This window comes from Saccharospirillum alexandrii (assembly GCF_043641555.1).
GTDB lineage: Bacteria > Pseudomonadota > Gammaproteobacteria > Pseudomonadales > Natronospirillaceae > Saccharospirillum > Saccharospirillum alexandrii_A.
In genome coordinates, this window is sequence record NZ_JBHZRJ010000001.1 from 346,030 (window position 1) to 402,137 (window position 56,108).

The following is a 56,108-nucleotide window of genomic DNA, read 5'->3' on the forward strand; positions in this document are numbered from 1 at the left end:
GAATGCTGAAATGACCTGGCTAAACCCGGGGAAACGAGGCCTGGGTTACCCGACCCTGGAGGTAACCTGGACAAACACTACGGGTGAAACCGTCGAGTTAGAAGACGATACCCATAACGTCTGGCTGATGGATGAAGATGGCTATGCTGTATCACGAACTTATGTTCGGCTGGATGAAGGACTGAATATTGACGACACCGAACTGCAGCCCGACGATTATGTGGTGGTAAATGGTGGTACAGTCACGCTATCGGATGATGCGGCCGACAATGCAGTCGTTACACCGTCCTCCGCTACCAGGGCGCTGATCTATCTCGACTGGGTTTGGGTGGAGTAATTCGTTTACCGGAGTTCAATGGGGTCAACCTATCAAGTCTGAACAAGAGTCCAGAAAGGCATGATTAGACATATTTTACTGATCAAGTTTAAAGCTGCTTCAACGTTGGCAGACATCGAGCATATTAAAAACCTGTTTATGGCCATGCCTGAAAAAGTCGAGGGTGTGGTTTCAGTTGAATGGGGCGTTAATGATAGCCCTGAAGGCAAAAACCAGGGCTATACGCATTCTGTGCTGATGACGTTCGCAGACGAAGCAGGCCGCAAAAACTACCTTCCGCATCCGGAGCATCAGGCATTGAAGGATGTCTTTGGGCCGTTGCTGGACGACATAGTGGTTTTTGATTACCCATTCTAATGTGGTTGTTCAAATAATAGTGAAATAGAACACTCGCTGCCCGGAACCGCCGATCAGCCTGAACTTTCCATAGCGGTGACGGAACGCATGGCTATGTTCGCTCAGGCCTTTGGACAGTCATAACATCTGCACCAATTGAATGGCGTTGCCGCATGTGTCATCCAGTACGGCCATCATTACTGGGCCTACGACTTTTGGTTCCATTGTGAATTGAACCCCAAGGCCTGAAAGTCGTAGGTGCTCCTGTTCCAGGTCTTCTACGGCAAAGGAAGTCCAGGGGATGCCTGCTTCTTGCAGTGCTTTCTGGTACACCCTGGCGGGTGCAAATGCCATGGGTTCGAGTAGCAATTCCACTCCGTTTTGCTCCTTAGGGGAGACTACCGTCAGCCACTTGTGCTCCCCCAGCGGAATCTCCGTCTTTTTGATAAACCCCAGTTTCTCGGTATAGAAGGCCAGTGCTTTCTCCTGGTCATCAACAGGGACGCTGGTTACATGGATTCTGATCATTGAAGATGCCTCATTGCGATAAGTGAGGGGTAAACATAGCAAGGGCCAGCGGGGGATACTTATTCCGGATTGCTTTTATTGGCTTTTTGATACGCCCTGGGTGAATGCCCGGTGCCATCTTTAAACACCTTCGAAAACGTCGGCAAACTGTCATACCCGACCTCGAGGCAAACGTCGGTAGCAGGAAGGCCTGTTTTCAAAAGTGCTTTCGCTTTCTCGATTCGGATACTTCTCAGGTGTTGCCTCGGGGTCACACCGTAGACCTGTTGAAATATTCTAATGTAGTGAGCGCGCGACATGAACGCAGCAGCGGCAATGGTGTCCAGGTTGACGCGTTTTGAATAGTACCGCTCCATAAACGCTCTGGACTGCCTGACGCGCACATAGTGGTAGGCTTTTAGCGGTGAGCTTTCGGCTACCTGCTCAAGCTGTTGTTCGAAAAATGTAGTGGGCTTCGTCTTCATGGGTTATCCGGCCAATTAAGCGGCAGTTAGCACGAGTATAGCAGTCTGATGACATTCTCTGCCGTTCAGTAACAGACATCCAGAATACAGATATTCAGGCAACTGCAAGGCCGATTGCCAACCTGGCAGTGCCTGTTAGAATGCCTGCTTGCTTTCGCTATCCCCGGAGAACCCTCACCATGACTAGCGCTCTTACACACTATCCCATTGGCACACCAGGCACTCCCTGGGGCGACCCGGAACGCGCCGAGTGGCTGGCCGGGCAAACCCGGCACCGTAGCTATGAAGCCGATGTGTTGAGCGTTATCCAACGTCTGGATGAGCGCTTCGACGTGGAGGAGTATGGCAGCCTGGACTATGGTGCCGACCAGTACCCGCTGATGGCCATCCGCAGTCGGGGCTGGCGAGATGATCTGCCCGTTGTGCTGGTGACCGGCGGCGTGCATGGCTATGAAACCAGCGGTGTGCATGGTGCGCTGCAGTTCGTGGACCAGCATGCGGGGGAATACGCGGGCCGTGCCAATGTGCTGGTCGCGCCCTGTGTCAGCCCCTGGGCTTATGAGCGCATTCATCGCTGGAATGCGAACGCGATCGATCCGAACCGGTCGTTCCGCGAAGACAGCCCGGCTGAGGAGTCGGCGGCGCTTATGCGGTTAGTGGCGCCCGTGGGGGATCGCGTCGTGATGCATATCGACTTGCACGAGACCACCGATACCGACGAAACCGAGTTTCGTCCCGCACTGGCAGCGCGCGACGGCGAGCCATTCAAGCCCGGTAAGATCCCCGATGGATTTTATGTGGTCGACGACAGCGAGAACCCGCAGCCGGAATTCCAGCAGGCGGTGATCCGCGCTGTTGAACAAGTCACACACATCGCTCCGGCTGACAAGCGCGGTGAGATCATTGGCTCAACAGCGGTGGCCCGGGGCGTCATCGAGTACCCGCTCACTCAGCTTGGCCTGTGTGCCGGTATGACCGGTGCGGCGTTTAAAACCACCACTGAGGTGTATCCGGACAGCCCCAGGGCGACCCCTGAGCAATGCAATTCGGCACAAGTGGCTGCAGTGTGTGCAGCGATTGACTACGTTCTGGGCTGAACAGATCTGGCGGAGTTGCGCGACCGGACCACCCCAACATCGATGCCGTTCAGTACGCCAAAAGCCAACCTGTCAGCGTGTTGACGCTAGCCAGGCTTTGATTGGCTCCCAGTACATTTTGTGCCAGCCACCGTCCAGGTGGTCACCGGCACCCTCCGGAAAGGCGGAATGCGTCAGGTGCAACTGAGTGCCGCCTTTATGGGGTGTCAGTTCGAAGGTGACCAGTGAATAGTGGCCACTGGCCCAGTCGGCTCCTCGCCAGGCCTGGACAATGCGCTGGTTCTCAATCAATTCTATGTTACGGCCTTCCACCCCTCCTCCATAAAGCGTAAAGGCGGCGCCTTCAGATGGCTCGATTGTGGCCGGTGCCTTGGTGAAAGCGCTGTGTTGCTTGGCATTCAGGTAAGCGTTGTAGAGTGTTGCCGGGTCGGTGTCAAAGACGATGTCTTGCTCAAGTAAGGCGGACATGATCGAGTTCCTTATAGGTGGGTTTGGCTCATCACCGTTTAACTAAACCATTTGGTTTAGTAATTCGATGCTAAACCGAATGGTTAACTATTGCAATGATAAACTAAAAGGTTAACAATCCTTCCATGATGACTGACCAAATCGCCCCTTCTCAGACGCTGAATGACGATCAGCTCGACCTGGTTTTCAAGGCCTTGTCAGACCGTACCCGGCGTAAGCTGCTGGCCGAATTGGCTCGGGGCGATGCATCGGTCAGCGAGTTGGCCGCGCCTCTGCACATGTCGTTGCCGGCAGCGTCCAAGCACATTCGCGTGCTAGAGAATGCATCGCTGGTTAAACGCACCAAATCCGGTCGGGTGCAGTACTGTGCCTTGCAAGCTGAGGCGCTGGCAGATGCCGACGCCTGGCTGAACCACTATCGGGCGTACTGGAACGATCAGTTGGACACCCTGCAACACTTCCTTGAGAGTGACCCCTCATGACCGTAGCCGACCTGAGCCTCGTCGTTAGGCGTCGGATCAAAGCCAGCCCCAGCCGGGTTTTTGCCGCGTGGACATCACCTGAGGCGCTGAAAGTGTGGTGGGGCCCGCAAGGTGTCCGCTGCCCTGATGCGCACGTCGACCTGACCGTTGGCGGGCAATACCGCATTGCCAACGAATTGCCGGACGGTCGTTTACTCTGGATAGAAGGGATCTTTGAGGAAATCGTACCCGATGAAAAACTGGTGTACTCCTGGGTATCCAGTGACCAGCAACCAGCGCCAGAGCGAGTAATCGTTCACTTCAAACCGGTGAGTGAGGGTACCGAAGTGATTGTAGTCCACGAGCGAATTGGCAGTGAAGCGGCCGTCGAGGACCACACAGCAGGCTGGGAAGGTTGTCTCGATGGCCTGGAGCAACTGGGCTTGATCGGTCATGCTTAATAGGTGACTGGCGAGGTAATGAGGCTGACAGTTCAATATTACCGCCCAGCAAGGCACCCCCTGGCCATTACCCGTAACATCCTTTCCCGGTCACTTACCCTTTCGCGAGCCTTAGCTTCAGCCCAACTCCAAACGCGCCAGTTAGATCTGTATTCCACCACGGGTGACCAACGCCAGATCAGGTTGGCAGCCAGCGTGCACCGCTCAGCTTCCGGTAATGCATCCAGTCGCTCCAAAACCACTGGCACGGCATCGGCCCCCAGTGCCATCAGGTAATCTGTATCCAGCGATTGTTGCTGGTCAATGGTGCGCTCCAGATTCACGCTTGCTACCCAGCCTGCCGGGTTCATAAGCGCGAACACCAACACCATTACCACGCCCGCCAGAGTCGACCCGGAAGCAAACCAGTATAGGCGCCCTCGTAACACCGTTGCTGAAAACAGCAGCAGGGTGAATGCCAGCCAAAGCAGAATGGCCAACACCGTTAACCGGTCCAAACTCAAACCGAACTCGTCGATATACAGCACGAACCGTTGCGTGGCGGAAACCAGCATGACCAGCACGAGGCCGACCAGCACCAATGCCAGACTGAGGTACAGGCGTTGGCTGGTGCTCACGGCACCGGCGAACAACAATAGGCCCAGTGTAAGACCGGCAATGGTCACCAGTTCGAAAAATCCGCGGCGGGCGTACTCGGCCATTGTGAGGCCGGAGATGCGTTGTATTGCTTCCTGGCCTCCGAACAAATAACCCAGTTGCACTACAACGAACCCGCCGAACAGGAGTGCGAGTGAACCTAAAACAATGAGGGTTTCATCCCGGCCAATGCTCGGTAGCGGTATTCTTCGGAATCGGTTTTCCTGGTCGTGGTCGACCACGGCGGCCAGCCAACCGCTTACGGCCCAGGCGATTAACAGGGCAACGATCAGATGGCTGCTCAGCTCGGTAACGGTGAACACATCGAAAGCACGGTCTGCGACGCGGTTGAACCCCGCATCCGCTGAAGACAATAACCCGGTAAATACCCAAATAAGGGGGATGGCCAGCGCCAGGCCCCGGCCAACACCGGCCAGGCGGCGTAAAGCAGGGGCGCGGCCCCGAGTCGCCCCGGCCAGTAACGGCACGGCCCCTAACAGGGCTCGAAAGGGAACCGATACCATGGCGTAGAGGTGATCGAGCGGTAACGACCGGCCCAGTCGGGCACCCCAGCCAAGCATGATGATTTGCGAGACCGCAAGCGGCAGCAGCAGACATAATAAAAATTGAATGAATCCGTTGTGACGCACCACCATCAGTGCCGCCGCCATCAAAGCCACGGTCGACCAGGCCACAACCGGCCGCCAACGAGTGGCCCCGGTTCGCCAGGCCAGCCAGGTAGTTCCGGTGCCCGCCATACCAATCCACACGACCAGCCCAGGCCCTATAGGCCCGGCTCGCAGTAGCAGATCTCCCAGAACACCCAGCATTAGGGCACACAGCAGCGTTTTGCGTTTCAGGTGTGCCGGTTCGACGGCGGCGTCGTTATCCATTTCGATTACTCCGATTTTTTGAAAGTACTTTATATTGCAAAGTGAGTAGGCAAAAAAAATCAGCCGCCTTTTACGTGGCTGATAATGGCTTCCATGTGGGCCACATACTGCTCCAGTGCTTTGCGGCCTTCGCGGGTGAGGCGGTAGTCGGTGCGGGGCGTTCGGCCTTCATAGCCTTTGCTGCATTCCACATAACCGACGTCTTCCAGTTTGCGGGCGTGCACGCTGAGGTTGCCATCGGTCGCCTTTAGAACTTTTTTAAGTTCGCTGAAACTGAGGCTGGCATCGGCCGCCAGTGCACTGAGAATGCCCAGACGCACCCGGTCGTGTATCAACCGGTCGAGATCCGCCGCCGGTGCGGGGGCGGGTTTGGCGGTCGGCTTATTATGCGCGACGTTTTGCGCTGTTTTCTTAACTGCTTTAGCCACCGTATCGTCTCCAAATCAACAGGCCGAACAGGCCATGCAGGCCACCGAAGCCGAGCAACATCATCCAGCTTGTGGTGTCTGGCCATAGCAACGCAATCGCGCCTGCTGCCATAAAAGTCATGCCCATCACGGGGATGATGCTCACCGAGAACAACCCACCGGTCATCACGCTGACGCCATACAAACTCAGCCAAATGCCCTGAATCAATGCCAGGTTGCCGGTTGGGTAAAGCACGAAGGTTAATAAGCCACCGGCGGCCATCGGCGGTGAAAAGGCCAGCAGCAATTTCCGGGCAGAGCGGTTCCACAAGGTCGTTCCCGCACCGGCCGCCTTGCGTGCGGTAAACCAAAGGCCAAGTACCGTCGCAATCACAAACTCGGCAAACCAGGTTGCTAATTCGAGTTCGGGTGCCAGCAGTGACACCAACCAGGCTAATGCTGCCGAAACCCCAATCAGTAAATAACCCAGGCCGGAAAGCTCGGTGAAGCGGCCGGTGCTTTCCATGGTCTCACGGATGAAGCGCAGGTTATCGGCCGCGTGTTCGTGCAAGCTTGTCGGTTCAGGCGGGATGGCCCTGGGTTGGGTGTCTGTCATAGCGGGTGGAGCCCGGTTTATAGGTTGTTGGCCAAGTACTTTACAAAACAAAGTTAGCTGGAGCAACCTGAATCTACAGATTGCGCAGCGGTTGGGTTAGTATCGAAGGTCAAATCATTGCCGATCCTGTGTAGACAACGTTGTATAAAACAATGAAGAGACTGTCCGTTCTATCGTTATTGTTGCTGGCAAGCGCTTCGGCCAGCGAGCTGCGACCCTTTACCTCAGACGGCTGCAGTTCTTTCCCAAATGGAACGTTCTGGCAAAACGAGTTGTGGCTTGCGTGTTGTACCGCCCACGACTATGCCTATTGGCAGGGGGGCACCTTTGAGCAGCGCTTGCAGGCCGACCAGGAGCTGGAAGCCTGTGTCAGTGCCGTTGGTGAACCCGAGATCGCACGTCTGATGCTGGCGGGTGTCAGAGTCGGTGGGACGCCCTATTTACCCACGATGTTTCGTTGGGGGTATGGCTGGCCGTATCCGCGTGGCTATAAAGCATTGAGTGATGAAGAGCGACAGCAAATAGAGGCATTGGAAGGGTGAAGGTCTGGGAGGCCAGCGGTTATGTCCGGTAAAGTCGATACGTATAACGCCGTCGAAACCTACGTTCACCTCGGGACGAATGGCTCGGCGGTACCGCTGCAAGTCACCAGTACTTTCTGGGAAGACCTTACTTCAGGTACCTTCTCAAGCCTCGGGCCGGGGCGCCTGGTATCAACGTATGATTTCAAAGAAGACTGGTCTGGCTGGGAGAAACATCCGGCGGGCGAGGAATTGGTTATTCTGCTCACGGGCGCCATGGACTTCGTTTTGTCTGTGGATGGCCGGGAAGAGTCCGTTTCATTAACAAGCCCGGGTCAGTACCTGATCGTGCCTCGTGATGTCTGGCACACGGCCAATGTTCCGCAAGGGGCGCTGGCGCTATTTGTTACCGAAGGCGAAGGAACGGAACATCGCCCCAGGGTGTGAGCATCGTGCAACACCTTTTTTCAGGCCTGGAGTTTGCCGATGCGCCCTAGTCAATATACCCAACTGTGTACCATCGCCCGCCGGATCATTCATGATACCGGAGAAGCGGAAGATGTTGCGCAAGAAGCTTTATTGGCCGCATTTCTGGCAGGGCATACCGATTTTGAGGCCATCGAAACCCGGCGGTGGCTGGTGGGCACCGTGCGGAATATGGCCCGCATGTCACTGCGCGGCACCGTGCGTCGGCAGGAGCGCGAAAGCCAGTGGCAGGGTGCACAGCACGTTCAGTCCGACCCCTCTGCCAACGGTTACCAGGCGTTGCCAGTCAGTTTGTCGCCTTCGCTCAAGGCTGTTGCCGCGCTGGCCTTATCGGGCCACAACCGGAAAGAAATCGCGTACTTACTGAATCTGACGGACGTAACGCTGCGCCAGCGTATTCGCACCTTGAAACGTGAATTAACCCGGGCAGAGATGGTAATGCCGACTGAACTGCCGGGGTTACACCTGGGGCTGGCCTATGGTCGACTTCGCAGTGCTTTGTTGTCCAAGTTGTCGCATCGGGGCGGTGTGTTGGCCAGTCACGACCCCGATGGGCATCTTTTTGTCATCAGTGGCTCACAAAAGGGAACTCGGCGGCAATTAACAGGTGGATAAACCAAAAAGGAGAACACCATGAGCTTTAAACCCAAAAGTGCCAGCATCGTTTACTACGTTAGCGACATTCAGCGTACGGAAACCTTCTACAACGATACCTTCGGGCTTGGCCTGGAACGGATGGAAGGTGCCGACCCGTTCTGGCTGCAAGGGCAGCTGGAAAACGGACTGGATCTTATATTCTTCGAGATGGAGGGCTCACGGGGCAATACGCCCGCCATTGTATTCGAAGTGAGCGATGGCGGAATTGACGACATTGTCGCCGAACTGGCGGACTCAGGCGTCACCATTGTTACGCCCGTGTCAGAAGCGCCGGGTGGGTGGAGTGCCGATTTTCTGGACCCGGATGGTTTCGGGCTGGGGTTGTGGCAGTCGGGCGAGTTGCCGCGTACGTTGAAACCCTGATTCGTCAGGTTTGCGATGCCCTTGAAATAGCCATAAAACGTCATTTTTCTGGCTAATTTCGGGCATCGGCCAACAATTCTCTACCAGAAACGTGTCTTCCGGCACAGTGTTCGGTGTCTGTTTCGCAGATAATCAGGGTTCACTGTTTTGTGGAAGCCAGCCGTGCACCGGTCATTCATTGTCTTCAGCCTTGGCTGTATTAGCCTGCTTGCCGGGTGCAGCCAGGAGCTGCCTGGTACTGGTTCGCCTACCACGGCACCGGTTGCCGATGTACGCATCGACTGCAACGCCAACGACGATGAGTTCTTCAGCAGCAAAGTCTGGCCGATTCTCCGGGAATGCAGCAGCTGTCATGTCGAGGGTGGTGTGGCTGTGAACCAGGGTGCGCGGTTCACCGTGGCCCCTGGCAACGCAAGCGCCAGCCAGGGCCTGCTGCGCGACTACATTGCGTTGGCTGGCGACCGCCTGGTTAACAAGCCGACCCTGTACCAGGTCAGCCACGGCGGGGGGCATTTGTTCAGCACCAGCAGCCCTGAAGCGGCTACCCTCGCAGAAGCCGTGTTGCGTTACAGCCAGAGCGCACCGCAATGCAGCGAAGATGAATCGCCCGTTGCCGAACAACCGGGTTACCGCGATGTCAGCCTGATCAGTCGCACTCGAACGCTGCGCAAGGCAGCCATTATGCTCGGCTCCGAGTTGCCCGATACCAGCACGCTGAACGACGTACGCGACGATGATGACGCTTTGCGGGATGAGCTGAACGCCTTAATGCAAGGCCCCAACTTCGAGGCTTGGCTGAAAAGCGGGGCCAACGATCGCCTGCTGAGCCGCAAATACCTCGATGGCATGAGCGAAGCCCAGGAAACGCTGGGCGGAACCTACTACGAAGCACTGTACGAGCGAACCTCCAAAGCCTTCGATTCTGCCGATGCCGCCGCCACCGCGTGCGGCAGTGATTTGGATGCCGACACCAGCGAATGTGCCCAGGCACGCGCCGAACGCCAGCGAGCCAACCTGATCTACCGGGAAACCCAGCGGGCTCTGGCCGAAGAGCCACTGGAACTGATTCGGCACGTGGTTACCAATGATCGTCCGTACCGGGAAGTGCTCACTGCCGATTACCGGATGATGAACCCCTTCACCTACGAGGTGCTCGACGGTGCCAGCTGGCAAAGCGGCTACGACCCGCTGGACCCGACCGATTGGCGGCCTGGCCAGATCCGGCGGTACCGGGTGGACTGGGGCGTCTCCTTGCAGGCGCGAACCGGACGCGACTATTTGCCCTCGGCCGGCATTCTCTCGTCACCGGTGTTTCTGGCCCGTTTTCCGTCGACAGAGACCAACCGCAACCGGGCGAGAGCGCGCTGGACGTACCAGTTCTTTCTCGGGGTCGATATCGAACGTCTGGCCGTTCGGGCTATGGATCCGGAAGAGCTTAAACAGGTGACCAACCCGGGAGCCGAAGGCAGCAGCTGTTTCGGCTGTCATTCACTGCTCGACCCGGTTGCCGCCACCTTCCAGAACTGGGGCAACGATGGCCATTTTCTGGATCGTCAGGGGTACGATGCTTTGCCGCCCAGTTATATCGGTTCGGAGCATTACCAACCGAATGACCGGTGGTACCGGCAACAGTTGCCCGCCGGTTTCAATCAACAAAGCATGCCGACCTTTGCGCCTTACGGCCCGGTTAATGGTCACGACGACGGCTTGCGCTGGCTGGCCGGGCAGATCGTCGCTGACGACCGCTTCGCCACCGGCACCGTGCAGTTCTGGTTCAAGGGTTTGCTGGGCCGCGAACCCCTGTTGCAGCCGTTAGCGCCGAGTGACCCGAATTACAGTGCGGACCTCGAAGCCTGGCAAGCCGAACAGACGTTGATCCGGGAGCTGGGCCAGCATTTCCGCGACAACAACGAAAGCCTGAAATCGCTTCTCGTTGAAATGATGATGTCGCCGCTGTTTCGCAGTGAACGCTTTGACCAGGCGTCTAACGCTCGTCGCGAAGCACTGCGCGAACTGGGTATCGGCCAGTTGCTGACGCCCGAACAACTGGATAATAAACTGACCGCCGTGCTCGGCCAAAGCTGGAAACTGGACTGGCAACAACGCGGCCAACTGCTGGAAAACTACTACCTGTTTTACGGCGGCATCGATTCCGATGGCATTACCGAACGCCCCCAATATCTGAACAGTATGATGGTCTCGGTAACCGAGCGCATGGCCAACGAGCTCGCCTGCGAACTGGTGTTTCAGGAGTTCTGGCCGGGCATGCCGCGCACTCTGTTTCCGCTGGTCGAGATCACCACCGACCCGACCACTGAAGCGGGCGAAACCGCCATTCGTACTAACTTGCAGCACCTGATGTGGCGGCTGTGGGGCACCACCGAACCGGCCGAGGTGGACGCGGCCTGGGCATTGTACAAGGCGCTATATGAGCAACGACTGAGCTGGGATGAACCCACTCCTTATCTGTCGCAAGTGGCGATCTGGAGCGGCGCCGACGCTGACCCGGAAGAAGACGAATATTGCCCGGTGCGGGATCGGGACCCCAACGACGGTGTCGCCATTTCCCTGAATTGGGACGGCATCACCAACAGCGACTGGGTGGCTGCCAACAACGGCAACCCTGAGCCGGTGCGCGCGCACCTGGGTAGCTTCTTCAATCCCGAACAGACACTCAGACCCTGGGTCGGTGTGCTGGTCTATCTGTTAACCGACATCCAGTTTCTGACGGAGTGATCATGGACCGCCGCGACCTGCTCAAAGCGCTGTTTGCCGCCGGGCTTGCCCCCGCTCTGGCCCCTTTTGCCCGGGCGGAGGCGATGCGTTACGACGGCCCGATTTACATCACGGTGTTTGCCGAGGGCGGCTGGGATGTGACCAGCCTGTGCGACCCTAAAAACGGCCAGCGGCTGAACCCGGCCAGCGGTGAACACGTGTGGATCAACCACTGGGCCGAGGCCGGCCAAAGCATTGCCAGCACCGCCAATGGCCTGCGTTACGCGCCTTTTGCTGACAACGAGCGGTTGTTTCATACCCTGGGCTCGAAAATGATGGTCATCAATGGCCTCGATACCCAGACCAACGCCCACAATGCCGGGGTGCGCCATACCTTCAGCGGCCGGTTTGCCGATGGTTACCCGGCCCAGACAGCGCTGGCCGCCGCCCAACATGGTGCAGGCTTACCACTGGCCTTTCTCAGCAATGGCGGTTACCGGGAGACCGCAGGTCTGACTCAGTTCACGCTGATGCAGGACCCAAGCACCCTGAACAACCTGATCAACCCGAACGAGCCCAACGGAATCGACAGCCACTATCACCGGGCTGACAGTCTCGACCTGATCGCCGCGGCACGACAATCGCGGCTCGACCGGTTGATGGGCCAGCACCAGCTCACGCAACGGCTGAGCGATGCCGCGCGCTTTATGGAATCGAGCCGGGCCGGGCGAGACCAGTTGGCGGCGTTGAACGATTTTCTGCCCGAGACCCTGGCACCGGCCACCGACGCCGATGGCCGCTGGCACCCCATTCTGCGCCAGATCCAGTTGGCACTGGTGTCGGCCGCCGCCGGGTTAACGGTGTCGGCTGATCTGGTGCAGTGGGGGTTCGATACCCACGCCAACCACGATGCCGCGCAGCAGATCGCTCTTAGCCAGCTCAGCGACGGATTGATCTATTTGTGGCAGGAGGCAGCAGCGATGGATCAAAGCTTTGGCACCAACCTGGTGAGCCGCCTGCGCGTCGTCGTCGCGTCCGATTTCAGCCGTACACCCTGGTATAACGACGGCGATGGCAAAGACCACTGGCCTCTGGGCAGTGCCATTTTGATGCGCGACGGCGGCTTTGCCGAGCACACAGTGGGTGGTACCAGCGACGACGTTGAAGCGCTCAGCCTCAATGCCGACCTGAGCCTGAACGCCGATCCGCAAGCCGCCGAACAATCACGCATCATCCGGCCAGCCCATTTGCAGCAACTGCTGCGCTACTGGGCCAATGTAGAGAACTACAACTCAACCTTCCCGCTGGAGACCGGCAGTCTGGACTTGCGTTCGCTGCTTGGCTGATGAGTCTTTCTAATTCCCGTTTGGAATAGATCGCATAGCAATCATTCACTGGTGGAATGCATGCCTTTCCTCTAACTTGGCGGTTCGAAAGGAGTGCGAACCATGAGTTGGATTGGCTTTACCCTGTTGGCGGCGTTTATGCAGGCGGTACGAACCGCCGGGCAAAAGCAGCTTTCTCTTCATTTAACCGCGATGAGTACGACGCTGAGCCGATATCTGTTCGGCTTACCCGTTGCGTTGTTGTATACGGCGGCGCTGTGGTATTGGCAGCCCAATGCCTCGCCTCAGTGGTCGGGGAGTTTTCTGTTTTGGGCGGGCCTGGCGTCGGTGGCTCAGATAGGGGCAACCTGGTGTCTGGTAACAGCCTTTCGATTTAACAACTTTGCTGTCGGTACGACCCTCGCCAAAACCGAAGCCTTACAAACCGCACTGATCGGCTGGTGGCTGTTCGGTTTGCCGCTGGCCATGCTTGGCTGGTTCGCATTGGTTGTCGGTTTTTTGGGTGTGCTGGTCATGGGTAACCCCAAAACCCTGTTCAGTAACAAACATGCCTGGCGTAGCCCGGCGTTGTTGTACGGGTTGGCGGCTGGGGCGCTGTTCGCTGTTGCCTCGCTCAGTTTGCGCACGGCGGCTTTGTCGCTGAAGGTCGATACGTTGTTGGCCGCAGCGTTAACACTGAGCAGTATGGTGATGTTGCAAACGGTCATTTGTGCGGTTTGGGTGAGCACCACCGAAACGAAACCCTGGCAGCGATTGTGGCAGTATCGCCGGTTGGCGTTGTTTATCGGCATCACCAGTGCTCTGGGTTCTATTGGTTGGTTTACGGCCATGGCATTGCATAACCCGGCCCTGGTTAAAACACTGGGGCAGGTCGAATTCCTGATGACGCTGGCAATCACCCGGTGGGTATTCCACGAGCGGATTCACCGCTATCAGGGGTGGGGCATGGTGCTGGTGGTAACCAGTGTCATATTGTTGCTGCAGTAAACCGCGCTGCTAAACCCGATGCTGTTCGGAAAGTGGTGGGGAGTGGCGTAAGTACTTTTGGGCTCATTTAATTGCCATTTTTAAGTGCAATGCTGCCATGCCTTGTTTATATTGGATTCGTGTAAAGATAATGGTAAAAGGAACTTACTTATGAAAATGAGTGTTCGAATGGCGGTCGTGGTGGCTGCGGTTGGTTTGAGTATTGCGGGCACAACGCAGGCGGTGGATTGGCGTGCCAAGCCGAACTACGGCACCATTGAATTGAACGCTGGCTTTCGTCCGGACCCTTACACTACGTCAGTCAGAGCCGGGGGAGCAGAGTCTGCTCGCACTGTCGGGGATAACTGCCGTGGCTTTATCAGCAATGCCCCGGACATGGACCTGAACTACGACGCGGGGTCTACTTCCCTGACGATCTACGTTGAGTCGTCAGCCGATGTAACCCTCGTCGTTTATGATGCCGCCGGTAATTGGCATTGCAATGATGATTACTCCAGCGCGGGTGGCACAAACCCAGCCATTCGCTGGACCAACCCGCCCTCCGGCAATTACAACATATGGATTGGCACCTACGAGTCGGGCGGTTTGCAAGATTCCCAGCTGAGTGTAACGGAATTGGCTTTGCCATGGAGTCAAAACACGTCCAATAGCACAGGTACTGGCATCGAGTGGGGCGATAATACCAGCAATTGGGCCGATGATGGTGAGTGTGATGACCCAAGATTCGCCGGTCCCGGTACCTCATCAGCGGCTGCCACGGCACACCGTTTTCACGATGCCAATGACTGCCGTACACTTTATCAGCAAGGGCAAATCTACCTTCGGGAATAAGTCGGGTCGTGTCGATAAACCCGTCCCAATCGGCATCGTATCCGCTAAGCCATTGCAGTCAGAACCTGGCCGGTCGACGGGTTTGCTGCAATGGCGTTACACTGCGCGCCTAAAACAATAACAGCGCAAGCCGAGACCCCAATGCAAGATCTCCTGAACGACATTGCCGGCAAAATGAAGCTGGCCACCGAGCGCGGCCAGGTCGCGAATTACATTCCCCAGCTTGCCCATGTCGATCCACAGCAATTTGGTATTGCGGTGGCAACGCCCGACGGCCAGTTATTTACCGCCGGGGATGCTCACGAACCCTTTTCCATTCAAAGTATTTCCAAAGTGTTTGCGCTGACGCTTGCGCTGGGCAAGCAGGGCGACAGTTTGTGGCAATACGTAGGGCGAGAGCCCTCGGGGGACCCGTTCAATTCCATTGTTCAGCTGGAACACGAGTCGGGGAAACCCCGTAACCCGTTCATAAACGCCGGGGCCATAGCGGTGGTCGATGCCATCATGATGGGGCACGAGCCCAAGGAAGTGCTGGCTGAGTTGTTAAGCTTCGTGCGTTTTCTGGCAAACGACGAACGTTTATATTTCGATCACGAGGTGGCGGCGTCGGAGCTTGAGCATAAGCATCGTAATGCTTCGCTCGCGCATTTTATGAAAGCCTTTGGGCGATTGCACCACGATGTGGATAAAGTCATCGGTACTTACTTTCACCAGTGCGCGGTTGCAATGAACTGTGTGCAGTTAGCACAGGCGGGTTTGTTTCTGGTGTCGGATGGTGTGAACCAGGTTACCGGCACCCGAGTCGTGTCGGCTCAGCGCGCCCGGCGAATCAATTCACTGATGATGATGTGCGGGCATTACGATGGCTCGGGCGAGTTTGCATTTCGAGTCGGTTTGCCGGGGAAGAGTGGTGTGGGTGGCGGCATTCTGGCCGTTGCACCGGCCAGGGCCTCCATCGCCGTCTGGTCGCCCGGGCTGGATAAGATCGGTAACAGCTTGCTGGGAACTCGTGCTCTGGAAATGCTGGTGCAGGAAACCGGTTGGTCGGTGTTTGGGCATTAAAGTTACGTCTTAAGAAAGCACAGACTTACACACCGCTTGCGCAATGTTTACATCGAGTGTGATCAGGGTATCAGGAAGTGATCTGGTACGGGGGTTACACTGGCGTTCGATCAGGAACCTAACAGCCACCCGCCGCCGAGTGATCGGTACGGGTTTCAGATGCGTGAGTGTCGCCGCATGACGTCGTAACCCTGCAGTACTGTCTAACCGGCGCGGTTCGTTCTGGAGCCCCCGAATGCGATGTTATTTCACACTCTTCCCCGCTTTGTTTTTGTTGCCGGTGCAGGCGGAAACGACCAGCACTACCACCTTTCAGGTGGGCGCTCAGGTTCAGTCCGGCTGTCGGGTTCAGGCGGATGATCTGCGTTTTCCCGCTCTCGATGAAGCGGGCGTCGAACGCCTCAATACATCAGCGTTACTCAGTGTGCATTGCACGCGCGGTACCTATGTCGGGATGATGCTCGATCAGGGCCAGAACGCTCACCCGGAAACCGGAGTGCGCCAGCTTGCCGGTGAAGAGGCACAGTCGGTTCTCGGGTATCGGCTTCAGCATCAGAAAGCGGAGAGCGCACCGGCGGAAACCGACTGGGAAAACGGATTGCCGATGCTGGTCAGTGATGGCAAACGCCAGGCGTTAACGCTCTATGGTGAACTGGCCGAAGCCCCGAATGGCTCGCGTTTTCTCTCCGATACGCTAACCATTACGCTGGTGTACTGATGCGTTGGTTCGCGTTGCTCGTGTTAAGCGGTTGGAGCCTGGCGTCGTTTTGCCTGGGGGCGGGGTTGCAGGTGACGCCAATTTTGCAGGAAATTCCCAGAGGGGAAACGACGGCCCTGTACCAGGTACGCAATACCGGAGAGGCAGCCGTAACGGTTCAGGTGAGTGCCCAGTTGTGGCAACAGGACAACGGAGAGCGGGTTACCTCGGATACCGACAGCATTCAAACCAACCCGCCGTTGATATCGCTTGAACCCGGTCAGGATGAGTGGGTGCGGGTGGCGTTAATGAGTGATCGTGCCGATGAAGAGCAAGCCTTCCGGGTGTACTTTAGCCAGGTACCGGAAACGGCTCAAACTCTGCACTCGGGTGTTAGAACGCTCATCAGGCTGGATACGCCGTTGTTCTTTCAGGCCCGGGAGCCGCAAACCGATCTTCAATGGAGTGTGCAGCAAGAGGCTGAAGGCTGGCAATTACAAGTACTGAACGCAGGGACCCGGTTCGGCCAGTTAACGCGGCTGGTGGTGGAGACCGAGGGCGGTCGACGCCTGCCCATTGTGGAGGGCGTACTCTACGTTTTGCCCGGTGCTTCGCAAGCCTGGCCCTTGGGCCTGACTGATGTCGACGTGCAGGGCGGGCTTTCGTTGCAGGTTGTGTCGGGTGGCCAGGTTCAGTTTCAACCCTTGAACAACACTGAATAGCCCGATGATGATGGGGCACATCAGCTTACGCGCAATACTGCTGCTGGGAATGCTCTTTTTGGCAGTGGCGAGGGCAGACCTGTTGCCGCCTATGGACGAAGGCGATGACCGACCGCGCAATCTCAGAATTCAGTTGCAGCAGGAGGATGGCACCTGGGTTCTGCCGATCTCTGACCTGACTGCATTTGGTTGGGCGATGCCCAATGTCGGCTCGCTGCCAGTTTTCGAACAGGAAGGGCGACGTTACGTTCCGGTTGATGCGCTGCCTGAAACCGTCGCTCGCGTGAATGAACGCGAAGGCTATGTGAGCCTGCAGACAGAGGAACTGCGCGTTGTCGATGACGAAACCACAAGCGAGTGGCTGCTGCCCATGTCGCTGAACAGTCAGGAAGTCAGCGAGCCCCACTCCCTGGTGCGGGAAGCGGGGCAGTATTATTTGCCGGCGCATACCCTGGAAGCTCTGGGTATTTCTCCCGCAGCTATTGTACCCAATGCCGCGGGCCTTTATTCATTGAATGAACTGACCGAGGGGTTTTACTGGCTGGATGTGTCTCAGCCCAAACTCACTTTGTGGATGCCCACGAGCCGCTTTAAACCTTACCGGATTGAACGCAAGCGAGCCGACCCTCTGGTGCCGCAGCGCGGTTATTCGTTCTTGCTCGATTACCAGTTAACCGAAGGCATCGATGAAGACGATGAGCGTTGGCGCACAGGTGTATTTGATGCAGCCGTGAGCCTGGGCACGGCCTATTGCGAAACCCAGCATCAGTACCGTTCCAACACTGAACGTTTTACCCGTCAGGGCAGCCGATGCGTGCTGGATCGCCCGCGCTCATTGCTGTCTGTAACGCTGGGGGACACCTTTACCTCCAACTCGGTACTCGGGCAAACCGTTGCGTATGGCGGAGTGCAAGTAGGCACCAATACCAAGCTGGCGCCTTCCTGGGTAACGCGGCCACGGCCTTCGTTGCGGGGTGCCGTGTTGACGCCGGCCATGCTGGAAGTCTGGATCAATCAGAACCTGGTCACTCAGGAGCAACTGCCACCCGGTCAGTTTGAACTTTACGATTTGCCAGCTGCCAGTGGCGTCAGTGATATTCTCAGTCGCATTGAAGACAGCAGTGGCATGCCCATTATCCAGCGCTTTGCTTTTTATTCAGATGCCTCTTTACTTGCCCGGGGGCTTGGTGAATGGTCACTTTCATACGGGCATCGTCGGACGGGTGTCATCGACGGGCAAATCCAGTACGACGAATTCCCTTTTGCTCTGGTGGCCGGTCGTTACGGGTTGACCAACCGGGTGACCTTCGGCGCGCGGGCTGAATTGTTCGAAACCGGGCGCGTTGGCGCAGGCACCAGCTATTGGGGCTTGGGCCCGCTCGGCATGCTCGATGTTGGCGGCGCGCTGAGCTTCAACGAAGACACTCAGGATACCGGTGCCACCTGGCAATGGGGTGTTACCCGCCGGGCGAGCAAGGTGTCGCTCCGGTACCGGGAGCAGCGTACCGACGATGCATTCATTCAGTTCGGCAGTACGGTGCCCAACCGGCTACCGGATGTCGAAAAACAACTGACACTGGGCTGGTCGGTGCGCCGGGGCGTGTCGTTGTCGGTAGGTCGGCTGGAGCGGGAATACGAGACCCGGGCCGACTACCTGGCCAATAACGCCACCCTGGGGCTGAGCTGGGCGGGCCGTGGTACTGTGCGGTTGTCGGCATTGGATGTGATCGAACCGCTGCCACGGCGACAATACAACCTCAGCTTTACGCTGACGCTGGGCAAGGGCCGCTCGATGACGGCCGCCATGTCGGGTGAGGAACTGGAGAATCGCGGTGTCAGTTACCAGTACCGGTCGCCCGGCGATGGCGGCTATGGGTACCGGGTGCATACCGGCGAACAGGGTGAGGTGAGTGTGCAGGATGCCGAACTGAAGCTGGATGGCAGGCTGGCAACGTTGCGCTTGAATGCTGAACGACGCAACGGTGAGCTCAGTGGTGCCGCGGAATTAAGCGGCGCCCTGGTTATCAATGAAGCCGGTGCCTTCCTCAGCCGTAACCCGGCGGGCAGCTATGCCCTCGTCGATGCCGGCGTCCCCGATGTGCGGGTTTACCGCAACAACCGCCTGGTTGGGGAAACGGATAACAGCGGCCGCTTGCTGGTGTCGGGGTTGAAGCCCTACACCCACAACCGGCTGCGCCTGGCAACTGAAGACCTGCCACTTGCGGCCAGTTTGGCGGAACCCTCGGTGCAGCTGGTGCCGGGAAACCGCCAGGTATTAACGGCACCGTTTGATGTTGTTCTGGACCGCAGTATCACCGCGTACCTCATCGGCCAGGACCAGAACCCCCTGCCAGCCGGCACCACCGTGCGCTTTGAAGGGCAGCCCGAAGCGCTAACGGTGGGCCACGAAGGTTTGCTCTATACCGACGTTGGCTTGCGTTCTTATTGGGTGGGTCAGGCCCGGCTGGGCGATCAGCAAGTGTGTGAGTTTGAACTGGAACTGAGCGGGGTGGAAGCCTACCCCGCAGACCTGGGAGCCGTACAATGCGAACCCTTATAACCGCAAAAACCGTTCTGACCTACCTGGGCCCGGTGGTGCTGGGCAGCCTGGTGACCAGTGCGGCGGCCTGCACGGTCAGCGCAACACCGCTGGCGTTTGGCCCTATCGAACCGCTGGCGGATCAGCCAACGGACAGTGTCGGCAGCCTCACCGTGGAATGCCCCGAAAGCATGGCTTACACCCTGAGCGTTACGCCGGGCAAAGGCACTTATAACCAGCGCCTGATGAGTGTTGGGGAGCTGACGCTGGCCTATAACCTCTACATCGATCAGGAACACCTGTTTATTTTCGGGGACGGCACCGGCGATACCCGGATGCTGACTGGCGAAGGGGTAAACACCGAGCACGGGGTGTACGGCAGGGTGCCCGCTCAGCCCAGAGCCTACCCCGGGCACTATACCGATGACATAGTAGTGACGGTGGCTTACTGAGGTGTAGGGTGCGCGCTGATGTGGCCCCTAATAGTGTGGGTCACTGGGTTGGTCCACTGACTTCTCACCCCTTCTCAGGGTACCGTTCGTTCATATCAGCCAGTGACTGTCGCACCAGTTCCCTAAGCGCTGATATATCCACATCTTCCAGCCGCTTGATGTATAAGCAAGACTTACCCAGCTTGTGTTTGCCAAGGCGCTCCAGCACAGCTTGGTAGGGCTTGAAGCCGGGGATGATGTAAATCGACAGATTCTGTTTTCTGGGCGAAAATCCAACCCGCATGAAATCACCCTCCCGACCACTTTCATAGCGATAGTGATACTGGCCGAAGCCGATTATGGCCGGTCCCCAAAGCACCGGTTCCTGGCCGGATTCCTCTCGCATCAATTCAACCAGTTGGTTGCATTCGATTTGTCGGCGTTCGTCGTCGAGCGACTCTATAAATTCCGCTATTGAGGTTGAGGTAGGTTGGGTTTTGTTGGCCATGAGGTGTTCTCCATAAGCTTTATTATTGAACCCGGCAGTGTAGGCTGGCTTGCCATTATTCATCCCTCTCTACTGCTCATTTCCCGAAGGTGGCTCTGCAGCTCAATCACAGAGGGTAAAATACTTCGGTAGAAAATATCGAACAGAACGGCCGTTTTATCCGAATTGTAAAACCCCGCAGTAAAGACGGCGACCAGGTCGTACTCGGGCACGATGAATATAAGCTGGCCCCCGTTTCCGCTGGCCCAGATCACTTTAACCCTCTTTTCACCGTAAGACAGCGTATCTATCCACCAGAGGTACCCATAGGGTGTTTCTCGCACCTGAGTTTGGGGCTGGATTGACTCTTGAATCCAGTCACGAGATATCAGCTGGCGACCTTCCCATTGGCCCTCTTGCAGCACCAGTAGCCCCAGCTTAGCCATGCCCTGGGGTGTGAGCAACAGGTGCCCGCCGGTGTCGACTTTTTCGTCGTTATCGAACCTCGCCCAGCGATAGTTGTTAATACCCATAGGGCCGAACAGGGCGTCATCGGCAAAGTCGGAAAAATCCCTACCCGAAGCCTGGGCGATGACCTCCCCCAGGGCAATGACACCGGCGGTGCAGTAACGGGCGACTTCGCCCGGGGCGTGAACGGGCGGTAAGGCGAGAAAGGATGCGACCCAGTCCTGAGTGCGGTAGAGGCGGTCTTCCTGGCCCTTCGAGCGCCAATTAAAGTCGTCGCAATCAAGGCCGGAGCTCATCGTAAGTAAGTGGCGGGTTTGGATATCATCCTTGTTGTCGACATTGGGGTAGCTCTTTGCAAGAAAGTCCATGATGGGGCTTTCCACACTGGCTATAACGCCTTGATCCAATGCGGCTCCCGTCAATAGCGAGGTGATACTTTTTGTCGCAGAGCGCAGATCATGAGGGTTATCCCTGCTGTAGCCATTGTAGTATTCCTCGAACACAAGGCGGCCACTCCGTAAAACCAGCATGCTGTGAAGCTGATGGCTCTGCATGGCCGCTAGTTGGTTTGATACATTGTCCAGACGGGCTGCGTCCAGCCCTACCGACTCTGGTGTGCCGATAGGCAACGGCTCGTCTGCCATTATGGGCGGGTGAATGGTGTTTACTGACGAGCATGCAGTAAGGCCAACCGACAAAAAGAGGCCGCAAACCCACATGAGGAGTCCGTTGGCGCGCGCCAGGGAGGGCACTGCAACCGAGATAGCATCTGACCGCGTCTGATTTGTAAAACCAGGGTTAGGCTTTTTCGCATTCCCTTGGTCCATTGGCCTGCTCCATTGTAGCTGGTTGCATCATGCTGCTCTTGATCCGTTAACCCGACAAGAGGCCAGAAGTCATCCAAAATCAAAACAGGCCAGGGAAGTCGTCAGGCGTTAATGAGGTGATACTTTGAAGAGGCGTTCATTCACAAACAACGGCTTTAGGTAGCCATTTAAGGTATTCATATAAAAAAGAGCAGGGCAAAGCCCTGCTCTTTCTGTGGTACCGGGTTATTGTTTACTTAATCCAATATTTGCCCCAGTGGGTAATGTTGTACTGAGCGATATTGCTCATGAACGACTGAATCGAGGGCTCGGTATCAACGGCGTCTATTTGCTCGTCAATCAGGTATGTAGAGTGCGCAAAAACCGAGGTGACAAAGGCTATGGCATCGGCATTGACTTCCAGCGCGCGCAGATCGACGTTATCAATGGTGTCGCAGGCCGAATGGTAGCACTCGTCGAAGGCCACACCGGCTTGACCGCCAAAAATCAACGCTTCCTCTTCGGTTTTAATAACCTCAGCACCGGTAAAGAGCCCGCCGAAGGGAATGTCTTCTACGAAGAATTCGGCGTAATCGGAGCGGAAGCTGATTTCGCTGTCGACATAGGATTCACCACGTAACTCGAAGTACTTCTGGAACACGCCCTCAATGGCCGCAGACCCTGCCGGACCTTCAAGCCCGAACCCGGAGCCGTCGCCATCGTAAATGCCGTAAATGAAGTTCGGCGAGGCGATCATGTCAAAGTTCAGGTAGGCCTTGATTCGCTCAAGCTCGGTTTCACCCAGGGTTTGAACGTAACGAGTCGAGCCAACCAGGCCGGCCTCCTCGGCACCCCACCAGGCAAAGCGGACTTTATTGCGGGTACGGGCTTTCTTCATCAGGTTGGCCATTTCCAGCAGAGCGGCGCTGCCTGATGCGTTGTCGTTAATGCCCGCGCCTTCGGCAACGGAGTCGAGGTGAGCGCCGAGCATCACAACGTTGTCCGGGTTACCCCAGCGGCTCTCGGCAATGACGTTGTCGACCGACCGGGTCTCGCGCAATACATCAGCCAGCATCGACAAGACCAGGCCATCGGTTTCAGCCCAGGTAACGCCGTTGTCGTAGGTGGCGAAGAAGACCGGTATGCCGCCGCTGTATTCTTCACCCAGGGTGGCGCTGATCAGGCCTGTGCGATCATCGGCATTGCCCTGGTTAAAGATAATGATGCCAACGGCTCCGGCAGTGGCGGCGTTTTCAGCTTTTTGCTGGAAGCTGCAGGCACCGCGCTGCACCAGGGCGATATTGCCCGACTGAAACGAGTCGAAGTCTTCGATTTCACAGCCGCTGGTTGAGGCATTGCCATCACCGAGATCGAGGTCTACCGCCTGAACCGTGCCGGATACGTTGCCGGGTTCTGTCTGGGAGAGGTAGGTGAAGTCTTCGTTCCAGACATAACTGGTCGGCGTTGGAGCCAGGGAGTTCAGCTGCCCGTCTCCCAGCTCGTAGAACGCGGTGAAGTCGAAGGCATCGAGGGTGACGTTGTAACCCATATCTTCGAGCGATTCAGCCACGAAGGCGACTGAGGCATCGTAGCCAGGCAGGCCTGAGGCCCGGTTGCCATTGTTTTCGTCGGACAGGCGTTGGAACGTCTCCAGATACGGCACGATGTTCTCGGCCTGCATGCAGCGCGGCATGTGCATGGGTGTTGCCCAGCGGATCACCCGGCACTCATTCTTGTGCATGTAGGCTCCGCTCCAGTAGGCATCCAGAAAGTACGACAGGGCCGGTGGCGGTGCATTATTCGAATTGCCATGGAAGGGGTTTGCTAATGCGGCATTGCCGATGAGTAAAGCGCCCGTGGCTATTGCTCCCGCCAGCAGGGTTACAGGTTGGATTGATTTCATGGTTTTTCCCTTGGTTGGTTATTGTTGTCTTTTGCCTATAACTCCATCAATACAGACAGTCGTTCCGCCTTGTACTGCAAGGGAGGCCCTGAACAATTCAGAGCCTCCCTAGACCAAGTTGGGAAATACATACTGGTAGGTTCATGCAGGTTTTCCATGAACCGGTTCATTATTGTCAAAAAAAAACGGTCCGCCATTGTAAGCCTGGCGAAACAGGGGGAGTTATTCAGAGGCTATCTGGATATTCCGCCGCTCTCCGTTGATCGTAAGCCTGCAACCAGTCTTGCAGGTTGGGTGCGTGACGCGAGACGAAACGTTCAAGGTCAGACCGTTCGCAGGGGTGGCCGGTGAAAATCAGGATGTAGTCGGCAAAGCGACCGATGCGCACGGCTTTGGTCTCGTGAGTGTGCATTGAAATATAGCCGATTTGCGTTAGATAAATAGTGCGTGCGCGGACGCCGGCTTCATGGGGTGGGTAGTTGAAGCGCAGTAACATATTGGTTAGCGCTTGCAGCCGGCGTTCGTCGGCGGTGGCGACTTCTTTGGCCACCTGGGCGTTCTGCATGGCCCAGTTTCGCACGGCGTATTCAAATTCCGAGTCAAACAGCTGCTCATCCAGCCAGCAATCGAACACATTGAGCGTGGCTTCAACCACGGTGCCGGCATAGCGTTCGGTCTGCTGAATGAGGCCCTCGGTGTTGTGAGCCTTCCACCGGTCGATCAGGCGGTCGAGCAGGGCTTCCCGGTCTTTGAAAAACCAGTAGAAGCTGGTGCGGGATGTGTTCAGCGCTTTGGCCAGCGGCAGTATTTTCACCGCATCCACCCCGGATTGGATCAGCAGGCGGTAGGCGGCATCGAGCCAGTCTTCTGCGCGGCCTTTGTCGGTATCGGTTGTCATGGTGCCCTCTGATGAAAATGAACGATTCAGTCGTCTGGCGTTACTTGAATGTACACCAATGTCATTTTAATTGACACAAGTGTACATGAGCGATAGCGTGTTTAACCAGCCGGTATTCGACAGGAGACGGACCATGGCTCAAGACCCGTTGTTGCAACCCTTCCAGCTCAAGCATCTGACGATCAAAAACCGTCTTATGATGACCGCGCATGAACCGGCTTACCCGGTAGACGGCATGCCTACCGAGCTGTACCGGGCTTACCATGTTGAGCGCGCCAAAGCGGGTATCGGCCTGACCATGACCGCCGGGTCGGCCGCCGTGGCGAAAGACAGCCCGCCGGTGTTCAACAACATTCTGGCCTACAAAGATGAAGTCGTGCCCTGGCTGCGCGAACTGACTGACGCCTGCCACGAACATGGCACCGCGGTAATGATTCAGCTGACCCACCTCGGCAGACGCACCCGGTGGGACAAAGCCGACTGGCTGCCGGCCGTATCCGCCTCCCACCATCGCGAAGCGTCACACCGCGCCTTTCCCAAACAAGCCGAGGACTGGGACATTGACCGTCTGATTCGTGACTACGCCGACGCCGCAGAGCGTATGCACGCCGCCGGGCTCGATGGCATTGAACTGCAGGCTTATGGGCATTTGATGGATCAGTTCTGGTCGCCACTGACGAATACCCTGGAAGCGCCTTACGGCGGCAGCCTGGATAACCGGTTACGGTTCACGTTTGATGTACTGCGGGCCATTCGCGAGCGGGTCGGACCCGAGTTTATTGTGGGCGTGCGGTATACCGGCGACGAACAACTGCCTGGTGGTTTGAACGCCGATGAGGGGCTGGATATCTCGCGGCGTCTGAAAGACAGTGGCATGGTCGATTTTCTCAACGTGGTGCGCGGTCACATTGATACCGACCCGGGCCTGACCGACGTGATACCCGTTCAGGGCATGCCCAGCGCCCCGCATCTGGATTTTGCCGGCGAGATAAAACGCCAGGTCGACTTTCCCACCTTCCACGGCGCCAAGATTCAGGACGTGGGTACCGCACGCTTCGCCATCGAATCCGGCAAGGTCGATATGATCGGCATGACCCGCGCGCACATGGCCGACCCGCACATTGTGAGAAAAATCATGGAAGGGCGCGAGGAAGAAATACGACCCTGCGTCGGTGCCAATTACTGCCTCGACCGCATCTACCAGGGCGGCGCGGCTTATTGCATTCACAACGCCGCCACCGGGCGTGAAACCACCATGCCGCACGATATTCCCAGGGCCGGGCAGAGGCGTCGCATTCTGGTCATCGGTGCCGGGCCGGGCGGATTGGAAGCGGCCCGGGTTGCCGCCGAACGCGGGCATGACGTGGTGGTCTTGGAAGCCATGAGCCAGGCCGGTGGCCAGGTGAGGTTAAGCGCACAAAGTGAACGCCGGCGCGAGATGATCGCCATCATCGACTGGCGGTTGGCGCAATGTGAAAAACTGGGCGTCGAGATCCGGTACAACTGCTGGGCCGAGGCAGACGACGTACGTCAGGAAAACCCGGATGTCGTGATTGTTGCCACCGGCGGATACCCGATTGAAGATAAGCCCGGGGTGGGGCACGACCTGGTCGTCAACAGTTGGGATATTTTATCGGGTCACATCAAGCCCGGACATCGCGTTCTGCTGTTCGACGATGCGGGCGACCACCCGGCACTTCAGGCGGCGGAAATCATTGCCAGAACCGGTGCCGAACTCGAGATCATGACACCGGATCGAACCTTTTCGGCCGAGATTATGGCAATGAATCTGGTGCCCTACATGAGAGCGCTGCAGCGCCCTAACGTGACGTTTACACCGACCTATCGGTTGAAATCGGTAGAGCGCAATGGGAATAACCTGCTTGCCAGAATCACCAGCGACTACCTCGATCTGGACCACGAACGTCACGTCGATCAGGTTGTCGTTAATTACGGCATTACTCCCATGGCAGACATTTACTTCGATCTTAAACCGCACGCCAGCAACGGCGGCGAAGTGAACTATGAAGATTTGATTGTGGGCAAACCGCAAACTGTGGTGCGTAACGAAGACGGGCGTTTTCAATTGTTCCGCATTGGCGATGCGGTTGAATCACGCAATATCCATGCAGCCATATATGATGCATTGCGGTTAACAATAGACCTGTAAGGAGTCTCTGCACACATCTCTCTGGAGAAAATGGTCAGAGGCTCCCTAGCATTCGATCACATTCACCGCCAACCCACCGCGCGAGGTTTCCTTGTATTTATCGAGCATGTCTCGCCCGGTGTCGCGCATGGTGCGAATGACCTTGTCGAGCGAGACAAAGTGTTCACCGTCGCCACGCAATGCCATCACGGCGGCGTTGATGGCTTTAATGGCGCCAACGGCATTGCGTTCAATGCAGGGTACCTGAACCAGGCCCCCGATGGGGTCGCAGGTAAGGCCGAGGTGGTGTTCCATGCCAATTTCCGCGGCGTTTTCAACTTGCTCCGGCGTGCCACCGGTTACGGCTGCCAAGCCTGCAGCAGCCATGGCGCAGGCCGAACCGACTTCACCCTGGCACCCCACTTCTGCACCGGAAATGGACGCGTTTTCCTTGAACAGGATGCCAATGGCAGCCGCAGTTAACAGGAAATCAACAACGCCTTCCTCACTGGCATTGGGGCACCAGTTCCAGTAGTAATGGAGCACGGCCGGAATAATACCGGCGGCACCATTGGTTGGCGCAGTCACCATTCGACCGCCGTTGGCATTCTCTTCATTCACGGCCAGCGCATAGAGGTTTACCCAGTCCATGGCGCTTAGTGATGGTGAGATCATATCCTGGCGGTTTATGTCCATTAACGACGCGTAGAGTTTTGCTGCCCGCCGCCGCACTTTGAGTCCGCCGGGTAAAATACCTTCGTTTTTTATACCGTTCTGTACACACTCCTGCATCACCTGCCAGATGTGCAGAATGCCTTCGCGAATCTCGGTTTCACTGCGCCAGGATTGTTCATTGGCCATCATCACACCGGCGATGCTCAGCCCGCTGGCCCTGCACTGATTCAGCAAATCGACACCGCTTTTGAACGGGTAGGGCAAGGGGGTTGTGTCTTCCACAATACGGTCTGCCCCGGCGGCTTCCTCATCAACCACGAAGCCACCACCCACTGAATAATAGGTGCGCTGACGAATCACTTCGCCATCGGCACCGAAGGCGGTAAACATCATGCCATTGGGATGGTAGGGCAACGATTCCTTGCGGTGATAGGTCAGGTCGGTCGCTTCGGCAAAGGCAATGGCGTGTTCACCGTGCAAGCACAGTTCACCCTGGGTGCGAATGTCGTCGAGCCGGGGGTTGAGCATGGCGGGGTCTATGGAATCCGGTCGGTGGCCTTCAAGCCCGAGCATGACAGCAGGTCCGGTGCCGTGGCCTCTACCCGTCGCACCGAGTGACCCGTACATTTGAATATCGATGCGAGTAACCTCAGTGAGGTGCCCGGCTTTGCACAGCCCTTCAACAAACAGGTGGGCCGCTTGCATCGGCCCGACCGTGTGCGAACTGGACGGGCCAATGCCAATTTTCAACATATCAAACAGACTAATGGCCACAGGCAATGCTCTTTAAAGACAGTTATCAGTAGTGAGCTGCGAGCTGCGAGTTCCTAGCTAACAGCTCTCAGCTCGAAGCTCACAGCTTTCCCTTCACCCGTACGCCGGGAAATCCCGGCACAACTGGGTAACCTGTTTTCTGGTTTCAGTTATTACAGCACTGGCGTCGCCTTTTTGCAGCGCATCCAGAATGTCGACAATCCAGCCGGCCAGCGCTCGGCATTCGGGCTCTTTCAAACCGCGTGTGGTAATAACCGGTGAACCAATGCGCAGTCCGGAGGTAACAAAAGGCGATTGCGGATCGTTCGGTACTGCATTCTTGTTGACGGTGATGTTCGCTTCGCCAAGTGCCGCATCGGCTTCTTTACCGGTTAGCCCCTGTTTGACCAGGCTAAGCAGAAACAGGTGGTTATCGGTACCACCGGAAACGACGTCGTAACCGCGTTCAATAAAGACATCGGCCATGGCGCGGGCGTTGTGCACCACCTGTTGCTGGTAGCTCTGGAATTCCGGCTCGGCCGCTTCCTTGAATGCAACGGCTTTGGCAGCGATGACGTGCATTAACGGGCCACCCTGGCTGGCCGGGAATACGGCCGAATTGAATGTCTTTTCCAGGTCTGGCTGGCCCTTGCACAGGATCAAACCACCGCGCGGTCCGCGCAAGGTTTTGTGAGTCGTGGTGGTAACGACGTGCGCGTGCGGTACCGGGTTCGGGTAAACGCCTGCCGCAACCAGACCGGCCACATGAGCCATGTCGACCATTAAGTAGGCGCCGACGGCATCGGCAATTTCCCGAAAGCGTGCCCAGTCAACAACGCGTGAATACGCTGAGAAACCCGCGACAATCATGCCGGGTTTGTGCTCCTTGGCCAGGGCTTCAACCTGGTCGTAGTCGATCTCGCCCGTCGTCTCGTTCAGGCCATATTGTACGGCGTGGTAAATCTTGCCGGAGAAACTGACGTGGGCGCCATGCGTCAGGTGGCCGCCATGGGCCAGGCTCATACCCAGAACGGTATCGCCCGGGTTCAGCAATGCCATGTATACCGCTGCGTTGGCCTGGGAACCCGAGTGTGGTTGCACGTTGGCGTAGTCGGCGCCGAACAGGGCATTGGCGCGATCGATCGCCAGTTGTTCAACCCGGTCGACGTGTTCGCAGCCACCGTAGTAGCGCTTGCCCGGGTAACCTTCGGCGTACTTGTTGGTCAGGCAGGAACCCTGGGCCTCCATCACCAGCGGGCTGGTGTAGTTTTCGGAGGCGATCAACTCCAGGTGGTCTTCCTGGCGCGTGGCTTCGTCCTGCATGGCCGCCCAGAGGGTTTCGTCGTAGTTGGACAATGTTTTATTTTTGCTGAACATGGCTGCGATTCCCGGGTTATGACACCAGACCTGACGAAACAGGCAAGCGTACTTGAAAGTAACCAGCGGGATAGTAAGGCGGTTCACACCGGCACGACTGCTCGGGCACGACATGGGAACGAATATTTGCGACAGATGCCTGGCGCGTGTCCGGCCCCCGATAGGGGAGAAAAATGCCAGTGGGGTGCGCGCATTCACCCCGTTATCAGTGGAAGGAGGACGCGTCTGTGAATACCGTACAGACCTTCTATTCCGGTACGCGAGTGACCTCGATGGTGCAGCTTATCGACAGTCGCTCGCCCCGGGACTGTGCATGGTCGATTAATGTGGCCAGGTCGGTCCGGGTTTGCAAGAGTTGGTCAACTCGCCGGGAGCCGGCTGCGTGGCTGTCTCCGAAGCGTTCCTTTCGGCTCCAGCTGTCTTGTTCATGGAACTGAATCTTGTTGTTGATCAGTGTCATCAGTACGTTTCGGGCGTCGTCTGTTGAGAAGACGCCGTCGATTAACAGGAAGTTGGTGGGGGTGGGCTCGTTGTTCATGGCTCTCTCCAGATCGGGTTGGTTTTGGTCTTCCGGCGGCGGTTGTTCTGGGCCTATTCTGCCTTTTATGACGCCTGCCAGTGGCCCTGCCGGTAGTGTTCCACTTGCTGGTCTTCCAGGCGTACCAGATACAGCCACTGGTTGTGGACCAGTTGGCGCACGGTGTCGTGTTTGCGAATAACGGCGTCGATTGCCTCTCGCGATGCCTCGATGACAACCGTCAGTCGCAGTGGCGTGTGCTGCCATTGTTCACCGTTGTGCACCGATTGCAGCGGCAGTCCGATCCTCAGGTCTCCGCCGTTACCCTCGAACACACCCAGTCGCCCACCCACCACGTTGTGCAGGGTTTTGTTGCCGCTACCGAAACGGTGGTTGTCGACGGTCGAGCCGAAGTATTGCAGGTTGATCCAGTTGGCGACCACCATGGGCGCGGTCATGATCTGTTCCAGCAAGGCCCCTTCAGGGTCTTTGCGCTGGTCATAATCGTGAAGGAAGCATCGGCCACCGAGGTCGAGCTCCCGGGTTCGGGCTCTGGGTGCGGCAATGAAGGCCGCGTTGTTGGCGAGCCCCCATTCCGGGCGAGTTTGAGCCCAGTCGTTGGCGCGTTCACGCAGGGCTTTGGCGAGTGATTTGGGGCGATCTAGAAAGGCGGCTAACCCGATGCTCGCTGCGCGTTCCCGTGAGGCTCCAGCCTCGGCACCCTGCAATAGCGCTTGCAGCGATGCCAGGTCGTCAGCGTGGCTGGCTGGCAGGTTTTGCAGGCCAAACAGCTCGACTTCGTCGGTCGTGGTGTTGTGCAGTCCCGCTAAAAACCAGGTGCTGTCCGGAATATCGATGCCCAGATCGCGGACCCGCAAACGTACCTCAGGGTCGTTGAGCAAACCGGCCAGCGCGCGTGCGTTAACGTCGCCGCGCTGGCCACAGCAGGCGCCACAATCGAGCCCGGCGCGGTGCGGGTTGTTTCGGGTCTGGCTGCCGTGGCCTGCCAGAAGAACCAGGCGAGCCAGGTGGCCGGTGAGCCCCATGGCGGTCAGAATCTGATGCGCCAGTGTCGCTTGTTGTTCAACGCCTCCGGCTGCCTGGGCATCCAGAATGGGGCCGAGAGCCGAGGCCGCCTGCTGGCTCAGTCCGGTGCTGTTATCGGAGGCCAGGGCATCGGTGCCCGGCAGTGTCCGTTTGACCAGTTTGGCCAGATACCCGAGCCCAAGCGATTCGACCAGTACGAAGGCCGACAGCGGCAAAGACTGGAAAGTGCGCCAACCTTTTACACCCTGCAGGTTGGATTGGCGCTGTTGGCTGATGGTCTTGTCACGCGCCGTATCACCACTGCTGTCAGTGACGGTGAGCGCCGGGCTGAGCAACCCGGGTAGCTGCGGGCGGCGGGTCTCAGTGCCCAGCGGCTGATACTGAATGGGCAACCCGAAAAAGCCCGCAAACCCCAGCGTCTGAACGCGAGGTGACTGGGCTTCGAGGTGCCGCCGAAACACTTCGGAACGCACATCAATGCAGAAGGCTGCCTGAACATCCGCAAGCGGAGTGTCGGGTGCGTCGGCTGATGCAGCCAGCCGGGAGATCAGGCTTTGCTGGTAACTGATTTCCTGTGCCCGCTGCCAGACAAGCAGCGGTTGATCAGGCCGCTCGCTGGTGCTTTGAAACTGCGACCGCCATTGCGATTGCCACAGTGACCAGACAGATCCGCTATGGCGTTTACCATCATCGATCAGGCATTCCCAGCTCAGTCGAATGGCGAGCAGATCGACCAGGGTCATGTCATCGCTGCCGGCCAGCCGTGCCTGCCAGCGCAAGTAGGCACACCAGGCGGCCCAGCCGCTGATGCGCATCAGCACGGCCTGAAGGTAGGCGGGTACCTCGCTCGCCGGTAGCTCCAGCTGAGCCAGTGCCAGGCGGATTTGCTCGCGCGGGTCGTCCGCCAGCCGAGCTGCCTTGGCGGGGATTGCAGACGCTTTCATCAGCAATGCGACGCTGTGATCGTGCTTAAGGACAGAGCGCCAGCTGGCATACAACGGCTGGGATTGATCGGGCCGCCAGTCCGCCTGGTCAGTGTCAAAGTAGGCCGCACAGAACTGGGCGATCTGGTGGGTGATGGTGTCGCACCAGGCCGGTTCGTGCTGAAGATCCCGCTGACCGTCGAGGCTGTCAGACAGCAGCGGGGCGGCGGGCATGATCGAATCGTCTTCGTCGAGTACCCGGATCAACTGTTCAGTGGTCAGCGTTGACGATGCCTCCTGCCGGGCCTGCTCAAGGGCCTGAGGTGTGATCTCACCTGAAGCCCGGGCGGCGCGATACCAGGAAGCCGACATCGCCATGGGCGAACCCGCGCTCTGTGCCAGCGAGGCTGCCACCTCTGTAAAGTGCTGGTTCACATAGCCCCAGTAGGGGTTTACCGCGATCATCCGGTCCAGTGGCCAGGTGGGTGCTATGCGCTCGACGGCGGCATCGATGGCCGCGTCCAGTGTCTCATCATCAATCAATGCTGCAGTGGCTGACAGACTCATAACAGTTCTCCAGGTTGTGACGAGAATCGATTGACCCGTGTTTGCGCCTGAGAGGGGCTCAGCGTCGCTGGCCATACCCGAAAGGTGACCCGGGTAAAGGTTTCATCCAGGTAAAAACCGTTATAGGCCCAGGGGTAAAGCCGGGTCGACAAGCGACCCTGTGGATTGCGCCGCAGCCAGAACTGGGCGATGTAGAGGCCAAGGAAACACAGCGAAACCCAGACGGTGAGCGCAACGGAGACGGTTTCAGCCGGCAGTACCACAGTCCCGAACAGCCAGTGCCAGAGCAAGTACAGCTGCGTCAACGCGACGACCTGGCCAAGGCCGCGTACCAGCAGAGCCGCGCTGCGGCCCTGCTCAAACCAGAGCAACGGGGCCAACCCGAACGCCAGGATTAGGATCGTCACCAGCGGCAGGGTCAGTGTGGGTTGAAACAGATGCCAGACCCAAGCCGACGCCGCGATCAACGCGCCAGTGACCAGCGCGGCGGTCAGGTACCAGTAGGGTGAGGCCGGAACCATCCGGGCACCGGTGAAATCACGGTGACGGGCTTCTTCCACGGTATTGCCGGCACTCAGGAAGGCATGGGCTTTGTACAGCGAGTGAGCAACGAGGTGAAGCAGGGCGAGCTCGTAGAGACCGAGACCGATTTCCAGCAACATGAAACCCATCTGCGCGCAGGTAGACCAGGCCAGCCGGACCTTGATGCTGATACGCGTCATCATTACCAGACTGGCCAGTACCGCCGTGGTGCTGCCGGCAATGACCAGCACAATTTGTGCAGCCGGTGCCAGGGAGATCAGCTCGGCCAGGCGGATCAGAACAAAGCCGCCAATGTTGACCACACCGGCATGCAACAGCGCCGAAACCGGAGTGGGCGCTTCCATGACCTGAATCAGCCAGCCGTGTAGCGGCAACTGGGCAGTTTTGAGAATGGCGGCCAGGGCGATCAGAACAGCGGCCACGTGCAGACCAGTGGGCAACGACTCCCGGGTGCCAAGGTAACTGGCCAGTGCATCAAGCGAGAGGGTGCCGGTCGCCTGGTAAACCAGAAACAGGGCGATGGCCAAACAGAGTTCCGCGCAGCGGCTGATCAGGAATTTCTTGTGGGCAACAATTTGCGCTGCCTTGCGCTCCGGGTAATGGGTGAGCAGGTAGTGCAGGCCTACACTGGTACCGGACCAGGCGAGCACAATCACCAGAAGATGGCGGCTCAGTAGCAACACCCCGACCGAGGCCAGGGTGAACAGCATGGCACCGATAAAGCGGCTTTGGCGTGCATCGCCAGTCAGATATCGGGACGAAAACTGGATGATCACCCACCCCAGCAACGACACCAGCATGGCTCCGAGAAGCCCCAGAGTGTCAGCATCGAGGGTGGAAAAGTGCGCACCGGCGGTGGCAGCAATGACGGAGAGCAAGGCTACCAGCAGGCCACCCAGACCCGCCGCGCGGGCGATGGCCCAGTGCTGGCGGGGTTGGGCGACGATCAGCAGCCAGCCAATCGTATACACAAGTGGTAATAGCCAGCCGCTGGTAAGAGTGTGCATCGGTCACCTCCTGGGTTGTGCGTTCAACATGGGTCATTTCGTCTATCCTGCCCTGTCCTGATTGTTTTTAAAAATATATGATTAAGAAGATACTGTTCTCTTTTATGGAACTATACGAATGAGAAACCTGAATTTTCACCACCTGCATTACTTTTGGGTCGTTGCCAAAGAGGGCCATCTAACCCGGGCCGCCCAGCAGCTGCATGTCTCCCAATCGGCTTTGTCGTCCCAGATAAGGCAGCTCCAGGAACAACTCGGGCGTGACCTGTTTGTGCGTGAGGGGCGGGCATTGCGACTGACCGAATTCGGACAGGTGGTGCTGAAATACGCCGAGAGTATTTTTAATCTGGGTAATGAACTGCTGTCGCTGACCGAAAGCGGCGAATTGCAGCGGCTGCAACAACTTCGCATCGGGTCGGTGGCGACGCTGTCCCGGAATTTTCAGGAGAACTTTTTGCGGCCGGTCATTGGCGAGGCCGAAGTTAAGTTATTGATGCGGTCTGCGAGTCTCGAAGAGCTGCTTGAACTGCTGAGCATTCACAAACTCGACCTGATTCTCTCTAACCGGGCCGTCTCGGCTGATTCGTCAACCTCGTGGCGCTGTCAGCAAATTGCCGAGCAGAGTGTGTGCATCGTGGGGCCGCCCGGCGATGCGGCAAAGGCGTTTCGGTTCCCGGACGATCTGGTGAACGCCAAGCTCCTGTTGCCGGGGCCAAGCAGCGACATTCGTAGCCAGTTTGATGTTCTGCTGAGTCAGCTTGGCATTGAAATCGACCCATTTGCCGAGGTCGATGACATGGCGATGCTGCGCCTGCTGGCCCGGGACTCTGGAGGCCTGGCGGTAGTACCGGAAGTGGTGGTTCAGGATGAACTTGAGAGTGGCCGGCTGGAAACCTACTGGGTGCTCGACAGCATCGTCGAACGGTTTTATGCGATTACCGCCAAGCGGCACTTTGAACTGGTGCCCCTAAAAACCCTGTTGGAAAAATCGCAGGCAGGGTTCCAACCGCTCAGTTCCGGTTAGACGCTCGGAGCGGATTGTCTGATTAGCCCGGTTACGTTCTTGTCAGCAACTCGTCTTCGAGCCCCAGAAAGGCACCATATTTAATGCCAATATAGGCATGCTCGCGCATCAGCATTTCAGCACGTACGCTGTCGCCTTCGCAGATGGCCTGAACGATTAGCTGGTGTTGCAGGTGTGCGATTTCCACCTTTTTGAATTCGGCGTCCAGGCGCTGGGTGTCCATGATGATCGAATCGGCCGATGCGAAGGGCATGTGGTTGTTGCGTGCTATGGCATCGGCAATGGCACGGCTGCCGGCACCGTCGAGAATGATGCTGTGAAAACGCTGGTTGATGTCGCTCCAGTCGGCGATTAACGCTTCCGTGAAGTCACCTTTGCGCACCAGGGCTTCACTGTCTTGCAGACAGGCGTGTAACTGGTCGCGATGCTGATCACTGATGGGGTTCTCCGCCATGCGTCGCGCCGCCAGCCCTTCCAGCACACCGCGAATCTCGATGCCGCACAGGACATCGGCCCGGGAAATGCGGCGCACTACAAAGCCTTTTTTACCGCTGCGTTCGAGCAACCCTTCCTGCTCCAGTACCCGGAACGCCATTCTGACCGGTGTACGGGATACGCCGAGCTGCTCGGCAACCGGCAGTTCCTGCATTTTGGCACCGGGCTGGAACGCTCCGTCTCGAATGAGCCGTCGCAACTGGGAGATGACCGTCTGATTAACCTGGCTCATGCCGCTATACCCCTGAATAAGCCGATTGCCGCAGGCTGTTGTTGTGATTGGTCAGGCAATCGATGCAATCACCTTACTCGATATTTGTGGATCCATAAAATTTAATTTCATTGACCATGATCAAGTGAATTACTATCTTGGGATCCATAAATACAAACATTGTCGTATGAACCCATGTTCCATACCGACAGACAGATTGACCCGAGATCGACCTTAATAACACCAATAATGATCACGATCACAGGAGGCTCCCCATGGCCCATTCTCTGCAAAACGGCATCAAGGCCGTTGCTGCCACCCTCGTATTGTCCGCTCCTTTCATGTCTGTGCAGGCTGAAGAAGAACTGAAGCTGGCTCACTTTGTACCGCCGGCCCACGTGGTGACCAGTGCGGTGGTTGAACCCTTCAAAACGGGCATCGAAGCGGATTCCAACGGCGAATTGACGGTCCGTGTTTACCCCGGTGGTGAATTGGGCGCTGGCCCGATGGAGCAATACGTTCGCGCGTTGCAAGGCGTGGCAGACATAACCTGGGGCCTGGCGGGTTATACCTCCTCACAGTTTGGCAAATCGATGTTGGTGGAACTGCCAGGGGCCATTCCCGAAGGTATGACCGGTTACGACATGCTGTGGAACGCTTTCGATACGAGCCTGAGCAGTGAGTTCCCGGGCACAAAACCCCTGGCACTCTGGGTCAGCGAGCCCAACGTCTTCATTATGAAAGATCATGAAATCCGTTCACCGTCCGATTTGAGCGGGTTGAAGATCCGGGTATCTGGCAGCGTTGCCGGTGATTTCGTTAACGAGATGGGCGGCACGCCGGTGCAAATGCCAGCCGGTGAAATGTACAACGCGCTGCAAACCGGTCTGATCGACGGCATTATCACCGGGTCCAGTGCCATTACCGATTTCAAACTCGATGAAGTGGCGAACAGCTATACCCTGGGTGCGCCGCTCGGTCACATCATGTTTTATCTGGTGATGAACCAGCAACGTTACGACAGCCTCTCGGAAGAACACCAGGCCATTATCGATCGTCACAGCGGTCGCGGTTTGTCGCAAAGCGGTGAAGAAACCTGGAATGCGCTGGCCGACCGGACACTGGAAAGCGTGCGCGCCGACGACCGTAATACCGTCATTGACCTGAGTGACGACGAAGTGGCGACGTTTGAAGACATTGCCGGCAGTTTCCTCAGCCGTCAGCTGTCGTCTAAGCAGACCCGCGATGTGCTGAACGACATGCAGAATCGTTGAACCTGGGGTTTATACTGATGGTGAGCACGCCACTATGCTGAGGTTTCTGCAAGTCTGGACGGATCATCTGGTCAGGGCCTCGGCGGTTATCGCCGCCCTGGCTCTGATCGGTATCGTCGCCACCATTCTGTTCGACGTGGCTGGCCGAAACCTGCTGGGGGCTCCGTTACGGGGCACTCAGGATCTCGTACAGGTGGCACTGATCGTCATTATTTTTGGTTCGGTTGCGATGGTCGATCGCAAAGACGCCAATGTGGCGGTCGACCTGCTGGAGCATCAGTTTTCGCCAATACTTAATCGGGTGTTGACCGTTGCGGGGCGACTGACCGGCGCACTGATTTTCTTCGGCATCGCCTGGACGATGATCGACAGTGCAGCCATTTCGACGATGCTGAATTTAAGCACCAATATCCTGAACATTCCCAAAGCGCCTTTCCAGTACATCATTGCCGGATTTTCGATACTGACTGGTGTATCCATGGTGTTGCGGGTGGTGTTAATTTTGCTCGGCCGGGACCGGGTTCTGGACACTCTGCCAGGTGATTTGTAATGAGTAATGAATTGATTGGCGGGCTGGGTGTTCTGGCATTGCTGGTGTTGTTGTTATTGCGCATACCGGTCGCGTTTGCCATTTTTTCGGTGGGGTTTGTCGGGGTGTCCATTTTGGCATCGCCGGGAAATGCATTGAGTCTGCTGGCCAGTGAAACCTACACCGTTGCTTCAAACGCTGAACTGATCGTCATTCCCCTGTTTATTCTGATGGGTAACGTCGCGACTGAAACCGGCATGAGCCGCAAATTGTACGATGCAGCTTATGCGGTCATCGGTTCCATTCGCGGGGGGCTGGCCTCGGCTACCGTTGTTGGGTGTGCCGGGTTTTCAGCACTGTGTGGTTCGTCAGTGGCCTCCGCGCTGACAATGGGCCGGGTGTCCATCGGTGAGATGGAACGCTTTAATTACAGTCCGAAGCTCTCGACCGGTGCTGTGGCGGCCGGCGGCACCTTGGGCATTTTGATTCCGCCGTCAACCGGCTTTGTCATCTATGCCATTTTAACCCAGCAGTCGATCGGCAAATTGTTTCTGGCCGGTGTTGTTCCAGGCCTGGTGCTGATGCTGCTGTTCGTGCTGATGATCACCTTTCTGGCCTACATAAAGCCTCAGTTGGCGCCCCAAGGGCCGCGCACCAACTTGCAGGAGAAAGCACGGGGGCTAATTGGCGCCATTCCCATTACGGTGGTGATTATGCTTACCATCGGCGGTATCTACAGCGGTATTTTCTCGCCGGTTGAAGCGGCGGCCGTCGGTGCAGGCCTGGTGATTGTTTACGGCTTTGCCACACGCACCTTAACGCCTGGCACGCTGTGGCGGTCGACCCGCGGTGCGGTGATTACGACGACCACCGTGATGTTGATTCTGATTGCCGCCCATATGCTCAATCCGTTTCTGGCACTGAGCCATATTCCAACCGCCGTAGGCGAAATGCTGATGGGCTTGAACCTGGGGCCTTACGGCATACTGCTGTTAATACTGCTAACCTACCTGGTGCTCGGCTGTTTCCTGGAAGGGTTCGCCATGTTGGTGTTGACCATGCCGATCTTCTTTCCGGTGATCACCGCGCTCGGGTTCGACCCGATCTGGTTTGGCGTACTGGTGGTGCTGACGCTGGAAATGGGGCTGATCAGTCCGCCGGTGGGCATTAATGTGTTCATCGTCAAGTCGGTAGCACCCAAGGTACCGCTGGGTGATATTTTTATCGGGGTCGCGCCCTTCTGGCTGATGATGCTGGTGGCCATTGCGCTTTATGTCATGTTCCCGCAGATCGTATTGTTTTTACCCAACACCATGATTACCTGAGAGAGATAACGGCATGACGACGGACACCGCAGCACTGGACACCCTGCTGGCAGAACACGCCATTCACCGTCTGGTACTCGATGCCCAGCACGCACTCGATACCAAAGCGTTCGACGAATTTGTGCAGCTGTTTGTGCCGGAGGGTCGACTCTACCGGCCGACCACACCCGAGCCGTTGGTCGGTCGCGAGGCGATTTTGCAGGCCTATCTGAACAACCCGCCCAACCGGCTGAACCGGCATCTGGTGACCAATCAGCGCGTCACGCTGTTGTCAGATACTGAAGCCCGCGCTCTAGCCTATGTGACGCTGTATTCAAGTGAAGCCGGCGAGCGGGAATCTGACGTATTCGGTGCACCGGTTCACCGCAGTCTCGTTGGCGAGTACCATGACCACTGTGTGTTAACCGACGATGGCTGGCGCTTGAAGGAGCGCCGGGCTCTGTTTGTACTGAACCAACCGATAGCGAGTCAGCAACCATGAAACCGACATTACTGTTATTGCCTGGGCTGATGTGTGATCACACCGTCTATGAGCACCAGATCAACGCACTGAGCGAAGCCTGGCATTGTGTTGTTGTAGACTATAAAGACGATGACAGCCTGGTCACCATGGCCCGACGCGTACTCGACAACGCACCGGATTCCTTCGCCATGGCCGGCCACTCAATGGGCGGGCGCGTTGCGCTGGAAGTAATGCGTCTGGCCCCGGAAAAAGTGCAACGCCTGGCTCTGCTCGATACGGGATATGCGTCCCTGGCCGACGGCGAAGCGGGTGAAAAAGAAGTATCAGGCCGGATGGCCCGGGTAAAAACTGCCCATGAGCAGGGTGTGGCGGCTATGGCCCGCGACTGGGTAACCGGCATGGTGCACCCGGACCGGCTGCATGATACGGCCTTGATCAACGCCATCGTTACAATGTTCGAACGCAAAACGCCGGCAATTTTCGAAGCTCAGATCAAAGCCCTGATCGAACGCCCTGATGCCACCTCAGTACTCGCAAACATCGACTGCCCGACGACCTTCATCGTCGGTCGTCAGGATGCCTGGAGCACGCCGGAACAGCACCAGGCGATGGCCGATAAGGTTCGACACAGTCGACTGGAAATCATCGAAGACGCCGGCCATATGAGTACCATGGAACAGCCCAAAGCGATGACTGACGTTTTCTGGAGTTTTTTGAGCTGAGAGCTTCTAGCCTCGAGCTGTGAGTAAAAGATTAAAACCTGTTGCAACGAAGTTGCTAGGCAGGAAACGCTGAATGCTCACAGCTCACAGCTCACAGCTCACAGCTCACAGCTCACAGCTCACAGCTCACAGCTCATTCTTCTGGCCAATTAAACCGGTGCATCCTGCTATCCCAACTGCTGAAGATTCCCAGGTCATACCCGTAGGTGAGATTGATCATCAGCGGCCCCTGGGTGCGGATGCGATCGTTCCCTTGCAGTAGCTGACGGGCAATGTCAGCCGCCAAATCTTCATCCTCTACCCGGTTCTCGGTGAGCATAACCTGAGCGCTGGTGAATCGATTTTCGACGTCATCACGCCGCGAATCTACCCGGGCTATCTGCACATGATTTGCGATGTCGAGCTGCAGCAATTGGGCCGCACTGCGGTCAAGGTCGGGCTGTGGCTCGGCAATGTTTGATTGTTGCACCGCCGCCGGCAACGCCAGCGACAGAACCAAAACAAACCCCACCGTTACCGAATGACCGAGCCAGATAGGCTCGGGCCGTTGCGGGTCGCTCTCCACGTTCGCCACGAAGGTCTTGCAGATCCAGTCGTGCGGGCCCTGGCGGGTGCGGCGGTTGAACACCATCAAATAAGCGGTCGATACCAGGCCACCAAACAGCACCAGTGACACCGGGTAAATCCAGAAACTGTGCAACAGCGCACCGGGTAATCCGGAACCTTGCACAAAAAATGGCGTGATCAGAATCAGGCTGCGCAGCAGCGAGACATCGAGCTTGATGCTCTCGTTATGCAGATTCACGACGCGAATGGCAAGCAGCCGCTTACCAATGGTCTGGCCGTTATTCAGCTCGCTGTTCAGAATACCGAAATAGAGCAGTGCAATCGCAAAGCCAATGGCGCGGGCCCAGACAGACAGCTCAACAAAATAGGACTCGAATACCCAGCCCAGCATAAATCCGACCGATACCAGTACAGCGGCATCAATGACCAGGGCGCCTACACGGCGGTACAGGCTACTCAGCCAATCGGGGGACGCTAACATTTACTCTCAACCTGATACCAAAAACAGGCGCTTATCATACCTGATTTGTATCCCAACACTGGATTGAGAGGTGAACGTTTTTAATTACTTACGTTTAGGAGTTGACGAACAAGATAGCGCCTGGTGGTAGAGGTGCTCTTGCGGGGGTATCTGAGGCATGGATGCCGAAGTTAAGCCAACATGGATGTTTTCACGGCGCCCCCGCAGGAGCATCTCTGCCATCAGGCGCGAACTCATGGCAAGCCAGTCGACTTAAACTCCGACATTAAGCTGCGGTGACCCCGTGTAGCGGGGTCACCAGAAAAAAGGGATGGCCAGGTTGTCTGGCCAGACCGTATTACTCGGCTTCGAGCAACTGCTCCAGAGTGTTGAGGGATTCCATGGCCGGCAGGCACTGGGCCACGCTGGCATTGGGTTCCCGGCCTTCCTGGATGGCCGCGAAGAACTCGCGATCCTGCAGTTCGATGCCGTTGTTGGATACCGCAACACCGCTCAGATCCACCGGGTTTTCATTGCCGTCGACCAGGTCGTCGTAGCGGGCAATATAGGTGCCGTTGTCGCAGATGTAGCGGAAGAAGGTACCGAAGGGACCATCGTTATTGAAAGACAGCGACAGGGTGCAGATGGCTCCGCTGGGTACTTTCATGCCGATGCTCATGTCCATCGCGATGCCCAGCGTCGGATGAATTGGGCCCTGCAATGCCTGCAGCTTGCTGGCACGCTCACCGACCTGATACTGGAACAGGTCGACGGTGTGGCAGGCGTGGTGCCACAGCAGATGATCGGTCCAGCTGCGCTCCTGGCCCAACGCATTCTTGTTGCTGCGACGGAAGAAGTAGGTCTGCACATCCATCTGCTGAACCTTGAGCTCACCTTTCTGGATTTTATCGTGAATCCACTGGTGGCTTGGGTTGAAGCGACGGGTGTGACCGGCCATGGCGACCAGCCCGGTCTCTTTCTGAACCTTAACCAGTTCGCGAGCATCGTCGATGTTATCGGCCATCGGAATTTCGACCATGACGTGCTTGCCGGCTTTTAAACAGGCTATGGCCTGGCTGGCGTGAACCTGAGTCGGTGTGGCCAGAATGACGGCGTCCAGCTCAGGCTGAGCCAGCGCTTCGTCAAGATCGGTGAAAGCATGCGGAATGTTATGCTCTTTGGCGAATGCCGCGTTTTTGTCGGCATCGCGACCAACAACAGAGAGCACTTCGATGCCATCAATCTTGCTGACGGCATCCAGATGCTTCATGCCAAAGGCGCCAGCCGCGCCTGCGATACAAATTTTCATGATTGAACCTCCTTCATGGGAGTGAGTTTAAAGGTCTTGATCATGGCATCGGTGGTGCCAGCGTAGTCGGCCGGGTCCGCAACGATGCCCGAGTGTCCCAGGCGCTCCTGCCAGCGAACGGTGCTCGCCGACAAGGGTTCTTCAAGGCCCAGGTGGTTCAGAAAAAGGCACACCTCTTCCATCTCGGAGGCGCGGCGAATACCGTGTTGGGTCATGCGCTCCAGGTTATAACCGGCGCGTTTTTCCCAGTCGAAACCGGGGTGGGAATGTTCCAGTGAGGCCAGTACCTGAGTGTCAACACCGGCCAGTCGGCCAGCCAGAACACATTCGGCAAAGAGCGCCTCCATTCCCTTGACCATAATGCTGCGCACCATCTTGACGGACGAAGCTGTACCGACCGGCCCCGCTTCAATGGTCGCGTTCATGGCCAGAGCATCGAGCACGGCCTTGGCGTCTTCGACATGGGCGCCGCTTAACAGCAAGGGCGTTCGATTCTTGCCCGGGTTGACCGGGGCCATTACCGCGACATCGACATAACGACCACCGGCAGCGTCAATGACGCGGGCGGAAGTCTGTTTGGTTTGTGGCGCACAGGAATTGCAGTCGAGAAACAGAGCGCCTTTTTTCATCAGCGGTGCGGTGGCCTCAGCCACGGCAAATGCCTGATCGGCCGTCACCACCGAGATCACAATGTCGGCCTCACTGACCGCTGCTCCCAGGCTGGCACACACCGGTACATCCAATGCGTTGCAGCGAGCTTGCATGGCCTCGTGTGCGGCCGTACCCGGCGATTCTGTCAGGCTATCGTAACTGTTAACCGAACTGACCGGGCCGTGATCCATACCACTCCAGAACGCTTCGGCGGCTTCACCGAAGCCAATAAAACAAAGCTTGAGATCGGTCGTGTTCATGGTCTTCTCCCTCGGCTGCCCGGTTAACACTCAGCGTTCCCAATACAGCCGCATTGGGTTGTCGATCAGCAATTTTTGCTGCAGTTCTTCGGTAGGTGCAATGTGCGGAATCACATCGACCAGTTGACCGTCGTCGGGCACATGAGACGACATATTCGGGTGCGGCCAGTCGGTCCCCCAAAGCACACGGTCCGGAAAAGTCTCTACCAGTTTGCGAGCGAACGGAATGACATCGGTATACGGCGGTCCGTCGATGGTCAGGCGTTCCGGGCAGCTGACTTTGGTCCAGATATTGGGGTTGTCGGCCAGCAGGCTTACAAAAGAGGCAAACTCGGCACTGTCGACGCCCTTGCTGACATCGGGCCGGCCCATATGGTCAACCACAATGGTGGTGTCGAACTTGGCCAGCAAAGGCTTCAGCCCTTCGAGATCCGGTGCTTCGAAATACACCACAATGTGCCAGCCAAAGGGTTTGATCTTCTCGGCGATTTCCAGAAAATCTTCCCAGGGCGTCGTGTCGACCAGGCGCTTTACGAAGTTGAACCGAACGCCACGAACGCCGGCCTCGTCCATCTTTTTCAGTTCTTCATGGGTGACTTCTTTGCCCACAAAGGCAATACCGCGAGCTTTGTCGCCGGCAGTGACCAATGCATCAACCAGTGCATCGTTGTTCTTGCCGTGGCAAGAGGCTTGTACGATCACATTGCGGCTAAAGCCTAAATGGTCGCGCAGCGCAAAAAGTTGGTCTTTTCCAGCATCGCAAGGCGTGTATTTACGCTCTGGGGCATAGGGAAATTTATCAGCCGGGCCAAACACATGGCAGTGTGCGTCAACTGCACCTTCAGGCGCTTTGTAATCCGGCTTTTTAGGATTCGGATGAAACGGCAAATAGCCTTCGCTCATGGTCATAATCTGATCTCCTGGCTGCGGCATTCGTCAGCAGCCGTGGTTAATCGGTTGGCACAGGTTCGGGTTGGGCGCTGGCTTCCCAAACGGGGTCGGCATGAATACATCCCTGTAGCCTTGATCGCAAAATATGAATCCCATCCATGGGATTCACCCTCCGGGCTCGCTTCGCTCATGCTAAAACGCTCCTGGCGTTTTAGTCCATGTGCGAACACCCCCTTATTGGAAAGCCAGCACCCAACCCTCGGCCAGTGGTTAAATAAAAATCCGTCCGTCCATTAATTTTCTCGCGGTGCGCAGAATTGCTGCGCTTTCAACGTCGCCCTGGGCATCTCGCTTCAGTACAACTGTTGTTTCACCAATTGGATGCTCTATCGCCATGGTATCACCGGACAACTCGGCCACTTCGTTTGCAACGCTGTGTTCGATAGCAGCAGCGGTTGCAACGGACACTGCGCCGAGTACGCCGATTGAGGCGTGGCAGCGGTGCGGAATAAAGGTGCGTGTCGAAAGCACACCACCCTTGGTTGGCGGACTAACCAATGTCATTTTCGGTACGGTTTTATCCGTTACGTCGCCCAGGTTCATCAGGTAGCCGGCCTGCAAGCGAATCTTCTCCAGACGCGTCTTTAACGTTTCGTTGGCTTCGAGTTCTTCGCGGGTTTCGGTGCCGGTGATGTCAAAATCCCGGGCGCGCAGAATCACGCAGGGCATGCCGTTATCGATGCAGGTGATGCGGGTGCCTTCGACGGTGTCGTAGGCATTGCCCGTTGGTAGCAAGGCGCCACAACTGGAACCGGCTGTGTCCTTGAAGGTAATCAACACTGGTGCGGAGGTTCCGGGCACACCGTCGATAGCGGCATCGCCGTCATAGCTCACCTGACCGTCGGGTGTCATAACCCGGGCGACCGCTACCTGGCCGGTATTGACCATAAAGATGCGTACGTCGGTTTCATCGCCGGTGGTGCCGACCAGCCCGCGCTCAATCGCGAAGGGGCCAACGCCGGCCAGCATGTTGCCGCAGTTCTGCGCATCGGACACCAGTGCCTGATCGACGTAGACCTGCAGAAACAGGTATTCAACGTCGCAGTCGTCCCGGTCGGATTGTCTGACCACGGCCACCTTGGAGGTCAGCGGGTCGGCCCCGCCCATGCCGTCTATCTGGCGCGGGTCGGGTGAGCCCATGACGCGTAACAGGGCAGCGTCGCGCTTGGCGGTTTCTTCGGGCAAATCATCGGCCAGGAAATAGCCGCCCTTGGAGGTACCGCCGCGCATCCACATGCAGGCGATATCAGACATATTTCAAGCCCTTTTCAGCAAGCCGCTCGCGCATGTTGTAAATGTCGAGACCGAGTTCACCGGCGGCCAGTCGCTGGCGCTTGGCTTCTTCGTTGGCCATGCGCTGGCGGGATTTTTCGAGTACCTCAGCGGCCTCTTCGCGACGCACCACGCAGACGCCATCGTCGTCGGCGACGATGATGTCGCCCGGGTTAACCAGTTCACCGGCGCAAACAACCGGCACGTTGACTGAGCCCAGTGTTTCTTTAACGGTGCCTTGGGCGAAGACGGTTTTGGACCAGACCGGGAAGTTCATCTCAGTCAGGTCTTTGGTGTCGCGCACACCGCCATCGATGATCAGGCCAATGCCTCCACGAGCCTGCATCGAGGTGGCCAGCAAATCACCAAAGTAACCGGCGTTGGAGGGCGATGTCGGGGCCAGTACCAGAATGTCGCCTGGCTTAACCTGTTCAATGGCCACATGCACCATCCAGTTATCGCAGGGCGGTGCTGAAATGGTGACAGCGGAGGCGGCTACCTGAGCCCCTTTGTAGATAGGGCGCATATAGTCGGCCAGCAAACCTTTGCGGCCCTGGGATTCGTGTACCGTAGCCACGCCACATTCAGCCAGTCCGTCGATAATGGCCTGGTCGGCACGCTCAATGTTTTGTACAACAACGTTGGGATGGGACAGGGTAGACATAGCAGCCTCCATAATTCATCGCATCGAAGGCTGGAAAGTCAGCCCCGATGAATTGTGTTATTAGGCAAGGGTCCGATTGTCAGACCCTTGCGGAGAAAAGCGTTACAACAACCCGAGTGCCAGTACCGGAAAGCCGATAATCAAGGCAAGACGCACAATGTCTGACAGCACGAAGGGAATAACCCCTTTGAAAATTGAGGTGATACGCACGTCTTTGGCGACGGAATTGATCACGAATACGTTCATGCCAATAGGCGGCGTTATCAGGCCCAGTTCAACCGTGATCACGGTGACGATGCCGAACCAGATCGGGTCGAAACCGGCGGCCATGGCCAGCGGATACACAATGGGAACCGTCAGCAGCAGCATGGCGATGCTGTCCATCACCATGCCCAGTACAATGTAAAACGCCAGAATGCACATCAGAATCATGATGGGCGACAGATTTAGCTCGTTCACCGTGTTGACCAGGCTGTTGGATACTTGGGATACCGACAGGAAGACACTGAAAATCTCGGCGCCGATGACCATAAAGAAAATCATCGTGGAAACGACCAGCGTTTCCGCCACGGCTTCAATAAAGTCTCTGCGGTTCATGCCCCGGTACAGCGCGATGATCAGGGCACCAAAGGCACCGACTGATGCCGCCTCGGTAGGTGTGAAAATGCCGCCGTAAATGCCGCCAATGATCAGAGCGAAAATACCGCCGAAGGGGATCAGGCCTTTAAGGCCGGACAATTTCTGACGCAGTGTCGTGGCTTCACCAGGAGTGGCCAGTTGCGGAAAGATCTTCACGGTAATGGCGATGGCAACCATGTACAGCAGCAGGCCCATAAAACCTGGGATAATGCCGGCAATGAACATGTCGCCTACCGATTGCTCGGTCAGCAAGCCATACAGCAACAAGGCAATGGACGGCGGAATCATAATGCCCAGGGTGCCACCTGCAGCCAGGGTTCCGGTGGCCAGTGAGTCGGCATACCCGTTTTTCTTCATCTCCGGCAGCGCGACTTTCGACATGCTCGCAGCGGTTGCCAGTGAAGAACCGGAAATCGCCGAAAAAATACCGCAGGACATGACCGCCGCCAGCGCCATGCCACCGCGCCAGGCCCCGAACAGGGTTTTGGCACCGTGGAATAGCTCAGCTGACATGCGCGCCTTGGAGGCCAGTACGCCCATGAAAATAAACATCGGAATCGGGCTGAAATCGTAATTGGAAATGGTTTCGAAAGCGCCGCTTTCCAGAATAGAAATAGCCGGGTCAAAGGCGACGATCCAGCCAAAGCCGACGAAGCCGGCAATGGCCATGCCCAGGGCAATGGGCATGCGCAGTGCGATCATGCCCAGCATGCCGGCAACACAGATAAAACCGATCAATTGGGAACTCATAGCGTGTCACCCGTGGTCTGAGAGTGGTCGTCGAAAAACATCTGTTCCCAGGCAAGGGCAAAACCGCGCAATCCGAGCATGAACATGCCGATCGCGGCGATGTAATAAATGTTATCCATGGGCAAGGCCAGGTCTTGAGTGGTTTCACCGGACATCGAGGCCGAATGGGCTGACTCGAACAGGCGAACGGTCATCAGAAAGCCGAAAATGCCAAACAACAGGGTGTAAAATCCGGACATGACCGACTTGATTCGGTCGGACCATCTATCGGTGAAAATATCCACCACCACCTGGCCCCGGGCCAGGCAATAGGGCATGGAATAGGCAAAGGTAATCATCATACCGTGGCGAACCAGCTCGAAGCTGCCATTGAACGTCAGGTCAACAGCGCCGCCGGTCAGGCCGAAAATGGTACGGGTCAGGACTTCTATCAGTACGATCACCATGGTAAGGATCAGGGCCGTACCACCGATAATATTGAAGCCGAGTGAAAGCTTTCGTATCCAGTCAATCAGGTTACGCACAGGGATCGCTCCAGGGAATCAGGAAAGCAGTGCCTTGCGTTCACTCCGAACGCAAGGCACTGATAGGAAGCCGTTTAGACTTCACACTGTGAACGCAACTCCATCGCGCGTTCGTACACTTCACGGGCTGGCAGACCACGGCCTTCCAGGTCAGACAGGTAGGTCTCTTTGGCGCGTTCAATGTACGGGGCCCAGGCTGGGTTGCTGGTGCCGCCTTCGATCTGAATGATCTCGTGACCGGCATCAACCGCCTGCTGGCGACCGGCTACGTCTTGTGCGTCAAATACTTCGCCCGCGCGCACTGACCAGTCCATGCCAGAGTTGGCATCGATGACGGCTTTGTTTTCGGCAGACAGGTTGTTATAGACGCTTTCGTTCATGGTGAGAATGAACGCCAGGGTGTACAGGCCACCAATTTCAGTGTGCGAATCGGACAGCTCGTTCAGGCGGAAAGACAACGCACCTTCCCAGGGCAGAGCAACGCCGTCGATAACGCCACGCTGCATGGAGGTGTAGCTTTCCGGTGCCGCCATACCGACTGGCTGGGCACCCAGTTCAGTCAGAATGTTGCCCACGACCGTGGTAGGACGACGAATGCGCAGACCTTGCAGGTCTTCAGGCGTTTCGATGCTGGTACCGGAGACGTGGAAACCACCCGGGCCGTGGGTGAAAATGAAGACCGGCTTGGTGTCATCGTATTCCTGGTCGATGTGACCTTCGTCCATCAGGTTCTGCAGAATGCAGGCACCCTGCTTGCCGCTGTCGGAGACGCCGGGCAATTCAACCACCTGGGTCAGCGGGAAGCGGTTGGCGGTGTAGCCCTGAACGGTCGCGGTGGCGTCCATGATGCGGTTTTTAACGGCATCGTACTGAGCCGGCGGGGCAGCCAACTGGCCACTTGGGTAAACCTGGACTTCGATCCGGCCGTTGGAATCGGCTTCAACGGCATCGGCCCAAGCCTGGACCACGTCGGTGTGAGCCGCAGCAACAGAAGGCCACAGGTGACCAACGCGCAGTGTGACTTCTTCAGCCTGCACAGAGGCGGCCGAGACGGCCATCAGGCCAATTAGGGATGTTGTCTTAACGTGCTTAAGCATAATTCAGTTACCTCGTTGTTTTAATAATACACCGGGCCATGAGGCGGTGTATCCGGCTGGTCTTACCAGCCAGGCGGCTTATTACTGCAAGACTACTGCAAGTTCCAATCAACAACTGCGCGAGTGACGCGGGAGTTGCCGACCATTGGCACAGAGTGTAATCCAGATCCTGAATTTCGCCTGAACGCTCAGGCAATCTGCAACCGTCCTGAAGCCAGTATTCACAGCCCGGTCCGGGTGAACCAGTTAGTTTTCCTTAACAAGGTATTAGTTTATGTTATAACTTGGTTAAACTTATGTGACTTTCAAGGCAAGCGGGAGCCCGGTATTGCTCGATAAAATCCCCAATCTACGGCATTTGCGGGCCTTCAGTGAGGTGGCTCGTTCGCACAGCATCAGCGCCGCCGCCGAGCGTATATTTCTGTCGCAATCGGCCGTTACCCAGGCCATTGGCAAGCTGGAGGCGCGTCTGGGCACCAGTTTGTTTGTGCGTCGCCACAACGGCATGTACCTGACCGACAGCGGTGAATTACTGGTGCACCGGGTGGATCGCTGCATGGCTTTTTTGCGCACGGGCACACGTGAGGCGGTGCGCATCGCGGATCGCAAGCAAGACGGGGTACGTGCCTCGGTTCACCCCTCCGATCAGATGACCAATGCCCATTTGCGCGCCTTACTGGCCCTGCAAACGGCGACCAGTTACAGCACCGCCGCTCGCTCGCTGGGTATTTCACAACCGGCGGTCTATCGCGCCGCCGGTGAGCTGGAAGGGCTGCTTAACGCCGTTCTGTTCGAAAAAACCAGTATTGGCATCTCACTCACCCGTGCCGCCTTGCGCCTTGCCCGTTTTGCCCTGTTGGGGTTGCGCGAACTCGAACAGGGCCTGTTCGAAGTGCAGGAAATGCAGGGGGCCGATTCGACCCTGATTCGGGTCGGTTCGATGCCACTGGCGCGCACCTTTCTGTTACCGGCGGCCATTAACCGTATATCGACGCTGAAGCCGGAAATTCGGGTCGATGTGCTCGAAGGCCCTTACGATGACCTGTTGAACCGCTTGTTGCATGGTGAACTCGACTTGCTGATCGGCGCACTGCGCGACCCGGCACCGAGTTCGGACATTCAGCAGGAGCAACTGCTGACCAGCCCGATCTCGGTCGTCGCCCGCAAACAGCACCCGCTGGCAGGGCGCGGCACACTGACACTCGATGATCTGCACGGCTACCCCTGGGTGGTTCCGCGTGAGGGCACGCCAGCCCGCTCACTGTTCAACCGGTTGATCGCTGCTCAGGACCCGTCTGCCCTGAGCGGTGTGATCGAGTGCAGCTCACAGATCGTGATTCGGGAATTGTTGCTGGGCAGCGACCGCCTGACTTTCATTTCCAGCCACCAGATCGAACATGAACAGCAGGAGGGCATTTTGACGGTATTGAACATCGATATGCCGCCGGTCGAACGGCCTATCGGCATCACCACCCGCAAAGACTGGCAACCGACGACCACTCAGCGGCTGTTTATCTCCATTGTTCGTTCATTGGCGCAGTCGCTGGCGCGTACGACCCGAATAGTCCGCTAGGATCAGTCATTCACGACGCCCGGGAATTCCCGTTCAGCACCAGTTGCTGGAAATAGTGATCGCGCACTGACGCTACCCGGGCATCGATGGCCGCGCTGGTAGTTTGCTCGCCGGCAAAAAACCGGAACGCATCAATGCCCTGAAACACGAACAGATCGACGCCAGAGAGCGTCGCCGCACCCTGTTGTTCAGCGGCCACCAACAGTTCGGTTCTGGCAGGAATGTACACGGCATCGAATACCCATTGCCGCTTGTGCAACTGATCGGTTTTGATCGGGCACCCCGGGTGATTGATGTGCCCGACCGGTGTGCAATTGACGACGCCGTCGAAGCTCGCCATTTGATGCTCCGCTTCATCGGCCGACAGTGTGGTTGTTGTAATGCCTTGCTTGTTCAGGTCGACACTCAGCGCCTCACCTCGGGCGGCGTCGCGCTCAACCAGGCCAATCGAGGTGGCACCGAGCGCTCCCAAAGCACAGGCCACGGCGCGACCAACGCCGCCAGCGCCAATCAGCAATACCCGACCTGCCGGGCGGTCGGAAAACTGGCCACGGTAGGCGCTGATAAAGCCGCTGTAGTCGGTGTTTTCCGCATGTATCTTACCGTTTTCGAAGATCAGGGTGTTGGACGAGCCCACGCGCTGAACGCCTTCGCTGAGGGTATCGGCCAGGTTGCGGGCCGCTTCCTTGAACGGAAAAGTGACGTTGCTGCCGCGATAGCCTTCGGCTTGCAAACGCGCGACCGTGGCTGGGAAATCGAAGCCATTAACACCAAGCGAATCGACCAGGTCGTATTGCGTGTCCAGTCCAACCAGGCTGCCCAGTCGCCGGTGCAGGTCGGGCGATTGTGATTTGGCGATGCCCTCGCCAATCAGTGCCAGTTTCATGGCCAATGTCATGATAAGAGATCTCCATGGGTATCTGCAGACGGGTTGGCCAGGGCATCCGCCTGTTGCTGGGCGGCGGCACGGACGAACGCATTGGGTGCACCGAGGCCCTGGTAGCCATCGCGTTGCACCAGTTCGAAAAAGAAGGATTGATGATCGGGCCGCACGTAGAGCTGGCGGAACTCGCCAGTGCCATCTTCGTCGTACAATACGGAGTGATCCTGCATCCACTGAACCTCGGATTCTCCGAGTTCATAGCGCGCTAGAAGATCCCGGTAATAGTTCACCGGAATCGTCAGCGTGGGTGTATGGGCGTCGGCCAGACCTGCGACAGTAGCGGTCATGTCTTGGGTGCGCAGCGCAATGTGCTGCACACCGGAACCGCCCACTTTTTTGACCAGCCGGTTGCTGGTGGTCTCCGGTGAGGCACTGGCGTTCAGTGCCAGGCGGAAGCGGCGGCTCTGGTTCGCTTCACCGCTGTTGTGCAGCACCTGGCTCTGGATCAGCCCCTTGGGGTCGGTCACGTCAAAGGAGGCGGTCGGTTCCAGCGCAAACACCGAACGGTATTGCAACATTACCGACAGGTAATCGTGATACGACAGCGACAGACTCAGGTGGTCGACTTCAACCACGGGGCCTTCCGGAACCGGTTGGGTATCGACGGTGAATTCGGTATCCCAGACTTTGCTCAGTTGCGAGGCGTCGACAATGTACGCCAGGGACCCGTCGACGTTGCGCATAGCTGTCATGTCGTGGCTGGCGTTTACATCTTTGGGTTCGACCAGGTCGTACCCCAGCTTTCGGGCACGCTTGATCGCCTGGTAAGCGTTATCGACCTGCACGCCAAAGGCACTGACCGAGGTCGCTTCGCGCCCGGGTACCCGGCCCGCGAAATCACGCTCGGTATTGATGACGACGTTCAAGTCATTCATGGCCCAGCGCTCGGCCGCAACCTGCGCGTGTTTGCCGACGCAGCGCAACCCCAGGGCAGTGAGATCGGTGCGCAACACATCGGCCCGGTCCGGGTTAATGGCGATCTCGATAAACGCCAGGCGTTCAACCGGTTGCGGTGCCGGCACCGAGCTCTGGTCGGCCATGGTGCGCAGCAACCGGTAGGAGTGCATGCCATCGCGGGCGGTCTGGTCCGAGTGGCCCATGCGAAACACGTCGTTGAAAATTTCATGCGAGAGGGCACCGTCGTAACGGGTTTCACTCAGCCTTTCCATAAACTGCTGCATCTGCAATTCACCCTGGCCCGGGAAGCAGCGGTAGTGACGACTCCACGAGAGATGATCCATGGAAAGCCGTGGCGCATCGGCGGTTTGCACCAGGAAAATCCGGTCGCCGGGAATACTGGCGAGCGTATCCAGCTCGGTCTGGCGTGAGAAAATGTGAAAGGTGTCGAGCACCAGGCCGACGGAAGCATGGTCGGCACGGCGCACCACTTCCCAGCTGTCGCGGTAATCGTGAATATGAGTGCCCCAGGCCAGTGCTTCAAAGGCAACACGCAGGCCGCGCCTGGCCGCCCGGTCACCGAGTTCGGCATAGTCTTCAGCGGCACGCGCTATGCCTGGTTTGGCACTGGGGTGCACTGAGCTGCAACACATCAGCAGGTCGGTGCCCAGTTCTTCCATTAAATCGAATTTGCGTTCGGCCCGATCGAAGGCACGCTGGCGATCCCGGCCTTCGAGGCCTTCAAAATCGCGAAAGGGTTGCAGCGTGACCAGTGTCATACCCCGGTCGCGAATCAGCTGCCCGGCTTCGCGTGCTGTGCCGTTAAAGGCGGTCAGATCATTTTCGAAAATTTCGATGCCTTCAAAACCGGCATCGGCTATCGCATTGATCTTATCGATCAGTGCGCCACTCAGGCACACCGTGGCTATGGATGAATACATGTCATTTCTCCGTTCGGCATGGTTGTCTGACGGACTGGCCGCTGTCAGAGATAACCGGTAATTCTGGGCAGGAAGGTCACCAGATCCGGTACAAAGGCGATGACAACCAACACCAGAACCTCGACCAGCAACATGGGCATGAGTCGTCGTACAATGGCTGACAAACCAACCCGGGCCACCGAATCAGCGACAAACAAACACAGCCCAACCGGTGGTGTAATCAAACCGATCATCAGGTTGAAAATCACCAGAATGGCGAAGTGCAACGGCTCGATGCCGAGCCCGACGGCAATCGGGTGCAGAATGGGGACCAGCACCAGAATGGCAGCGATGCCTTCCAGCACCAGGCCAACCAGTAAGAGCAACAGCATGACCGCCAGCAGGAAAATGACCTGCGAGTCGATGGCCGACAACGCCCACTCGGTAATGATGTTCGGAATACGGTTGTAGGTAAGTAACCAGTTGGCCGCCGAGACCGCCGCCATAATGATCATGATCACCGCGCTGTCGCGCATCGCCCGGGTGAAAATATGCGGCAGCCGCGATACCGGAATGGAGCGGTACAGCACCAGACCAACAATGAGGGCATAAACCACGGCAAAAGACGCCGCTTCCGTTGGCGTAACAATGCCCAGCAGAATGGAACCGATAACCGCGATGGGCATAAACAAGGGAATCAGCCCGTTGAAAACCGCTTTTCGCCGGGTGCCGGGCGCATGCGTCTTCCTGGTGCCGAAATGGCCGGCAAAGAAAAAGACGTAAATGGACAGGCCCGTGGCCAGCAGCAGACCCGGAATAATACCGGCCATAAACAAACCCGGAACGGACACACCGCTGACGGTAAGGGCGTAGATAATGACCGGAATGCTCGGCGGGATGATGGGGCCGATGACCGAAGACGCAGCGGTTAAGGCCGCCGCAAAATCACGCGGGTAACCTTCCTTTTCCATTTCGGGAATAAACACCCGGCCGAGCGTCGAGGTATCGGCAATGGCGGAACCGGACAGGCCGGCGAACATCACCGACGCCCAGATATTAACCTGCGCCAGGCCCGCTCTCATATGCCCAACCAGGGCATTGGCCAGCGCAATGATACGCCGGGTAATACCGGCTTCGTTCATCACTTCACCGGCGAGAATAAACAGCGGTACTGCCAGCAACGGAAAGGAATGCAAACCGCCAAAGGCTTGCTGGGCGACGATGCGAATGTGATAGGGAAAATCAGCCCCGGCCATGAACACCAGCAGGGTACCGAGAATAACAAAGGCGAACGGCACACCGATGACCAGGGTGATTAACAGCAGTGCGTAGATCATGCGTCAACCTCCGCTTCGGTCATGCCCAGTAGACGGCAGGCGCCCATGGTCAGTGCAGATATTGACAGCAAAATGCCGCCCATCAGCGTGGAGAACTGAAACATCCACAGGGGTAAACCGATGCTGGGCGAGTTGCGGCTGCCGCGACTTTCGATGAATTCGTAGCCGGAAATGGCAAAGCCGATGCCGACACAGAGTACGAGAACGTCGATCAGAATCAGGTTGTAGTGCCGGATCGAGGCCGGCAATAAATCGACCACAATGGAGAAACGCACATGGCGATCCTGTAAATAGGCCAGGGCAACACCAAACATAATGCCGTAGATCATGGCGTAAATGGCGGCATCTTCGCCCCAGGTAAGGGAGCGACCAGCGGTGTAGCGCCAGAACGCATTGGCAAATACGATGGAGAATACCGTCAGCATCATCAGACCGGCGCCGGTACCGTTAATACCGATCAGCAGACGACGAAACAGGCGAAGGGTTGCGGACATAACTCGGGCCCCGGACGTGTGGCAGGAAGTGCGACAGAAAATCGTGGAGCCGGACCTGCTCAGGCAGGCCCGGCTCCAGAGTAGCGCCAGTGCGCTGATCAGTTGGCGGTGGCGTTGTCTACCGCATCGGCCAGGCGATCGATCCACTCGGCATCGCTGCCCAGTTCGTCACGCAGGTAGGCCTGAACGGCCGGTTGCGCAGCGGCACGGAATTCGGCCATCTGTGCATCGGTCGGCTGGGTGACTTCCATGCCTTCTTCGATCAGCTTGGAGACGCCTTCAGCGGAACCGAATTGCTGAATGGCACGGCCCACTGTTCCGGCGACCACGGCAGCACGTTGCAGCGCGGCCTGATCACTGTCGGACAACGACTGGAACAGGTCCTCGTTAATCAGGATATGATCAACACCGTAGACGTGGCGGTCCAGCGTCAGGTATTTCTGGAACTCGTAGAAGCTGTTGCCGTAGATCACCGAGATCGGGTTTTCCTGGCCATCGACCACACCGGTAGCCAGCGCAGTCGGGACTTCACCCCAGGCAATGCCCTGGGGTTCGGCGCCCAGGCCACGTACCATT

The 56,108-nt window shown here is 57.3% G+C and carries 56 protein-coding genes (2 of these 56 only partly in view); 26 read left to right on the top strand and 30 right to left on the bottom strand.

From position 1 onward, the window contains the following. Both ACHUE7_RS01445 and ACHUE7_RS01450 read left to right on the top strand, forming a co-directional pair. On the top strand, positions 1-337 hold the end of the coding sequence (locus ACHUE7_RS01445) for a hypothetical protein (protein ID WP_394168385.1). Its footprint begins 689 nt before the window's first position; 337 of the gene's 1,026 nt are visible here — the last part of the coding sequence; its start codon lies beyond the left edge, outside the window; the stop codon is at positions 335-337. 60 nt (positions 338-397) lie between these two features. After that, entirely contained in the window at positions 398-694 is a 297-nt protein-coding gene (locus ACHUE7_RS01450) for a Dabb family protein (RefSeq protein ID WP_394168386.1), read from the top strand. 117 nt (positions 695-811) lie between these two features. On the opposite strand, the gene ACHUE7_RS01455 is transcribed toward ACHUE7_RS01450, so the two are convergent. Together ACHUE7_RS01455 and ACHUE7_RS01460 are read right to left on the bottom strand one after the other, a co-directional pair. Further along, positions 812-1,201 (bottom strand): VOC family protein, encoded by a 390-nt coding sequence (locus tag ACHUE7_RS01455; RefSeq protein ID WP_394168387.1) that lies wholly within the window; start codon positions 1,199-1,201, stop codon positions 812-814. Positions 1,202-1,260: 59 nt separating this feature from the next. Continuing rightward, positions 1,261-1,665 carry a helix-turn-helix domain-containing protein gene (locus ACHUE7_RS01460; RefSeq protein ID WP_394168388.1) on the bottom strand — a complete coding sequence of 135 codons (405 nt, stop codon included), beginning with the start codon at positions 1,663-1,665 and terminating at the stop codon, positions 1,261-1,263. 179 nt (positions 1,666-1,844) lie between these two features. Here ACHUE7_RS01460 and ACHUE7_RS01465 point away from each other — a divergent pair, with 179 nt between their 5' ends. Continuing rightward, the gene (locus tag ACHUE7_RS01465; RefSeq protein WP_394168389.1) at positions 1,845-2,762 is read left to right on the top strand and encodes a M14 family metallopeptidase; all 918 of its coding nucleotides are present in this window, start codon (positions 1,845-1,847) and stop codon (positions 2,760-2,762) included. Between the two features lie 72 nt (positions 2,763-2,834). Here the strand turns inward: ACHUE7_RS01465 and ACHUE7_RS01470 are convergent, their stop codons facing one another. Further along, the gene (locus tag ACHUE7_RS01470; protein WP_394168390.1) at positions 2,835-3,230 is read right to left on the bottom strand and encodes an SRPBCC domain-containing protein; all 396 of its coding nucleotides are present in this window, start codon (positions 3,228-3,230) and stop codon (positions 2,835-2,837) included. 125 nt (positions 3,231-3,355) lie between these two features. Between ACHUE7_RS01470 and ACHUE7_RS01475 the strand changes: the two genes are divergently transcribed. Further along, positions 3,356-3,712 carry an ArsR/SmtB family transcription factor gene (locus tag ACHUE7_RS01475; RefSeq protein ID WP_394168391.1) on the top strand — a complete coding sequence of 119 codons (357 nt, stop codon included), beginning with the start codon at positions 3,356-3,358 and terminating at the stop codon, positions 3,710-3,712. Next, positions 3,709-4,152: an SRPBCC family protein gene (locus ACHUE7_RS01480; protein WP_394168392.1), complete on the top strand. Its 444-nt coding sequence runs from the start codon at positions 3,709-3,711 to the stop codon at positions 4,150-4,152. Before ACHUE7_RS01475 ends, ACHUE7_RS01480 begins: the two co-directional genes overlap by 4 nt. A 38-nt stretch (positions 4,153-4,190) precedes the next feature. Here the strand turns inward: ACHUE7_RS01480 and ACHUE7_RS01485 are convergent, their stop codons facing one another. From ACHUE7_RS01485 to ACHUE7_RS01495, 3 genes are read right to left on the bottom strand one after another with little or no spacing between them, the layout of a single operon-like run. Then, positions 4,191-5,681: a DUF4153 domain-containing protein gene (locus tag ACHUE7_RS01485; RefSeq protein WP_394168393.1), complete on the bottom strand. Its 1,491-nt coding sequence runs from the start codon at positions 5,679-5,681 to the stop codon at positions 4,191-4,193. A gap of 59 nt (positions 5,682-5,740) precedes the next feature. Further along, a complete protein-coding gene (locus ACHUE7_RS01490; RefSeq protein ID WP_394168394.1) occupies positions 5,741-6,109 on the bottom strand; it encodes a winged helix-turn-helix domain-containing protein in 369 nt (122 codons plus the stop codon). Beyond that, complete coding sequence (locus ACHUE7_RS01495; protein WP_394168395.1) at positions 6,102-6,704, bottom strand: hypothetical protein; 603 nt, start codon at positions 6,702-6,704, stop codon at positions 6,102-6,104. Before ACHUE7_RS01495 ends, ACHUE7_RS01490 begins: the two co-directional genes overlap by 8 nt. A 152-nt stretch (positions 6,705-6,856) precedes the next feature. On the opposite strand from ACHUE7_RS01495, the gene ACHUE7_RS01500 reads away from it, so the two are divergent. The 13 genes from ACHUE7_RS01500 to ACHUE7_RS01560 all read left to right on the top strand — a co-directional run bounded on the left by ACHUE7_RS01500 (position 6,857) and on the right by ACHUE7_RS01560 (position 20,082). Next, positions 6,857-7,246, top strand: coding sequence for a hypothetical protein (locus tag ACHUE7_RS01500; protein WP_394168396.1), 390 nt, complete (start codon positions 6,857-6,859; stop codon positions 7,244-7,246). A gap of 21 nt (positions 7,247-7,267) precedes the next feature. Further along, the gene (locus ACHUE7_RS01505; RefSeq protein WP_394168397.1) at positions 7,268-7,672 is read left to right on the top strand and encodes a cupin domain-containing protein; all 405 of its coding nucleotides are present in this window, start codon (positions 7,268-7,270) and stop codon (positions 7,670-7,672) included. Between the two features lie 39 nt (positions 7,673-7,711). Beyond that, entirely contained in the window at positions 7,712-8,326 is a 615-nt protein-coding gene (locus ACHUE7_RS01510; RefSeq protein WP_394168398.1) for an RNA polymerase sigma factor, read from the top strand. 18 nt (positions 8,327-8,344) lie between these two features. Beyond that, entirely contained in the window at positions 8,345-8,731 is a 387-nt protein-coding gene (locus tag ACHUE7_RS01515) for a VOC family protein (protein WP_394168399.1), read from the top strand. A gap of 162 nt (positions 8,732-8,893) precedes the next feature. Continuing rightward, on the top strand, positions 8,894-11,467 hold the full coding sequence (locus ACHUE7_RS01520; protein WP_394168400.1) for a hypothetical protein: 2,574 nt from the start codon (positions 8,894-8,896) through the stop codon (positions 11,465-11,467). A gap of 2 nt (positions 11,468-11,469) precedes the next feature. After that, positions 11,470-12,792 (top strand): DUF1501 domain-containing protein, encoded by a 1,323-nt coding sequence (locus ACHUE7_RS01525; RefSeq protein ID WP_394168401.1) that lies wholly within the window; start codon positions 11,470-11,472, stop codon positions 12,790-12,792. Between the two features lie 102 nt (positions 12,793-12,894). After that, positions 12,895-13,779: a DMT family transporter gene (locus ACHUE7_RS01530; RefSeq protein ID WP_394168402.1), complete on the top strand. Its 885-nt coding sequence runs from the start codon at positions 12,895-12,897 to the stop codon at positions 13,777-13,779. Positions 13,780-13,929: 150 nt separating this feature from the next. Then, positions 13,930-14,610 (top strand): hypothetical protein, encoded by a 681-nt coding sequence (locus ACHUE7_RS01535; RefSeq protein WP_394168403.1) that lies wholly within the window; start codon positions 13,930-13,932, stop codon positions 14,608-14,610. 141 nt (positions 14,611-14,751) lie between these two features. Continuing rightward, the gene (locus ACHUE7_RS01540) at positions 14,752-15,672 is read left to right on the top strand and encodes a glutaminase (protein ID WP_394168404.1); all 921 of its coding nucleotides are present in this window, start codon (positions 14,752-14,754) and stop codon (positions 15,670-15,672) included. A 235-nt stretch (positions 15,673-15,907) separates the two neighbouring features. After that, a complete protein-coding gene (locus ACHUE7_RS01545) occupies positions 15,908-16,390 on the top strand; it encodes a spore coat protein U domain-containing protein (RefSeq protein ID WP_394168405.1) in 483 nt (160 codons plus the stop codon). Beyond that, complete coding sequence (locus ACHUE7_RS01550) at positions 16,390-17,091, top strand: fimbrial biogenesis chaperone (protein ID WP_394168406.1); 702 nt, start codon at positions 16,390-16,392, stop codon at positions 17,089-17,091. The genes ACHUE7_RS01545 and ACHUE7_RS01550 overlap by 1 nt, the downstream gene beginning before the upstream one ends. Positions 17,092-17,155: 64 nt before the next feature. Beyond that, positions 17,156-19,651 (top strand): fimbria/pilus outer membrane usher protein, encoded by a 2,496-nt coding sequence (locus ACHUE7_RS01555; protein WP_394169141.1) that lies wholly within the window; start codon positions 17,156-17,158, stop codon positions 19,649-19,651. Then, on the top strand, positions 19,636-20,082 hold the full coding sequence (locus ACHUE7_RS01560) for a Csu type fimbrial protein (protein WP_394168407.1): 447 nt from the start codon (positions 19,636-19,638) through the stop codon (positions 20,080-20,082). Before ACHUE7_RS01555 ends, ACHUE7_RS01560 begins: the two co-directional genes overlap by 16 nt. 64 nt (positions 20,083-20,146) lie before the next feature. Here ACHUE7_RS01560 and ACHUE7_RS01565 read toward each other — a convergent pair whose 3' ends face one another. The 4 genes from ACHUE7_RS01565 to ACHUE7_RS01580 form a co-directional block, all read right to left on the bottom strand. Further along, entirely contained in the window at positions 20,147-20,569 is a 423-nt protein-coding gene (locus tag ACHUE7_RS01565) for a DUF1801 domain-containing protein (protein WP_394168408.1), read from the bottom strand. 59 nt (positions 20,570-20,628) lie between these two features. Next, the gene (locus tag ACHUE7_RS01570; protein WP_394168409.1) at positions 20,629-21,843 is read right to left on the bottom strand and encodes a serine hydrolase domain-containing protein; all 1,215 of its coding nucleotides are present in this window, start codon (positions 21,841-21,843) and stop codon (positions 20,629-20,631) included. A 232-nt stretch (positions 21,844-22,075) separates the two neighbouring features. Then, entirely contained in the window at positions 22,076-23,725 is a 1,650-nt protein-coding gene (locus ACHUE7_RS01575) for a M28 family metallopeptidase (RefSeq protein WP_394168410.1), read from the bottom strand. Positions 23,726-23,951: 226 nt separating this feature from the next. Continuing rightward, positions 23,952-24,623 carry a TetR/AcrR family transcriptional regulator gene (locus tag ACHUE7_RS01580; RefSeq protein WP_394168411.1) on the bottom strand — a complete coding sequence of 224 codons (672 nt, stop codon included), beginning with the start codon at positions 24,621-24,623 and terminating at the stop codon, positions 23,952-23,954. Positions 24,624-24,756: 133 nt separating this feature from the next. On the opposite strand from ACHUE7_RS01580, the gene ACHUE7_RS01585 reads away from it, so the two are divergent. After that, positions 24,757-26,793, top strand: a complete 2,037-nt coding sequence (locus ACHUE7_RS01585) for an oxidoreductase (protein ID WP_394168412.1) — start codon at positions 24,757-24,759, stop codon at positions 26,791-26,793. Between the two features lie 45 nt (positions 26,794-26,838). Here the strand turns inward: ACHUE7_RS01585 and ACHUE7_RS01590 are convergent, their stop codons facing one another. From ACHUE7_RS01590 to ACHUE7_RS01610, 5 genes are all read right to left on the bottom strand, one after another. Next, positions 26,839-28,221, bottom strand: coding sequence for an L-serine ammonia-lyase (locus tag ACHUE7_RS01590; protein ID WP_394168413.1), 1,383 nt, complete (start codon positions 28,219-28,221; stop codon positions 26,839-26,841). A gap of 93 nt (positions 28,222-28,314) precedes the next feature. Next, complete coding sequence (gene glyA, locus ACHUE7_RS01595) at positions 28,315-29,577, bottom strand: serine hydroxymethyltransferase (RefSeq protein ID WP_394168414.1); 1,263 nt, start codon at positions 29,575-29,577, stop codon at positions 28,315-28,317. Between the two features lie 247 nt (positions 29,578-29,824). Continuing rightward, a complete protein-coding gene (locus ACHUE7_RS01600) occupies positions 29,825-30,115 on the bottom strand; it encodes a hypothetical protein (protein ID WP_394168415.1) in 291 nt (96 codons plus the stop codon). 65 nt (positions 30,116-30,180) lie between these two features. Continuing rightward, positions 30,181-32,631 carry a YbcC family protein gene (locus tag ACHUE7_RS01605; protein ID WP_394168416.1) on the bottom strand — a complete coding sequence of 817 codons (2,451 nt, stop codon included), beginning with the start codon at positions 32,629-32,631 and terminating at the stop codon, positions 30,181-30,183. After that, complete coding sequence (locus ACHUE7_RS01610; RefSeq protein WP_394168417.1) at positions 32,628-34,181, bottom strand: NADH-quinone oxidoreductase subunit L; 1,554 nt, start codon at positions 34,179-34,181, stop codon at positions 32,628-32,630. The genes ACHUE7_RS01605 and ACHUE7_RS01610 overlap by 4 nt, the downstream gene beginning before the upstream one ends. A 118-nt stretch (positions 34,182-34,299) precedes the next feature. On the opposite strand from ACHUE7_RS01610, the gene ACHUE7_RS01615 reads away from it, so the two are divergent. Continuing rightward, a complete protein-coding gene (locus ACHUE7_RS01615) occupies positions 34,300-35,205 on the top strand; it encodes a LysR family transcriptional regulator (protein WP_394168418.1) in 906 nt (301 codons plus the stop codon). A gap of 31 nt (positions 35,206-35,236) precedes the next feature. Here the strand turns inward: ACHUE7_RS01615 and ACHUE7_RS01620 are convergent, their stop codons facing one another. After that, on the bottom strand, positions 35,237-35,932 hold the full coding sequence (locus tag ACHUE7_RS01620; protein ID WP_394168419.1) for a GntR family transcriptional regulator: 696 nt from the start codon (positions 35,930-35,932) through the stop codon (positions 35,237-35,239). A gap of 254 nt (positions 35,933-36,186) precedes the next feature. Here ACHUE7_RS01620 and ACHUE7_RS01625 point away from each other — a divergent pair, with 254 nt between their 5' ends. The 5 genes from ACHUE7_RS01625 to ACHUE7_RS01645 are packed head-to-tail and all read left to right on the top strand — an operon-like array spanning position 36,187 to position 40,224. Further along, entirely contained in the window at positions 36,187-37,185 is a 999-nt protein-coding gene (locus ACHUE7_RS01625; RefSeq protein ID WP_394168420.1) for a TRAP transporter substrate-binding protein, read from the top strand. Between the two features lie 34 nt (positions 37,186-37,219). Beyond that, positions 37,220-37,735: a TRAP transporter small permease gene (locus ACHUE7_RS01630; RefSeq protein WP_394168421.1), complete on the top strand. Its 516-nt coding sequence runs from the start codon at positions 37,220-37,222 to the stop codon at positions 37,733-37,735. After that, entirely contained in the window at positions 37,735-39,039 is a 1,305-nt protein-coding gene (locus tag ACHUE7_RS01635) for a TRAP transporter large permease (RefSeq protein ID WP_394168422.1), read from the top strand. Before ACHUE7_RS01630 ends, ACHUE7_RS01635 begins: the two co-directional genes overlap by 1 nt. Before the next feature lie 13 nt (positions 39,040-39,052). Next, positions 39,053-39,520 (top strand): nuclear transport factor 2 family protein, encoded by a 468-nt coding sequence (locus ACHUE7_RS01640; protein ID WP_394168423.1) that lies wholly within the window; start codon positions 39,053-39,055, stop codon positions 39,518-39,520. Further along, positions 39,517-40,224 carry an alpha/beta fold hydrolase gene (locus tag ACHUE7_RS01645; protein WP_394168424.1) on the top strand — a complete coding sequence of 236 codons (708 nt, stop codon included), beginning with the start codon at positions 39,517-39,519 and terminating at the stop codon, positions 40,222-40,224. The genes ACHUE7_RS01640 and ACHUE7_RS01645 overlap by 4 nt, the downstream gene beginning before the upstream one ends. 133 nt (positions 40,225-40,357) lie before the next feature. On the opposite strand, the gene ACHUE7_RS01650 is transcribed toward ACHUE7_RS01645, so the two are convergent. From ACHUE7_RS01650 to ACHUE7_RS01690, 9 genes are all read right to left on the bottom strand, one after another. After that, on the bottom strand, positions 40,358-41,272 hold the full coding sequence (locus ACHUE7_RS01650) for an RDD family protein (RefSeq protein WP_394168425.1): 915 nt from the start codon (positions 41,270-41,272) through the stop codon (positions 40,358-40,360). A 337-nt stretch (positions 41,273-41,609) separates the two neighbouring features. Then, complete coding sequence (locus ACHUE7_RS01655) at positions 41,610-42,560, bottom strand: Gfo/Idh/MocA family oxidoreductase (protein ID WP_394168426.1); 951 nt, start codon at positions 42,558-42,560, stop codon at positions 41,610-41,612. Next, the gene (locus ACHUE7_RS01660) at positions 42,557-43,471 is read right to left on the bottom strand and encodes an NAD(P)-dependent oxidoreductase (protein ID WP_394168427.1); all 915 of its coding nucleotides are present in this window, start codon (positions 43,469-43,471) and stop codon (positions 42,557-42,559) included. The genes ACHUE7_RS01655 and ACHUE7_RS01660 overlap by 4 nt, the downstream gene beginning before the upstream one ends. A 30-nt stretch (positions 43,472-43,501) precedes the next feature. Then, positions 43,502-44,374, bottom strand: a complete 873-nt coding sequence (locus tag ACHUE7_RS01665; protein WP_348474775.1) for an amidohydrolase family protein — start codon at positions 44,372-44,374, stop codon at positions 43,502-43,504. Positions 44,375-44,632: 258 nt separating this feature from the next. Beyond that, complete coding sequence (locus ACHUE7_RS01670) at positions 44,633-45,676, bottom strand: 4-oxalomesaconate tautomerase (protein ID WP_394168428.1); 1,044 nt, start codon at positions 45,674-45,676, stop codon at positions 44,633-44,635. Further along, positions 45,669-46,358 (bottom strand): 4-carboxy-4-hydroxy-2-oxoadipate aldolase/oxaloacetate decarboxylase, encoded by a 690-nt coding sequence (locus ACHUE7_RS01675; RefSeq protein ID WP_394168429.1) that lies wholly within the window; start codon positions 46,356-46,358, stop codon positions 45,669-45,671. Before ACHUE7_RS01675 ends, ACHUE7_RS01670 begins: the two co-directional genes overlap by 8 nt. Before the next feature lie 102 nt (positions 46,359-46,460). Beyond that, positions 46,461-47,747, bottom strand: coding sequence for a TRAP transporter large permease (locus ACHUE7_RS01680; protein WP_348474720.1), 1,287 nt, complete (start codon positions 47,745-47,747; stop codon positions 46,461-46,463). Next, positions 47,744-48,271, bottom strand: a complete 528-nt coding sequence (locus tag ACHUE7_RS01685) for a TRAP transporter small permease (protein WP_394168430.1) — start codon at positions 48,269-48,271, stop codon at positions 47,744-47,746. The genes ACHUE7_RS01680 and ACHUE7_RS01685 overlap by 4 nt, the downstream gene beginning before the upstream one ends. Before the next feature lie 74 nt (positions 48,272-48,345). Then, the gene (locus ACHUE7_RS01690; protein ID WP_394168431.1) at positions 48,346-49,368 is read right to left on the bottom strand and encodes a TRAP transporter substrate-binding protein; all 1,023 of its coding nucleotides are present in this window, start codon (positions 49,366-49,368) and stop codon (positions 48,346-48,348) included. Positions 49,369-49,696: 328 nt separating this feature from the next. Here ACHUE7_RS01690 and ACHUE7_RS01695 point away from each other — a divergent pair, with 328 nt between their 5' ends. Beyond that, positions 49,697-50,941 (top strand): LysR family transcriptional regulator, encoded by a 1,245-nt coding sequence (locus ACHUE7_RS01695; protein WP_394168432.1) that lies wholly within the window; start codon positions 49,697-49,699, stop codon positions 50,939-50,941. 10 nt (positions 50,942-50,951) lie between these two features. Here the strand turns inward: ACHUE7_RS01695 and ACHUE7_RS01700 are convergent, their stop codons facing one another. From ACHUE7_RS01700 to ACHUE7_RS01720, 5 genes are all read right to left on the bottom strand, one after another. Next, on the bottom strand, positions 50,952-51,839 hold the full coding sequence (locus ACHUE7_RS01700) for a shikimate dehydrogenase family protein (RefSeq protein WP_394168433.1): 888 nt from the start codon (positions 51,837-51,839) through the stop codon (positions 50,952-50,954). After that, positions 51,836-53,722, bottom strand: a complete 1,887-nt coding sequence (locus ACHUE7_RS01705; RefSeq protein ID WP_394168434.1) for a bifunctional sugar phosphate isomerase/epimerase/4-hydroxyphenylpyruvate dioxygenase family protein — start codon at positions 53,720-53,722, stop codon at positions 51,836-51,838. The genes ACHUE7_RS01700 and ACHUE7_RS01705 overlap by 4 nt, the downstream gene beginning before the upstream one ends. A 44-nt stretch (positions 53,723-53,766) precedes the next feature. Further along, complete coding sequence (locus tag ACHUE7_RS01710) at positions 53,767-55,038, bottom strand: TRAP transporter large permease (protein ID WP_394168435.1); 1,272 nt, start codon at positions 55,036-55,038, stop codon at positions 53,767-53,769. Next, complete coding sequence (locus ACHUE7_RS01715) at positions 55,035-55,532, bottom strand: TRAP transporter small permease (protein WP_394168436.1); 498 nt, start codon at positions 55,530-55,532, stop codon at positions 55,035-55,037. The genes ACHUE7_RS01710 and ACHUE7_RS01715 overlap by 4 nt, the downstream gene beginning before the upstream one ends. 98 nt (positions 55,533-55,630) lie before the next feature. Next, positions 55,631-56,108: the final stretch of a DctP family TRAP transporter solute-binding subunit gene (locus tag ACHUE7_RS01720; protein WP_394168437.1), read on the bottom strand. 530 nt of this gene lie beyond the right edge of the window; the window shows 478 of its 1,008 coding nt (coding positions 531-1,008); its start codon lies beyond the right edge, outside the window; it ends in the stop codon at positions 55,631-55,633.

Excerpts from the sequence above, each read along its gene's own strand:
- ACHUE7_RS01450 (WP_394168386.1), top strand. The coding sequence starts at position 398 with ATGATTAGACATATTTTACTGATCAAGTTTAAAGCTGCTTCAACGTTG.
- ACHUE7_RS01455 (WP_394168387.1), bottom strand. The coding sequence starts at position 1,201 with ATGATCAGAATCCATGTAACCAGCGTCCCTGTTGATGACCAGGAGAAA.
- ACHUE7_RS01460 (WP_394168388.1), bottom strand. The coding sequence starts at position 1,665 with ATGAAGACGAAGCCCACTACATTTTTCGAACAACAGCTTGAGCAGGTA.
- ACHUE7_RS01465 (WP_394168389.1), top strand. The coding sequence starts at position 1,845 with ATGACTAGCGCTCTTACACACTATCCCATTGGCACACCAGGCACTCCC.
- ACHUE7_RS01470 (WP_394168390.1), bottom strand. The coding sequence starts at position 3,230 with ATGTCCGCCTTACTTGAGCAAGACATCGTCTTTGACACCGACCCGGCA.
- ACHUE7_RS01475 (WP_394168391.1), top strand. The coding sequence starts at position 3,356 with ATGATGACTGACCAAATCGCCCCTTCTCAGACGCTGAATGACGATCAG.
- ACHUE7_RS01480 (WP_394168392.1), top strand. The coding sequence starts at position 3,709 with ATGACCGTAGCCGACCTGAGCCTCGTCGTTAGGCGTCGGATCAAAGCC.
- ACHUE7_RS01485 (WP_394168393.1), bottom strand. The coding sequence starts at position 5,681 with ATGGATAACGACGCCGCCGTCGAACCGGCACACCTGAAACGCAAAACG.
- ACHUE7_RS01495 (WP_394168395.1), bottom strand. The coding sequence starts at position 6,704 with ATGACAGACACCCAACCCAGGGCCATCCCGCCTGAACCGACAAGCTTG.
- ACHUE7_RS01500 (WP_394168396.1), top strand. The coding sequence starts at position 6,857 with ATGAAGAGACTGTCCGTTCTATCGTTATTGTTGCTGGCAAGCGCTTCG.
- ACHUE7_RS01505 (WP_394168397.1), top strand. The coding sequence starts at position 7,268 with ATGTCCGGTAAAGTCGATACGTATAACGCCGTCGAAACCTACGTTCAC.
- ACHUE7_RS01510 (WP_394168398.1), top strand. The coding sequence starts at position 7,712 with ATGCGCCCTAGTCAATATACCCAACTGTGTACCATCGCCCGCCGGATC.
- ACHUE7_RS01515 (WP_394168399.1), top strand. The coding sequence starts at position 8,345 with ATGAGCTTTAAACCCAAAAGTGCCAGCATCGTTTACTACGTTAGCGAC.
- ACHUE7_RS01525 (WP_394168401.1), top strand. The coding sequence starts at position 11,470 with ATGGACCGCCGCGACCTGCTCAAAGCGCTGTTTGCCGCCGGGCTTGCC.
- ACHUE7_RS01530 (WP_394168402.1), top strand. The coding sequence starts at position 12,895 with ATGAGTTGGATTGGCTTTACCCTGTTGGCGGCGTTTATGCAGGCGGTA.
- ACHUE7_RS01535 (WP_394168403.1), top strand. The coding sequence starts at position 13,930 with ATGAAAATGAGTGTTCGAATGGCGGTCGTGGTGGCTGCGGTTGGTTTG.
- ACHUE7_RS01540 (WP_394168404.1), top strand. The coding sequence starts at position 14,752 with ATGCAAGATCTCCTGAACGACATTGCCGGCAAAATGAAGCTGGCCACC.
- ACHUE7_RS01545 (WP_394168405.1), top strand. The coding sequence starts at position 15,908 with ATGCGATGTTATTTCACACTCTTCCCCGCTTTGTTTTTGTTGCCGGTG.
- ACHUE7_RS01550 (WP_394168406.1), top strand. The coding sequence starts at position 16,390 with ATGCGTTGGTTCGCGTTGCTCGTGTTAAGCGGTTGGAGCCTGGCGTCG.
- ACHUE7_RS01560 (WP_394168407.1), top strand. The coding sequence starts at position 19,636 with ATGCGAACCCTTATAACCGCAAAAACCGTTCTGACCTACCTGGGCCCG.
- ACHUE7_RS01565 (WP_394168408.1), bottom strand. The coding sequence starts at position 20,569 with ATGGCCAACAAAACCCAACCTACCTCAACCTCAATAGCGGAATTTATA.
- ACHUE7_RS01570 (WP_394168409.1), bottom strand. The coding sequence starts at position 21,843 with ATGGACCAAGGGAATGCGAAAAAGCCTAACCCTGGTTTTACAAATCAG.
- ACHUE7_RS01575 (WP_394168410.1), bottom strand. The coding sequence starts at position 23,725 with ATGAAATCAATCCAACCTGTAACCCTGCTGGCGGGAGCAATAGCCACG.
- ACHUE7_RS01580 (WP_394168411.1), bottom strand. The coding sequence starts at position 24,623 with ATGACAACCGATACCGACAAAGGCCGCGCAGAAGACTGGCTCGATGCC.
- ACHUE7_RS01585 (WP_394168412.1), top strand. The coding sequence starts at position 24,757 with ATGGCTCAAGACCCGTTGTTGCAACCCTTCCAGCTCAAGCATCTGACG.
- glyA (WP_394168414.1), bottom strand. The coding sequence starts at position 29,577 with ATGTTCAGCAAAAATAAAACATTGTCCAACTACGACGAAACCCTCTGG.
- ACHUE7_RS01600 (WP_394168415.1), bottom strand. The coding sequence starts at position 30,115 with ATGAACAACGAGCCCACCCCCACCAACTTCCTGTTAATCGACGGCGTC.
- ACHUE7_RS01605 (WP_394168416.1), bottom strand. The coding sequence starts at position 32,631 with ATGAGTCTGTCAGCCACTGCAGCATTGATTGATGATGAGACACTGGAC.
- ACHUE7_RS01610 (WP_394168417.1), bottom strand. The coding sequence starts at position 34,181 with ATGCACACTCTTACCAGCGGCTGGCTATTACCACTTGTGTATACGATT.
- ACHUE7_RS01615 (WP_394168418.1), top strand. The coding sequence starts at position 34,300 with ATGAGAAACCTGAATTTTCACCACCTGCATTACTTTTGGGTCGTTGCC.
- ACHUE7_RS01620 (WP_394168419.1), bottom strand. The coding sequence starts at position 35,932 with ATGAGCCAGGTTAATCAGACGGTCATCTCCCAGTTGCGACGGCTCATT.
- ACHUE7_RS01625 (WP_394168420.1), top strand. The coding sequence starts at position 36,187 with ATGGCCCATTCTCTGCAAAACGGCATCAAGGCCGTTGCTGCCACCCTC.
- ACHUE7_RS01630 (WP_394168421.1), top strand. The coding sequence starts at position 37,220 with ATGCTGAGGTTTCTGCAAGTCTGGACGGATCATCTGGTCAGGGCCTCG.
- ACHUE7_RS01635 (WP_394168422.1), top strand. The coding sequence starts at position 37,735 with ATGAGTAATGAATTGATTGGCGGGCTGGGTGTTCTGGCATTGCTGGTG.
- ACHUE7_RS01640 (WP_394168423.1), top strand. The coding sequence starts at position 39,053 with ATGACGACGGACACCGCAGCACTGGACACCCTGCTGGCAGAACACGCC.
- ACHUE7_RS01645 (WP_394168424.1), top strand. The coding sequence starts at position 39,517 with ATGAAACCGACATTACTGTTATTGCCTGGGCTGATGTGTGATCACACC.
- ACHUE7_RS01650 (WP_394168425.1), bottom strand. The coding sequence starts at position 41,272 with ATGTTAGCGTCCCCCGATTGGCTGAGTAGCCTGTACCGCCGTGTAGGC.
- ACHUE7_RS01655 (WP_394168426.1), bottom strand. The coding sequence starts at position 42,560 with ATGAAAATTTGTATCGCAGGCGCGGCTGGCGCCTTTGGCATGAAGCAT.
- ACHUE7_RS01660 (WP_394168427.1), bottom strand. The coding sequence starts at position 43,471 with ATGAACACGACCGATCTCAAGCTTTGTTTTATTGGCTTCGGTGAAGCC.
- ACHUE7_RS01665 (WP_348474775.1), bottom strand. The coding sequence starts at position 44,374 with ATGAGCGAAGGCTATTTGCCGTTTCATCCGAATCCTAAAAAGCCGGAT.
- ACHUE7_RS01670 (WP_394168428.1), bottom strand. The coding sequence starts at position 45,676 with ATGTCTGATATCGCCTGCATGTGGATGCGCGGCGGTACCTCCAAGGGC.
- ACHUE7_RS01675 (WP_394168429.1), bottom strand. The coding sequence starts at position 46,358 with ATGTCTACCCTGTCCCATCCCAACGTTGTTGTACAAAACATTGAGCGT.
- ACHUE7_RS01680 (WP_348474720.1), bottom strand. The coding sequence starts at position 47,747 with ATGAGTTCCCAATTGATCGGTTTTATCTGTGTTGCCGGCATGCTGGGC.
- ACHUE7_RS01690 (WP_394168431.1), bottom strand. The coding sequence starts at position 49,368 with ATGCTTAAGCACGTTAAGACAACATCCCTAATTGGCCTGATGGCCGTC.
- ACHUE7_RS01700 (WP_394168433.1), bottom strand. The coding sequence starts at position 51,839 with ATGACATTGGCCATGAAACTGGCACTGATTGGCGAGGGCATCGCCAAA.
- ACHUE7_RS01705 (WP_394168434.1), bottom strand. The coding sequence starts at position 53,722 with ATGTATTCATCCATAGCCACGGTGTGCCTGAGTGGCGCACTGATCGAT.
- ACHUE7_RS01710 (WP_394168435.1), bottom strand. The coding sequence starts at position 55,038 with ATGATCTACGCACTGCTGTTAATCACCCTGGTCATCGGTGTGCCGTTC.
- ACHUE7_RS01715 (WP_394168436.1), bottom strand. The coding sequence starts at position 55,532 with ATGTCCGCAACCCTTCGCCTGTTTCGTCGTCTGCTGATCGGTATTAAC.